General features: G+C 66.7%; 53 protein-coding genes (2 of these 53 running past the window's edge). 32 read left to right on the forward strand and 21 right to left on the reverse strand.

Annotation, left to right across the window (positions count from 1 at the left end):
* The 6 genes from recO to uvrC all read left to right on the forward strand — a co-directional run.
* Positions 1-5, forward strand: partial view of a DNA repair protein RecO gene (gene recO / locus ACNQFN_RS08850; RefSeq protein WP_068634628.1) — the end only. 766 nt of this gene lie to the left of the window's left edge; only the last 5 of its 771 coding nucleotides appear in the window; the start codon falls outside the window, past its left edge; its stop codon occupies positions 3-5.
* On the forward strand, positions 5-757 hold the full coding sequence (locus tag ACNQFN_RS08855) for a pyridoxine 5'-phosphate synthase (protein WP_068634627.1): 753 nt from the start codon (positions 5-7) through the stop codon (positions 755-757). Before recO ends, ACNQFN_RS08855 begins: the two co-directional genes overlap by 1 nt.
* Before the next feature lie 14 nt (positions 758-771).
* Positions 772-1,167, forward strand: a complete 396-nt coding sequence (gene acpS, locus ACNQFN_RS08860; RefSeq protein ID WP_068634626.1) for a holo-ACP synthase — start codon at positions 772-774, stop codon at positions 1,165-1,167.
* A 116-nt stretch (positions 1,168-1,283) separates the two neighbouring features.
* Positions 1,284-2,414, forward strand: a complete 1,131-nt coding sequence (locus tag ACNQFN_RS08865; protein WP_418648906.1) for a Fic family protein — start codon at positions 1,284-1,286, stop codon at positions 2,412-2,414.
* Positions 2,415-2,427: 13 nt separating this feature from the next.
* Complete coding sequence (nagZ, locus tag ACNQFN_RS08870) at positions 2,428-3,573, forward strand: beta-N-acetylhexosaminidase (RefSeq protein WP_068634624.1); 1,146 nt, start codon at positions 2,428-2,430, stop codon at positions 3,571-3,573.
* Between the two features lie 56 nt (positions 3,574-3,629).
* On the forward strand, positions 3,630-5,450 hold the full coding sequence (gene uvrC, locus ACNQFN_RS08875) for an excinuclease ABC subunit UvrC (RefSeq protein WP_418648581.1): 1,821 nt from the start codon (positions 3,630-3,632) through the stop codon (positions 5,448-5,450).
* Positions 5,451-5,463: 13 nt separating this feature from the next.
* Here the strand turns inward: uvrC and ACNQFN_RS08880 are convergent, their stop codons facing one another.
* Entirely contained in the window at positions 5,464-5,901 is a 438-nt protein-coding gene (locus ACNQFN_RS08880; protein WP_068634622.1) for a GatB/YqeY domain-containing protein, read from the reverse strand.
* Between the two features lie 138 nt (positions 5,902-6,039).
* Here ACNQFN_RS08880 and ACNQFN_RS08885 point away from each other — a divergent pair, with 138 nt between their 5' ends.
* Positions 6,040-6,957 (forward strand): YihY/virulence factor BrkB family protein, encoded by a 918-nt coding sequence (locus ACNQFN_RS08885; protein WP_068634621.1) that lies wholly within the window; start codon positions 6,040-6,042, stop codon positions 6,955-6,957.
* A gap of 24 nt (positions 6,958-6,981) precedes the next feature.
* On the opposite strand, the gene ACNQFN_RS08890 is transcribed toward ACNQFN_RS08885, so the two are convergent.
* Entirely contained in the window at positions 6,982-8,424 is a 1,443-nt protein-coding gene (locus ACNQFN_RS08890; protein WP_418648582.1) for a putative nucleotidyltransferase substrate binding domain-containing protein, read from the reverse strand.
* Positions 8,425-8,483: 59 nt separating this feature from the next.
* On the reverse strand, positions 8,484-9,395 hold the full coding sequence (cobA, locus tag ACNQFN_RS08895; RefSeq protein ID WP_418648583.1) for a uroporphyrinogen-III C-methyltransferase: 912 nt from the start codon (positions 9,393-9,395) through the stop codon (positions 8,484-8,486).
* 225 nt (positions 9,396-9,620) lie between these two features.
* Between cobA and ACNQFN_RS08900 the strand changes: the two genes are divergently transcribed.
* The 10 genes from ACNQFN_RS08900 (at position 9,621) to ACNQFN_RS08945 (ending at position 19,093) form a co-directional block, all read left to right on the forward strand.
* Positions 9,621-11,303, forward strand: a complete 1,683-nt coding sequence (locus tag ACNQFN_RS08900) for a cytochrome D1 domain-containing protein (protein WP_418648584.1) — start codon at positions 9,621-9,623, stop codon at positions 11,301-11,303.
* 109 nt (positions 11,304-11,412) lie between these two features.
* Positions 11,413-11,976 (forward strand): NapC/NirT family cytochrome c, encoded by a 564-nt coding sequence (locus ACNQFN_RS08905; RefSeq protein ID WP_068634617.1) that lies wholly within the window; start codon positions 11,413-11,415, stop codon positions 11,974-11,976.
* A gap of 67 nt (positions 11,977-12,043) precedes the next feature.
* Entirely contained in the window at positions 12,044-12,916 is an 873-nt protein-coding gene (locus ACNQFN_RS08910) for an ethylbenzene dehydrogenase-related protein (protein WP_418648585.1), read from the forward strand.
* 466 nt (positions 12,917-13,382) lie between these two features.
* Positions 13,383-14,753, forward strand: a complete 1,371-nt coding sequence (gene ltrA / locus ACNQFN_RS08915; protein ID WP_418646661.1) for a group II intron reverse transcriptase/maturase — start codon at positions 13,383-13,385, stop codon at positions 14,751-14,753.
* 109 nt (positions 14,754-14,862) lie between these two features.
* Entirely contained in the window at positions 14,863-15,195 is a 333-nt protein-coding gene (locus ACNQFN_RS08920; RefSeq protein WP_068634615.1) for a cupredoxin domain-containing protein, read from the forward strand.
* A 106-nt stretch (positions 15,196-15,301) separates the two neighbouring features.
* A complete protein-coding gene (locus ACNQFN_RS08925) occupies positions 15,302-15,703 on the forward strand; it encodes a c-type cytochrome (RefSeq protein WP_418648586.1) in 402 nt (133 codons plus the stop codon).
* A gap of 49 nt (positions 15,704-15,752) precedes the next feature.
* A complete protein-coding gene (locus ACNQFN_RS08930; protein WP_418648587.1) occupies positions 15,753-16,967 on the forward strand; it encodes a cytochrome D1 domain-containing protein in 1,215 nt (404 codons plus the stop codon).
* Positions 16,967-18,013, forward strand: coding sequence for an Lrp/AsnC family transcriptional regulator (locus ACNQFN_RS08935; RefSeq protein ID WP_418648588.1), 1,047 nt, complete (start codon positions 16,967-16,969; stop codon positions 18,011-18,013). The genes ACNQFN_RS08930 and ACNQFN_RS08935 overlap by 1 nt, the downstream gene beginning before the upstream one ends.
* Positions 18,006-18,515: an Lrp/AsnC family transcriptional regulator gene (locus ACNQFN_RS08940; RefSeq protein WP_068634611.1), complete on the forward strand. Its 510-nt coding sequence runs from the start codon at positions 18,006-18,008 to the stop codon at positions 18,513-18,515. The genes ACNQFN_RS08935 and ACNQFN_RS08940 overlap by 8 nt, the downstream gene beginning before the upstream one ends.
* Positions 18,515-19,093: an AsnC family transcriptional regulator gene (locus ACNQFN_RS08945; protein WP_418648589.1), complete on the forward strand. Its 579-nt coding sequence runs from the start codon at positions 18,515-18,517 to the stop codon at positions 19,091-19,093. Before ACNQFN_RS08940 ends, ACNQFN_RS08945 begins: the two co-directional genes overlap by 1 nt.
* An 84-nt stretch (positions 19,094-19,177) precedes the next feature.
* On the opposite strand, the gene ACNQFN_RS08950 is transcribed toward ACNQFN_RS08945, so the two are convergent.
* From ACNQFN_RS08950 to ACNQFN_RS08995, 10 genes are all read right to left on the reverse strand, one after another.
* Positions 19,178-20,065 carry a DUF364 domain-containing protein gene (locus ACNQFN_RS08950; protein WP_068634608.1) on the reverse strand — a complete coding sequence of 296 codons (888 nt, stop codon included), beginning with the start codon at positions 20,063-20,065 and terminating at the stop codon, positions 19,178-19,180.
* Positions 20,066-20,076: 11 nt separating this feature from the next.
* Positions 20,077-21,093 carry a hypothetical protein gene (locus tag ACNQFN_RS08955; RefSeq protein ID WP_068634607.1) on the reverse strand — a complete coding sequence of 339 codons (1,017 nt, stop codon included), beginning with the start codon at positions 21,091-21,093 and terminating at the stop codon, positions 20,077-20,079.
* 1 nt (position 21,094) lies between these two features.
* Positions 21,095-22,171, reverse strand: a complete 1,077-nt coding sequence (locus ACNQFN_RS08960) for a methyltransferase (protein ID WP_068634606.1) — start codon at positions 22,169-22,171, stop codon at positions 21,095-21,097.
* Positions 22,172-22,233: 62 nt separating this feature from the next.
* Positions 22,234-23,256, reverse strand: a complete 1,023-nt coding sequence (locus ACNQFN_RS08965; protein WP_068634605.1) for an ABC transporter substrate-binding protein — start codon at positions 23,254-23,256, stop codon at positions 22,234-22,236.
* 1 nt (position 23,257) lies between these two features.
* Positions 23,258-25,573, reverse strand: coding sequence for a TonB-dependent receptor (locus tag ACNQFN_RS08970; RefSeq protein ID WP_418648590.1), 2,316 nt, complete (start codon positions 25,571-25,573; stop codon positions 23,258-23,260).
* Positions 25,574-25,747: 174 nt separating this feature from the next.
* A complete protein-coding gene (locus ACNQFN_RS08975) occupies positions 25,748-26,821 on the reverse strand; it encodes an ABC transporter substrate-binding protein (protein WP_418648591.1) in 1,074 nt (357 codons plus the stop codon).
* 60 nt (positions 26,822-26,881) lie between these two features.
* Positions 26,882-29,035 carry a TonB-dependent receptor gene (locus ACNQFN_RS08980; RefSeq protein WP_418648592.1) on the reverse strand — a complete coding sequence of 718 codons (2,154 nt, stop codon included), beginning with the start codon at positions 29,033-29,035 and terminating at the stop codon, positions 26,882-26,884.
* A 52-nt stretch (positions 29,036-29,087) separates the two neighbouring features.
* Positions 29,088-29,873 carry an ABC transporter ATP-binding protein gene (locus ACNQFN_RS08985; protein WP_418648593.1) on the reverse strand — a complete coding sequence of 262 codons (786 nt, stop codon included), beginning with the start codon at positions 29,871-29,873 and terminating at the stop codon, positions 29,088-29,090.
* Positions 29,870-30,925 (reverse strand): FecCD family ABC transporter permease, encoded by a 1,056-nt coding sequence (locus tag ACNQFN_RS08990; RefSeq protein WP_418648594.1) that lies wholly within the window; start codon positions 30,923-30,925, stop codon positions 29,870-29,872. Before ACNQFN_RS08990 ends, ACNQFN_RS08985 begins: the two co-directional genes overlap by 4 nt.
* A gap of 52 nt (positions 30,926-30,977) precedes the next feature.
* Positions 30,978-31,544, reverse strand: coding sequence for a DUF2478 domain-containing protein (locus ACNQFN_RS08995; RefSeq protein WP_418648595.1), 567 nt, complete (start codon positions 31,542-31,544; stop codon positions 30,978-30,980).
* 174 nt (positions 31,545-31,718) lie between these two features.
* Between ACNQFN_RS08995 and ACNQFN_RS09000 the strand changes: the two genes are divergently transcribed.
* The 3 genes from ACNQFN_RS09000 to ACNQFN_RS09010 all read left to right on the forward strand — a co-directional run bounded on the left by ACNQFN_RS09000 (position 31,719) and on the right by ACNQFN_RS09010 (position 33,894).
* Positions 31,719-31,892, forward strand: coding sequence for a ribbon-helix-helix domain-containing protein (locus tag ACNQFN_RS09000; RefSeq protein ID WP_418648596.1), 174 nt, complete (start codon positions 31,719-31,721; stop codon positions 31,890-31,892).
* 3 nt (positions 31,893-31,895) lie between these two features.
* Positions 31,896-32,309, forward strand: a complete 414-nt coding sequence (locus ACNQFN_RS09005; RefSeq protein ID WP_418648597.1) for a putative toxin-antitoxin system toxin component, PIN family — start codon at positions 31,896-31,898, stop codon at positions 32,307-32,309.
* A 394-nt stretch (positions 32,310-32,703) separates the two neighbouring features.
* A complete protein-coding gene (locus ACNQFN_RS09010; protein ID WP_418648598.1) occupies positions 32,704-33,894 on the forward strand; it encodes an MFS transporter in 1,191 nt (396 codons plus the stop codon).
* 56 nt (positions 33,895-33,950) lie between these two features.
* Here the strand turns inward: ACNQFN_RS09010 and ACNQFN_RS09015 are convergent, their stop codons facing one another.
* The gene (locus ACNQFN_RS09015; RefSeq protein ID WP_418648599.1) at positions 33,951-34,589 is read right to left on the reverse strand and encodes a pyridoxamine 5'-phosphate oxidase family protein; all 639 of its coding nucleotides are present in this window, start codon (positions 34,587-34,589) and stop codon (positions 33,951-33,953) included.
* Positions 34,590-34,725: 136 nt separating this feature from the next.
* Between ACNQFN_RS09015 and ACNQFN_RS09020 the strand changes: the two genes are divergently transcribed.
* The 3 genes from ACNQFN_RS09020 (at position 34,726) to ACNQFN_RS09030 (ending at position 37,287) form a co-directional block, all read left to right on the forward strand.
* Positions 34,726-36,189: a PLP-dependent aminotransferase family protein gene (locus ACNQFN_RS09020; RefSeq protein WP_068638364.1), complete on the forward strand. Its 1,464-nt coding sequence runs from the start codon at positions 34,726-34,728 to the stop codon at positions 36,187-36,189.
* Between the two features lie 180 nt (positions 36,190-36,369).
* Positions 36,370-36,741, forward strand: a complete 372-nt coding sequence (locus tag ACNQFN_RS09025) for a hypothetical protein (protein WP_157659186.1) — start codon at positions 36,370-36,372, stop codon at positions 36,739-36,741.
* Positions 36,742-36,750: 9 nt separating this feature from the next.
* On the forward strand, positions 36,751-37,287 hold the full coding sequence (locus ACNQFN_RS09030; RefSeq protein ID WP_418648600.1) for an RES family NAD+ phosphorylase: 537 nt from the start codon (positions 36,751-36,753) through the stop codon (positions 37,285-37,287).
* 315 nt (positions 37,288-37,602) lie between these two features.
* Here the strand turns inward: ACNQFN_RS09030 and ACNQFN_RS09035 are convergent, their stop codons facing one another.
* The 6 genes from ACNQFN_RS09035 to ACNQFN_RS09060 form a co-directional block, all read right to left on the reverse strand.
* Positions 37,603-37,734, reverse strand: coding sequence for a HepT-like ribonuclease domain-containing protein (locus ACNQFN_RS09035; RefSeq protein ID WP_083953689.1), 132 nt, complete (start codon positions 37,732-37,734; stop codon positions 37,603-37,605).
* A gap of 18 nt (positions 37,735-37,752) precedes the next feature.
* Positions 37,753-38,043 (reverse strand): nucleotidyltransferase family protein, encoded by a 291-nt coding sequence (locus ACNQFN_RS09040; protein ID WP_083953688.1) that lies wholly within the window; start codon positions 38,041-38,043, stop codon positions 37,753-37,755.
* An 86-nt stretch (positions 38,044-38,129) separates the two neighbouring features.
* Positions 38,130-39,227: an NADH:flavin oxidoreductase/NADH oxidase gene (locus tag ACNQFN_RS09045; RefSeq protein ID WP_418648601.1), complete on the reverse strand. Its 1,098-nt coding sequence runs from the start codon at positions 39,225-39,227 to the stop codon at positions 38,130-38,132.
* Between the two features lie 50 nt (positions 39,228-39,277).
* Positions 39,278-40,417: an ABC transporter permease gene (locus tag ACNQFN_RS09050; RefSeq protein ID WP_418648602.1), complete on the reverse strand. Its 1,140-nt coding sequence runs from the start codon at positions 40,415-40,417 to the stop codon at positions 39,278-39,280.
* 11 nt (positions 40,418-40,428) lie between these two features.
* The gene (rbbA, locus tag ACNQFN_RS09055) at positions 40,429-43,197 is read right to left on the reverse strand and encodes a ribosome-associated ATPase/putative transporter RbbA (RefSeq protein ID WP_418648907.1); all 2,769 of its coding nucleotides are present in this window, start codon (positions 43,195-43,197) and stop codon (positions 40,429-40,431) included.
* A gap of 47 nt (positions 43,198-43,244) precedes the next feature.
* On the reverse strand, positions 43,245-44,309 hold the full coding sequence (locus ACNQFN_RS09060; protein ID WP_068638351.1) for an HlyD family secretion protein: 1,065 nt from the start codon (positions 44,307-44,309) through the stop codon (positions 43,245-43,247).
* A gap of 314 nt (positions 44,310-44,623) precedes the next feature.
* Here ACNQFN_RS09060 and ACNQFN_RS09065 point away from each other — a divergent pair, with 314 nt between their 5' ends.
* From ACNQFN_RS09065 to ACNQFN_RS09080, 4 genes are read left to right on the forward strand one after another with little or no spacing between them, the layout of a single operon-like run.
* Entirely contained in the window at positions 44,624-45,772 is a 1,149-nt protein-coding gene (locus tag ACNQFN_RS09065; protein ID WP_083953692.1) for an MlaE family ABC transporter permease, read from the forward strand.
* Positions 45,772-46,587: an ABC transporter ATP-binding protein gene (locus ACNQFN_RS09070; RefSeq protein ID WP_068638350.1), complete on the forward strand. Its 816-nt coding sequence runs from the start codon at positions 45,772-45,774 to the stop codon at positions 46,585-46,587. The genes ACNQFN_RS09065 and ACNQFN_RS09070 overlap by 1 nt, the downstream gene beginning before the upstream one ends.
* 7 nt (positions 46,588-46,594) lie before the next feature.
* A complete protein-coding gene (locus ACNQFN_RS09075; RefSeq protein WP_068638348.1) occupies positions 46,595-47,533 on the forward strand; it encodes an MlaD family protein in 939 nt (312 codons plus the stop codon).
* A complete protein-coding gene (locus tag ACNQFN_RS09080) occupies positions 47,530-48,204 on the forward strand; it encodes an ABC-type transport auxiliary lipoprotein family protein (RefSeq protein ID WP_418648603.1) in 675 nt (224 codons plus the stop codon). Before ACNQFN_RS09075 ends, ACNQFN_RS09080 begins: the two co-directional genes overlap by 4 nt.
* A 97-nt stretch (positions 48,205-48,301) precedes the next feature.
* Here the strand turns inward: ACNQFN_RS09080 and ACNQFN_RS09085 are convergent, their stop codons facing one another.
* Positions 48,302-51,694 carry an error-prone DNA polymerase gene (locus ACNQFN_RS09085; RefSeq protein WP_418648604.1) on the reverse strand — a complete coding sequence of 1,131 codons (3,393 nt, stop codon included), beginning with the start codon at positions 51,692-51,694 and terminating at the stop codon, positions 48,302-48,304.
* A 224-nt stretch (positions 51,695-51,918) separates the two neighbouring features.
* Between ACNQFN_RS09085 and ACNQFN_RS09090 the strand changes: the two genes are divergently transcribed.
* The 5 genes from ACNQFN_RS09090 to ACNQFN_RS09110 all read left to right on the forward strand — a co-directional run.
* Entirely contained in the window at positions 51,919-52,890 is a 972-nt protein-coding gene (locus ACNQFN_RS09090; RefSeq protein ID WP_418648605.1) for an ABC transporter substrate-binding protein, read from the forward strand.
* Between the two features lie 74 nt (positions 52,891-52,964).
* Entirely contained in the window at positions 52,965-53,855 is an 891-nt protein-coding gene (locus ACNQFN_RS09095) for an ABC transporter permease (RefSeq protein ID WP_418648606.1), read from the forward strand.
* An 83-nt stretch (positions 53,856-53,938) separates the two neighbouring features.
* Entirely contained in the window at positions 53,939-54,733 is a 795-nt protein-coding gene (locus ACNQFN_RS09100; protein WP_418648607.1) for an ABC transporter ATP-binding protein, read from the forward strand.
* Between the two features lie 80 nt (positions 54,734-54,813).
* Positions 54,814-55,194 (forward strand): Rap1a/Tai family immunity protein, encoded by a 381-nt coding sequence (locus tag ACNQFN_RS09105; RefSeq protein WP_068638337.1) that lies wholly within the window; start codon positions 54,814-54,816, stop codon positions 55,192-55,194.
* Positions 55,191-55,597 carry the 5' portion of a T6SS effector amidase Tae4 family protein gene (locus ACNQFN_RS09110; protein ID WP_418648608.1) on the forward strand. 79 nt of this gene lie beyond the right edge of the window, so only the first 407 of its 486 coding nucleotides appear in the window; its start codon is at positions 55,191-55,193; the stop codon falls past the right edge of the window. The genes ACNQFN_RS09105 and ACNQFN_RS09110 overlap by 4 nt, the downstream gene beginning before the upstream one ends.

Consider the following 55,597-nt stretch of genomic DNA (forward strand, 5'->3'; position numbering starts at 1 on the left):
TTTGATGATCGAACTCGGCGTCAACATCGACCATGTCGCCACGCTGCGCCAGGCGCGCCGCACCTGGGAACCCGATCCGGTATGGGCGGGCGTCGAAGCCCATCTCGGCGGCGCGGACGGCATCACCATCCACCTGCGCGAAGACCGCCGCCACATCAACGACGACGACGTGCGACGGCTGCGCGAGCTGACCCAGGTCAAGCTCAACCTGGAAATGGCGGCGACCGACGAGATGGTCGACATCGCCTGTCGCACGAAGCCGGAAATGGCGATGCTGGTGCCCGAAGGCCGTCACGAAGTGACTACCGAAGGCGGGCTGGACATCGTCGCGCAGGAAGCACGCCTGAAGGACGTCATCGCCCGCCTGGCCGACGCCGGCATCGTCACCAGCGTGTTCATCGACGCCGAGATCGAGCAGATCGAAGCCGCCGAGCGCATCGGCGCGCGCGTCTGCGAAATCCATACCGGCCCCTATGCCCACGCCTTCCACGCCGCTGGCCGCGACACCGAGTCGCCGGCAGTGCTGGCCGAATTCGCCAAGGTCCGCGACGCCGGTGAAGCGGTGCGTCGGCTGGGCATGCGCTTCAATGCCGGCCATGCGCTCAACTACTACAACGTCGGCCCCATCGCCCGCCTGCACGGCATCCGCGAACTGCACATCGGCCATGCCATCGTCAGCCGCGCGGTCTTCGTCGGCCTGCGCCAGGCCGTGGCCGAAATGAAGCGACTGATGCGCGAAGCCGCACAAGCGGCCTGAACGGGCAGGGCGGCGTGATCCACGGCATCGGCACCGACATCGTGCATGTGCAGCGCATGCGCGACGCACTGGAACGCCACGGCGAACGCTTCGCGCTGCGCATCCTCGCCGCGTCCGAAGTCGATGCCTGGCGCGCCCACCGCGACCCGGCGCGCTTCCTCGCCAAACGCTTCGCCGCCAAGGAAGCCTTCGGCAAGGCGCTCGGCACCGGCGTCGCCGTGCCCGCCACGCTGCACGGGGTCGCGGTCGCCCACGATGCGCTCGGCAAACCCGGTTACCGCTACGACGAACGCCTCGCCGCCCACATGCGCGACGAGGGCTTGAGCGCGCACCTGAGCATCAGCGACGAGGGCGATACAGTCGTGGCTTTCGCGGTGATCGAGTGCACTACTGATACACGTGCCGGTTGAGTTGTCGCTTTATTCCCGTCCATATGTTCCATGCGGCGATTGTTTGTCCTGTTCGCCGCAAACCATGCGGTGAATAACTTGCTGCTGCAAGCCATCTCCTCCACAATCGCCACATGATGAGCGGAGACGGGCTTTACATCTGGCAGGCGGACGACTGGCCGCAATGGCGCTACGACTTGCCGGCGCTGGCGGAACGGCTGGCTGCGGTCAGCCGCAGCCAGGGCATCCTTCTCGGCCGCCTGGCTGATGTCGGCGTCGGTCTGCGCGATCAGGCCAGCCTCGCCGCACTGACGGAAGACGTGTTGCGGACGAGCGAGATCGAAGGGGAAATCCTGAATGCCGAGTCCGTGCGTTCTTCCATTGCGCGCCGGCTCGGTGTCGATATCGGTGCCTTGGCCCCTGTCGATCGCCACGTAGAAGGCGTGGTGGAGACGGTGCTCGATGCAACGCTGTACTGCGAGGCGCCCATCACCCAGGAACGGCTTTTCGGCTGGCATGCTGCGCTGTTTCCTACCGGCTACAGCGGCTTGAACCGTATTTCGGTCGGCAGGTGGCGGGATGATGCCAAAAGGCCGATGCAGGTCGTTGCCGGGCCACCCTATCGACAGAAGGTGCACTATGAAGCGCCGCCAGCCGCACGTTTATCGATGGAGATGGCTCGTTTCCTGGTGTGGGCCAACGGCGGCAGTGGCGAACCTGCGCTCGTCAAGGCTGGGTTGGCGCACCTCTGGTTCGTCACGCTGCATCCTTTCGATGACGGCAACGGCCGCATCGGCCGTGCAATCGGTGATCTTTTCCTTGCCCGTGCCGATACCAGTCCCCAGCGTTTCTACAGCTTGTCTGCGCAGATCCAGCGTTCACGGCGCGACTACTACGATGTGCTGGAACGCACGCAGAAGGGCGATCTGGACGTCACCGAATGGCTGAGCTGGTTCCTCGATGCCTTGCAGCACGCGGTCGATGACGCGCAGGCTGCGCTCGATGCGGTGTTCTTCAAGGCCCGTTTCTGGCTTCGCTGGAGCCACACGCCGATGAACGCGCGCCAGGTCAAGCTGCTCAATCGTCTGCTCGATGGATTCGACGGCAAGCTCACCAGCCGCAAGTGGGCGGCGATTGCAAAATGTTCGCCGGATACCGCATTGCGCGACATCAACGAACTGATCGCACATGGGGTGTTGCGCAAGACGCCGGACGGTGGGCGCAGCACGGCCTATGAATTGAACCGCAACGACACGTTTGCGCCCTGATGAGGCTTTTTCGATGACCTTCCCCGTTTCGCTTCCCCGCGGCCCCGTCATGATCGACGTCGCCGGCACCGCGCTGACCGACGAAGAACGCGAGTGCCTGCTCGATCCGCTGGTCGGCGGGGTGATCCTGTTCGCGCGCAACTACACCGGCTCGGAGCAGTTGCGCGCATTGACCGCCGACATCCGCGCGCTGCGCGATCCGGCGCTGATCATCGCGGTCGATCATGAAGGCGGCAGGGTGCAGCGCTTCCGTTCGGATGGCTTCACCCGCCTGCCGTCGATGCGCAGCCTCGGCGTGCTGTGGGAGCAGGACCACTTCGCCGCGCTCGATGCCGCGCGTGCCGCCGGCTTCGTGCTGGCTGCCGAACTGCGCGTGCATGGCGTCGACCTCAGCTTTGCGCCGGTGCTCGACCTCGACTATGGCACCTGTCGCGCCATCGGCAACCGCGCTTTCCATCGCGATCCGCAGGCGGTCGCCGCGCTGGCCCAGGCGGTGGTTGCCGGCATGGCACAGGCGGGCATGGGCGCGGTCGGCAAGCACTTTCCCGGCCACGGTTTCGCCGAGGCCGACTCGCACCACGAAGTGCCGGTAGACACGCGCGACTTCGACACGCTCTGGAACGAGGACATCGCTCCCTACCGCCACCGCCTCGGCCGCCAGCTCGCCGGCGTGATGCCCGCCCACGTCATCTACCCCAGGGCCGACCCCAGCCCGGCGCCGCAGCCGGCTGGTTTCTCGCCGTTCTGGTTGAAGGAGGTGTTGCGCACGCGCCTCGGCTTCCAGGGCGTGATTTTCAGCGACGATCTCAACATGGAAGGCGCCCGCGTCGCCGGTGACATCGTCGGCCGTGCCCGTACTGCGCATGAAGCCGGCTGCGACATGCTGCTCGTCTGTAACCGGCCCGACCTCGCCGCCGAACTGCTCGACCGCTGGGCGCCGGTGCCCGACGCGGAAAACCTCGCCCGGCTGGCCGCGATCGTCCCCGCCGCCGAGTCTCCCGCCTGGCTGGCCGACCCTTTCGGGCTCGAACTCCACCCCGCCTACGTCCAGGCACGGCAGGTGGTGATCGCGATCGCCGACGATGCCGGCACTGCGCCGGCGATGACCGCCGCCAGCATCGGCGAGCAGCGCACCGAAATGCTGCGCAAGGACGGATAATCCCGAAGCGCCCTTCTTGTCGCCCGTCGAACACCTCTGGCGCTTGAGCCACCCGCATGACCGATCCGACACCCACCCCTCCCGCCTTCGACGCCAAGTCCTTCCTGCGCACCCTCACCGAGGAGCCGGGCGTCTATCGCATGATCGGCGCGGACGACAAGGTGCTCTACGTCGGCAAGGCCAAGAACCTCAAGCGCCGCGTCTCCAGCTACTTCCAGAAGACCCTTTCCAGCCCGCGCATCGCGATGATGGTCGCGCAGATCCAGCGCGTCGACGTCACTGCCACGCGCTCCGAGGCCGAGGCGCTGCTCCTCGAGAACAACCTCATCAAGAGCCTGGCGCCGCGCTACAACATCCTGTTCCGCGACGACAAGACCTACCCCTACATCGAACTCTCCGCCGATGCCTTCCCGCGCCTGGCCTACCACCGCGGCGCCTTCGCCAAGGGTGCGCGCTACTTCGGGCCTTTTCCTAACGCCTGGGCGGTGCGCGAAAGCATCCATCTGCTGCAGAAGACCTTTCAGTTGCGCACCTGCGAGAATTCCGTCTTCGCCAACCGCTCGCGCCCCTGCCTGCTGCACCAGATCAAGCGCTGCACCGCGCCCTGTGTCGGCCTGATCGAGCCCGAAGCCTATGCCGCCGACGTCAGGCTTGCCGCCGGTTTTCTCGACGGCCAGACCAGCGAAGTCATCGACGACCTCACCGCGCGCATGCACGCCGCCTCCGAGCGCCTGGCCTTCGAGGAGGCCGCCGCCTGCCGCGACCAGGTGCGCATGCTGCAGGCGGTGCTGCACAAGCAGTTCGTCGACAGCCGCAAGGACGAGGACGTCGACATCCTCGCTGCCGTCGAGGAAGACGGCCTCACCTGTGTGAACATCGCCATGGTGCGCGGCGGCCGCCACCTCGGCGACCGGCCGCAATTCCCCAGCGGAGGCGCGTCGTCGGGCGCGGCAGACTGCCTGCTGGCCTTCGTCGAACAGCACTATGGCCTGCATCCGATCCCGGCCCGCATCCTGGTCAACCTGCCGCCGGAGCCGGTGCGTGAAGCGCTGGCCGAGATCACCGAGCGCCCGCCCGGTATCGTCTCGCCGCGTTTCGCCGCGGAAAAGGCCTGGATGGAGATGGCCGAGAAGAACGCCCGGCTGGCGATCCAGGCGCGGGCGCGCGACGCCGGCCGCATCGAACAACGCCTCGAAGCCCTGCGGGTGGCGCTCGGCATGGACGAAGCGCCGCAGCGCATCGAATGCTTCGACATCAGCCACACCATGGGCGAGGCCACGGTGGCTTCATGCGTGGTGTGCGAGGCCGGCGCCATGAAGCGGGCCGAATACCGCCGCTACAACATCAGTGGCATCACGCCCGGCGACGACTTCGCCGCGATGCGCCAGGCGCTGGAGAAGCGCTACGGCAAGGTCGCGGCCGGGGAGGGCGTGTGCCCCGACCTGATCCTGATCGACGGCGGCAAGGGCCAGGTCGGCGCCGCGTGCGAAACTCTTGCCGACATCGGCCTGGAGGCGGTGGCGATGGTCGGCGTGGCGAAAGGCGAGGGCCGCAAGGCCGGCCTGGAGACGCTGATCTTCCCCGACGGCCGCGAAGGCCTCGCGCTGGGCGGCGAATCGGCGGCACTGCACTTGATCGTCGAAATCCGCGACGAGGCCCACCGCTTCGCCATCACCGGCCATCGCGCCAAGCGCGGCAAGGCGCGTGTCGGCTCGAAGCTGGAAGACATTCCCGGCGTCGGCCCCTCACGCCGCCGCAACCTGCTCGCCGCCTTCGGCGGCCTGGACGGCGTGCGCGAAGCCACGGTGGAAGACTTGTGCCGCGTGGACGGCGTCAGCCGCAAGCTCGCCGAGCAGATCCACGCTGCGCTGCATTGATCAGGGGAGGCGTTCAGCCCAGCGCTTCCTTCACCCAGGCATTTGCTTGTTTGGCATCGAAGCTGGTGCCGAACTTCGCCTTCAGCGCGCCCATCACCACGCCCATCTGCTTGGGTGAGCGGTCGGCCAGGCCGGCCACGGTGCCGGCGATGAAGGCCTTCACTTCTTCCTCGCTCGCCATCGGCGGCAGGTAGGCGGTCAGGATGGTCGACTCCTGTTCGAGCGCCGCGCGGCGCTCGGCGTCCTTGATCACGCCGAGGGCTTCCTGGTTGTTCTTCAGGAATTTGCGGATGGTCTGCTGCACTTCGTCGTCGGTGCTTTCACGGTTGCCTGCGTTCTTGCCGACCATCTCGGCTTCGCCGATCAGGGTGCTCAGCAGGGTGACGCGCGCGCTGTCGGCGGCTTTGCGCGCGAGCAGGGAATCTTTCTTCAGTTGGGCCAGCAGGCTCATCGGGGGCTCCGGTTGTAAGGTGTTCCAGTGCGCGGGAGTTTACCGCAGTCGACGGCTGGCGGAAGAGCAGCGAAAGCTTGCCTCCTGCCGCCGTCATGCGCTAAATGACTCCATGCTCAACTCGATGGAAATCCCCCGATGAAGGCTTGGGTGCAGTATTGGGTCGCTGTGGCGAAAACCACGGTGCGCGTGTGGCTGGAGGCGCAGGTGTTCGTGCATGCGGCGGCGCTGGCGTTCTTCACCGTGTTCTCGGTGGCGCCGGTGATGATCGTGGCGGTGAGCATCGTCGGCCTGGTGCTGGGGGAACGTGCGGCGCAGGGCGAGATCGTGCAGCAGCTCGAAGCGGCGATCGGGGTCGAGGCGGCGACCGCGGTGCAGACCGCGGTGGAGAACAGCCGCATCCAGCACAGCGGCCTGCTGCCGACCATCGCCGGCTTCGGTGCGATGATCTTCGGCGCGACGACGGTGTTCGCGCAGATGCAGGGCGCGCTGAACGCGATCTGGAGCGTGGCGCCGCAGCCCACGCGCAGCGGCGTGCTCAATTACCTGAAGACACGGCTGCTGTCGCTGACCGTGGTGCTGGCGATCGGCTTCGTGCTGCTGGTGTCGCTGGCGCTGAGCGTGGCGATGCGGACGGTGGTGGCCTTTGCGCAGGACTGGCTGCCGGTGCCGGGCTTCGTGCTGCTGGGGGCGGACTGGATCGTGTCGCTCGTTGTCATAACCTTGCTGTTCGGCGCCATTTTCCGCGTGCTGCCGGACGTGGTGCTGGGCTGGCGCGACGTCTGGCTGGGGGCGCTGGTGACTGCGCTGCTGTTCGTGCTGGGGCGATCGCTGATCGCGCTGTACCTGTCGACCACCGCCACCGCGTCGTCCTACGGCGCGGCGGGCTCGCTGGTGCTGCTGCTGATGTGGGTGAATTACTCGTCGCTGATCCTGCTGCTCGGCGCCGCGTTCACCCGGGCGACGGTCGAGGCGAGCGGGCGCTGCATCGTGCCGCGGGCGACGGCGGTGTGCGTGGTGCGCGCTCCGGTGCAGGACGCCGACCCGGTGGCCTGAGCGCTGCCCCGCGGCCGGGCGCGCTCAGTTGCGCAACAGGTGCAGGCGGAAGTGGTGCTTGATGAAGTCCTGGAAGCGGGCCACCTGCTCGAGCGCCAGCCGCAGTTCGCCCTGTTGCATGGTGTTGAGGCTTTCCAGGGCGACGTAGTTGCTGGGCTCGGCGCCGGCGCGCAGGGCGTCGACCTGGCCGCGAAGGCGCGTCGCGACCAGGAAATCGAAGCTCGCGATCAGGTTGCGGGCGTCCTGTGGATTCATAACCTGGGTCTCGACCAGCATCTCGATGCGGTCGTGGGTGCTGCCCTCGAGCCTGCGCGCTTCCATCGCCAGAGCCTTGACGCCGTCGGTGATGGCGAAGATGCCGGCCTTCTTGATGTCGAGCTTGCCGCGATGGGGGCCGTTCTTTTCCAGCTTGATCTTGCCGAACCAGCCCAGCGGTGGCCGGAAGTTGGTCATGTTCTGTGCCATGCGCATCAGGAAGCCCTGATCGGTGCTCAGCATGGTGAAGGCGTGCTCCCTGAGCGAGCGCACCAGATCGTCGCGGCCGTACAGTGCGCGAAGATCCATGAACATGCTGCCGGTCATGACGTTCTCGGGCTTCGGCGTCGTCAGCCAGCGGTTGAGTTCCGTTTTCCAGCCCGACAGGCTGCGCCGCCATTCCGGATTGCGCGCCATGATGCCGCCCTTGCAGGCGGGCACGCCGATCGAGATCAGGGCGCCGATGAGGTCGTGCGAGAAGGCTTCCAGGCGGGCGACATCGGCAGCCGGCAGATCGTCGGCGTAGATGATGGCGTTGTCCTGGTCGGTGGTCAGTGTCTGCTCGCCGCGGCCTTCGCTGCCCATGACGACGAAGGCGAAGTCGTCGGTGAGGCCGGCGTGGCGCTCGGCGCGCAGCAGCGCGATGAGCCGGATCAGCACCTGGTCGTTGAGGTGGGCGATCAGCTTGACCATGTCGCGGATCGGCACGCCGGTGCCGGACAGGTGCAGCACCAGGTTCTGGATGCGGATGTGCAGCGCGCGCAGGTCCTCGACCGAAGCGGCTTTCTCGATGTCGAGCACCAGTTGGTGCGGCGAGTGCGCCTGCAGGCGCAGGATGTCGGTGTCGGTGATGATGCCGGCCAGCGCGCCCTGCTCATCGACCACCACCAGGCGGTGGATCTTCAGGCGCGACATGCGGTACAGCGCTTCGTACAGCATGTCGTCCTCGCCGATCGTGGCCAGCGGCGAGTGCATGACGTCGCCCACCGTCAGCTCGACCGGTGAACGCCCCGGGGCGACGACCTTGTTGCGCAGATCGCGGTCGGTGAAGATGCCTTCGGGCATGTCGCCGCCGAGCACCACCATGCTGGAAATGTTGCGCTCGCGCATCACGGCGACGGCCGACACCAAGCTGTCGCCCGCGCTGCAGGTCATGACCTGACGCTGGCAGAAGTCTCTTACGGGACGGAAAAACTGGTTCTCTTCGGCCATGGGCGATATCCGTGGGACAGGGTCATGAAACGCGGATTATACCCATGGCCGCAGTGCAGTCATTGCATCGCAGCAATGCCCTGGCCGGCCAGGGTACAGGCGGACTGGAGCGCGTTCCGGCCGATGGCGACGACATCGCCGATGACGATCAGCGCCGGCGGACGCAGGCCGGCTTCGAGCACGGCTGCCGGCAGCTTGCCGAGCGTGCTGTAGACGCTGCGCTGCTCGGCGGTGGTGGCGCCGTGGATGACTGCCGCGGGCGTGCAGGCCGGCAGGCCGTGGGCGGCCAGTTCGCGGCAGATGATGTCCAGCGCGCCCAGGCCCATGTAGATGACCACGGTCTGGTTCGGGCGCGCGAGCGCTTCCCAGTCGAGATCGACGGTGTCGTCCTTCAGGTGCCCGGTGGCGAAAACCAGCGTCTGTGCATGTTCGCGGTGGGTCAGGGGGATGCCGGTGGTGGCGCCTGCGCCGGCCGCGGCGGTGATGCCGGGGACGATCTCGCAATGCAGGCCGGCGGCCTGTACCGCCTGCATTTCCTCGCCGCCGCGGCCGAAGATGAAGGGGTCGCCGCCCTTGAGCCGCACCACGCGCAAGCCCTCGCCGGCCAGTTCGACCAGCAGGCGGTTGATCTCGTGCTGGGGCAGGGCGTGGTTGCCGGCTTCCTTGCCGGCATAGACGCGCCGCGCCGTCGCCGGAATCAGCCTGAGCACGGCCTGGCTGACGAGATGGTCGTAGACCACCGCCTCGGCCGACTCGATCAGGCGCGCGGCCTTCAGCGTCAGCAGCTCCGGATCGCCCGGACCCGCGCCCACCAGATACACACAGCCGCACGTGGCGGCATCGTGCTCGTCTTCCATTTGCGGCGCCAGCGCACCGGGCCGGCCTGGTGCCTCGTATCCGCCCGGCTGGCGAGCGGATGCGGCCTGAACGGATTGGGAGGTGGCCGCGGGGGCGAGAGTGGCTGCGTGCATGGGACGGCTCCGTCTTGTGCAGGGGATCGACGGCCGCGTGTACACGCGGCCTCAATATTCCATTTTGCTTATTCGCTCAACGGTTTGGCGCTGCTGAACGTGTGACGGCACTTTATCCGTACAAGGCGTAGGGAAAATTAACTCAAATCAAGGATCGGGGGGCGTGTGCGATTCGATACTGGCGCCGCAGTGTTACTTCGACGTCCCGTGCTTAAGGAGAGGGCAATGCAAAACAAGAGCTGGATTGGTAAAACCCTGGCGCTGGCGATTCTGCCGATGGCGCTGGGAAGCGCATGGGCGCAGACGGCGCCGAAAATGACGCCGGAAGAAATGGAGCAGGCAAAACAGATCTATTTCGAACGCTGTGCGGGTTGCCATGGCGTACTGCGCAAGGGCGCCACTGGCAAGAATCTGGAGCCGCACTGGAGCAAGACGCTGGACGACGGCACCAAGATGGAAGGCGGCACGCTGAAGCTGGGCACCGACCGTCTGGAGAAGATCATCGCCTACGGTACCGAAGGCGGCATGGTCAACTACGACGACATCCTGACGCCGGAAGAAATCAATCTGATGGCGCGCTACATCCAGAACGAGCCGCCGATTCCGCCCGAGTTCTCGCTCAAGGACATGAAGGATAGCTGGAAGCTCATCGTTCCGGTTGATCAGCGTCCGAAGAAGCAGATGAACAAGGTCAACCTGAACAACGTGTTCGCGATCACGCTGCGCGACGCCGGCAAGCTGGCCCTGGTCGATGGCGACACGCACAAGATCTGGAAGATCCTCGACACCGGCTACGCGGTTCACATCTCGCGCCTGTCGGCTTCGGGTCGCTACGTGTATACCGTCGGCCGCGACGGCCTGACCACCATCATCGACATGTGGTACGAAGAACCGACCACCGTCGCCACGGTGCGCCTGGGTTCGGATGCGCGTTCGGTCGATACCTCGAAGTTCAAGGGCTACGAGGACAAGTACCTGATCGGCGGCACCTACTGGCCGCCCCAGTACTCGATCATGGACGGCGAGACGCTCGAACCGATCAAGGTCGTCTCGACCCGCGGCCAGACGGTGGATGGCGACTACCACCCCGAGCCGCGCGTGGCCTCCATCGTCGCTTCGCTGCAGAAGCCCGAGTGGGTGGTCAACGTCAAGGAAACCGGCATGATCCTGCTGGTCGACTACAGCGACATCAAGAACCTGAAGACCACCACGATCGAATCGGCCAAGTTCCTGCATGACGGCGGCTGGGATGCGTCGGGCCGCTACTTCATGGTTGCGGCGAACGCCTCGAACAAGGTCGCTGCGGTCGACACCAAGACCGGCAAGCTGGCGGCCCTGGTCGATACCGCCAAGATCCCGCACCCGGGCCGCGGCGCCAACTTCGTCCATCCGCAGTATGGTCCCGTGTGGTCGACCGGCCACCTCGGCGATGAAGTGGTATCGCTGATCTCGACGCCGTCCGACGATCCCAAGTTCGCCAAGTTCAAGGAGCACAACTGGAAGGTCGTGCAGGAACTGAAGATGCCGGGCGCGGGCAACCTGTTCGTCAAGACGCATCCGAAGTCCAAGCACTTCTGGGCCGATGCGCCGATGAACCCCGAGCGCGAGATCGCCGAGTCGGTGTATGTGTTCGACATGAACGACCTCACCAAGGCACCGGTGCAGCTCAACGTCGCCAAGGATTCCGGCCTGCCGGAAAGCAAGGCGATCCGCCGCGCGGTGCAGCCCGAGTACAACCAGGCGGGCGACGAAGTGTGGATCTCGCTGTGGGGCGGCAAGGTCGATCAGTCGGCGATCGTGATCTACGACGACAAGACGCTGAAGGTGAAGAAGGTCATCACCGACCCCGAGGTCGTGACGCCCACCGGCAAGTTCAACGTCTATAACACGATGCACGACGTCTATTGATCGCCTAGCCGATCATTGACCCGAACCCCCGCGCCATGCGGCGCGGGGGCGCGAGGGGACTCCCATGACAGATCGAGACAGCTCCAAACAACAAGATTCCGGCGGCCTGATGGCCCGCCTGCGCCGGCCTTCCACGAAGTACTCGCTGGGTGGCCTTTTGTCTGTCGGCATTCTACTCGGCGTGCTTTTCTGGGGCGGTTTCAACACCGTGCTGGAAGCCACCAACACCGAGACCTTCTGCATCTCCTGCCACGAGATGGAAGAGAACGTCTACCAGGAATACAAGGAAACCATCCACTACAACAACCGCACCGGCGTGCGTGCGACCTGTCCGGACTGCCACGTGCCCAAGGAGTGGACGCACAAGATGATCCGCAAGGTCCAGGCCTCGCGGGAGGTGTGGGGCAAGATCACCGGCAGCATTTCCACGCCCGAGAAGTTCGAAGCCAAGCGCCTGACGCTGGCGCGCAGCGAATGGGCACGGATGAAGGCCGCCGATTCGCGCGAATGCCGCAATTGCCACGGCTTCGAGAGCATGGATCCCGAAAAGCAAAAGCAGCGCGCACGCAAGCAGCACGAGATGGCCATCGAAGACAACATGACCTGCATCGACTGCCACAAGGGCATCGCCCACCACAAGCCCGAGGGCATGACCGACGAAGACGAGGAATGATCCGGCGAGCGCCTGCGCTGCAGGCGCCCGGCTTTCTTCCCGACCCATCCACAGTGAGGAAACGAACATGAAGAAGACGATGATCGCAGCTGCCGTCGGCACCGTTCTCGCCCTTGGCACCGGATCGGTGCTGGCCGCGGCGCCCGACTGGGGCAAGGTCGAGGCCAAGGACATCACGCTGTTCTACCCGGGCGTGTCGCCGCTGGAATGGATCCAGAAAGGCAGTGCGCACGGCGGTGCGCGTGCGCTGCGAAAAGGCGAGACCTGTGCCGACTGCCACCATGAAGAAACCGCCGACATGGGCAAGAAGATCGCCAGCGGCCAGAAGATCGAACCCAGCCCGATCGCCGGCAAGGCGGCCTTCATTCCGGTGCAGGTGCAGGCCGCGCATGACGCCGACAATCTCTATCTGCGCTTCTCCTGGAAGCAGCCCGCGGCCTCGGGCGCGGCCAAGATGGACGACAAGAACCCGGTCAAGATCGCGTTCATGCTCGAAGCCGGCCAAGTTGAACTCGCCGATCAGAGCGGCTGCTGGGCGACCTGCCACACCGATTCGCGCACCATGCCGGGTGCGGCCGACACCACGACCAAGTACGTCAAGGACGCATCGCTGGCCGGTGGCAAGTTCTACGACCTGTATCAGTGGCGCAGCGGCGAGAACAAGGGTTTCGACGGCCACGTCGCCGACACCCGCGTGATGGAAGGCGGCAGCGCGCTGGTCAGCGCCGAAGGCAAGCAGGACGGCGACAACTGGACCGTGGTATTCACCCGCAAGCTGGCGGGTGGCGGGCAGGGCGACGTCGCCCTCGAAGCGGGCAAGACCTACAACTTCGGCTTCGCAATCCATGACGACAGCGCGGCTGGCCGCTTCCACCACGTTTCGCTGGGCTACAAGCTCGGCATCGACGCCAAGGCCGACATCACCGCCGCCAAGCAGTAAGACAGGGCGGCAGCGTGCGGCGTCGGTGCCGCACGCACGGCAGGAGGACGGGAACCCGTGCATGTGCGCGGGTTCCCGTTGTGCGTGTGCGCCCAGCATGGGCGCCCTCCTGCGGGTGCAAGTCCCGCCGTAAGTTGATCACAGCGAACGAAGTGAAGCGCAACTGCGTGAGGGTGACCGAGCGTGGGGAGGAAGCGTGGAGCATAAGCTGCGAGCCGATGGACAAGAATCGGATAGAAGGCGCTGCGGAGCAGGGCGAGCGAGCACGTAATCGCGAAGCTCTCGTGATCAAGGCGAAGTGGCGTAGATCCGGCGGTTGTGCAGCGAAGGAGTGCGTTCTTACCTGGGGAGGTCTCGCCTTGTGCCTGAAAGGGCGACGGCGCTTAACCGGAGCGAGAAGTCAGCAGAGGCCGTAGTAGCCGCTGGTTTGGGGCGAAGGGCCGAACGAGTAGGAGGGCCGAAGGCCGTGTTGCTCGGACGTGAAGTGCATCAGAAGCTCGGGGAGCCGGGGCGCAATGCGGGAGGGCTCGGTGAAGCCGCGTCCGAAGCAGTGCGTGATGAAGCACGGACGGCGCGGCATGGAACTGGAAGCCCGGGGCGAGATGACCTGCTTGCGCAGGTGCTCGCGAGCGCGAACATGGAGGCGGCGTGGAAACGCGTCAAATCCAATCGCGGCAGTGCTGGGGTGGATGGGTTGTCGATCACCGAGACGGCGGAGCAACTGAGAGCGCACTGGCCCCGGATTCGGGAATCCTTGCTGGATGGCAGCTACCGGCCCCTGCCGGTGCGCCGTGTCCAGATCCCGAAGCCCGATGGTGGGGTGCGCGAATTGGGGATTCCGACGGTGACGGATCGGCTGATCCAGCAAGCCCTGCTGCAAGTCTTGCAGCCCAGGATTGATCCAACGTTCTCTGAACACAGCTACGGCTTCCGGCCGGGACGCCGTGCCCACGACGCGGTGCTCGATGCACAGCGCTACGTGCAGGACGGTTACCGGGTGGTGGTCGATGTGGATCTGGAGAAATTCTTCGATCGAGTCAATCACGACATCCTGATGGAACGGTTGTCGAGGCGAATCGAGGACAAGGCCGTGCTGCGGCTGATCCGTCGTTACCTCGTGGCCGGGATCATGGATGGCGGCGTGGCCATGGCGCGCTACGAGGGGACGCCGCAAGGCGGCCCACTGTCGCCGCTGCTGGCCAATGTGCTGCTTGACGAGGTGGATCGGGAACTGGAGCGACGGGGCCACCGTTTCGTTCGCTATGCCGACGACTGCAATGTATATGTACGCAGTGGTCGCGCAGGCGAACGGGTGCTGGCGGGCCTGACCAAGCTCTACGAACGACTTCACCTGAAGGTCAATGACGCCAAGACGGCCGTTGCGCCGGCCTCGGGCCGCAAGTTTCTGGGCTACGCCTTCTGGTACGGCCCGGGCGGACAGGTCAAGTGCAGGGTGGCCGACAAGGCGCTCAAGACCTTCAAGCAACGCATCCGGCAATTCACGCGTCGCTCGGGTGGGCGCAACCTGACCGAGATTGCCGAACGGCTGCGGGCCTACATGCCGGGCTGGAAGACGTACTTCCAGCTTGCGCAGACACCCAAGGTGTTCCGCAAACTCGACAAGTGGATAAGACACCGGCTGCGTGCGGTGCAGCTCAAGCACTGGCGTCGGGGTACGACGATGTACCGGGAGTTGAAAGCGATGGGCGCCTCGGAAGAGGATGCCCGCAAGGTGGCGGCGAACAGTCGGTGCTGGTGGCGTAACAGCCGCATGCGATTGAACCGCGCGATGCCTGTCGCTTACTTCGACCGACTCGGCGTCCCTCGGCTCTCATAACCTCAACGACTCGAACCGCCCGGTGCGGACCCGCATGCCGGGTGGTGTGGGAGGGGTCGGCCGGGTAAGCTGGCCGCCCCTATCCCGATTTCCCGGACCGGAGAAAAGCATGAAGACGAAATGGATTGCACGCAGCCTGCGCGCGGGCATGCTGGCTGGAGCACTGGCTGCGGGCGGAGCATGGGCGGCCGAGCATGAGGTGCGTATCGTCCAATACGCCTACACGCCCGCTGAACTCACGATCAAGGCCGGCGACACCGTGACCTGGATCAACGACGAGAAGCGCGTCAGCCATTCGGTGCTGTTCAGGGGGAGCGGGGAGGAGTCCGAGCGCTTCTTTCCCGGCGAGCGCTGGTCGCGCAAGTTCGAGCAGCCCGGCAGCTACGAATACACCTGCGGTCCGCATCCGGAAATGAAGGGCCTCATCGTCGTCGAGCCCTGATTCCGCCATGCCAAGACCGCGGCAGCGTCGGGGTTGATACGAGTCAAGGCATCGCCGCGCCTCCGGCGCCATCCTTTCACGCACTGCCTCGCCAACGGAATGCGTGATGAAAATCCCTCCACTGTTTGCCCATGTCGCCGTCTTCATCGGTGCCGCGCTGGTCGCCGCGTTCGCGTCGGCATCGGCGCAGGAAGCGCAGCCTGCCGCGGTCGTGCCTGAGCTGGCCGCGCCCGAGGCCCAGCGTGCGCGCGAACTGGTCCACATCGTGCGCCAGGACTGTGGCTCCTGTCATGGCCTGACCCTGGCCGGCGGACTCGGCCCCGCGCTGACGCCCGACGTGCTGGCCGACAAGCCCTTCGAAGGCCTCGTCGCCACCGTTTTCAGCGGCCGGCCGGGCACGCCGATGCCGCCGTTCCGCAGCATCGTCAGCGAGGCCGAGGCCGAATGGATCGTCGACCAACTGATGCGCGGCTTCCCGCCCGACGCGGGCCTGCCGCCGGCGCGCTGAGCCACTGGCCTTGCACCCCCAGCATTCATCTCGCAAACGGAGTCTTCCGATGTCCTCGCAAAGCACGGTACGTCTCGCGCCACCCCTCCTGTGGGCGGCGATCCTGCCGGCGATCGTCTGGCTGCTGTCCGCCTGCTCCACGGTCGCGCCCACTGCCGAACTGCGCGGCACCGGCGACCTGGGCGTGGTCATCGAGCGTGCCGACGGGCGGGTCAAGATCGTCGAGACCAGCGGCCGCTCGGTGCTTGCCACAGTCGAGGGCCTGGGCGACCTGTCGCACGCTTCGGTGGTGTTCTCGCGCGACGCGCGCTACGCTTTCGTGTTCGGCCGCGACGGCGGGCTGACCAAGGTCGACCTGCTGCAGGCGAAGATCGTCGGCCGCGTACTGCAGGCGGGCAATTCGATCGGCGGCTCGATCTCGCACGACGGGCGGCTCGTGGTCGCGCAGAACTACGCGCCGGGCGGGGTCAAGGCCTTCGACGCCGACACCCTCGAACTGCTCGCCGAAGTGCCGGCCATCACCGAAGGCGGCCTGCGCTCCAAGGTCGTCGGCCTGGCCGACCTGCCGGGCAGGCGCTTCATCTATTCGCTGTTCGAGGCGGGCGAGATCTGGATCACCGACTTCTCCGACCCGAAGAAGCCGCAGACCCAGCGCTTCGCCGGCGGCAATCAGCCCTATGACGCGCTGGTCACGCCCAGCGGCCGCCACTACATCGCCGGCCTGTTCGGCGAGGACGGGCTGGCGATGCTCGACCTGTGGAATCCGGAGCAGGGCAGCCGAAAAATCCTCGCCGGCTACGGCAAGGGCGAAGAGCCGCTGCCGGTGTTCAAGATGCCCCACCTGCGCGGCTGGTCGGTGGCGGGCGGCAAGGCTTATCTGCCGGCCATCGGCCGCCACGAAGTGCTGGTGGTCGATACCGGCACCTGGCAGGAAGTGGCCCGCGTGCCGGTCCGCAGCCAGCCGGTGTTCGTCATGGCGCGGCCCGACGGACGCGAGATCTGGGTGAACTTCGCCTTTCCCGACAACGGCTGGGTGCAGGTCATCGATACCGTCAGCGGCAAGGTGACGCATACACTGCAGCCGGGGCGCAGCATCCTGCACATGGAGTTCCTGTCCAAGGGCCATGAGGTCTGGCTGTCGGCGCGCGACGACAACAAGGTCGTCATCTACGACACCGCCACCAAGCAGCAAGTGGGCGGCTTCGAATCCGCCAGCCCGAGCGGCATCTTCTTCACCACGCGCGCCGCGCGGACGGGCTTCTGATGCCGCGCGCCATCACCCTGCCCGGCGCGGTCGACGCGACCGCCTTTCGCCTGCTCAACGAATGGCAGCGCGGCTTTCCATGCGAACCGCGCCCCTTCGCCCGCATCGGCGAAACGGTGGGCCTGGACGAAGCCGAGGTGATCGCCGCCTACCGCCGCCTGATCGGCGAAGGCGTGGTGAGCCGCGTCGGTGCGGTGTTCGCGCCGCGCCGGCTGGGTGCCAGCGCGCTGGCCGCGCTGGCTGCGCCGCCCGAACGGCTCGAAGCGGTCGCCGCCCGCGTCAGCCGCGAAGCGGCGATCAATCACAACTACCAGCGCGAACACCGCTACAACCTGTGGTTCGTCGTCACCGCCGCGTCGGAGCAGCATCTGCATGAGGTGGTCGAAGGCATCGAGCGCGATACCGGCTGCGCCGTCATCGTGCTGCCGCTGGAAGAGGAATACCACATCGACCTCGGCTTCGACCTCGGCTCCGAGCAGAAGCGGGCGTCGCCCCACCTTTCCGGCCCGGTTCCGCACGCTGCGACTGTGGCAGCGGGTGGCGCCTGTGCCTTGCCCGACATCGAACGCAAGCTGGTCACGGTACTGCAGGGCGGTCTGCCGCTGGTGGCACGGCCCTATGCGGCACTCGGCGAGCAAGCGGGCGTGGGCGAAGGCATGGCGATCGAGCTGATCGAACGCTGGCTGGACGAAGGACTCATCCGCCGCCTCGGCGTCGTGGTGCGCCACCACGAGCTCGGCCTCGGTGCCAACGCCATGTGCGTGTGGGACATCCCGGACGAGCAGGTCGGCGAACTGGGCCGCCGCCTGGCGTGCGAGCCGGCGGTGACGCTGTGCTACCGCCGCCGCCGCATCCTGCCCGGCTGGCCCTACAACCTGTTCTGCATGATCCACGGCAGCGCGCGGGAAGAAGTGCTCGCCGCCCGCGACGACATCGCCGCCCGCCTGGGTCTCGACATGGCGCCGCACGACGTGCTGTTCAGCTGCCGCCGCTTCAAGCAGACCGGCGCGCGCTACCTGCCGGAAAAGGAAAACGCCCATGTCTGAACGGCCCGCTTCCGCTGGCGGCGCCAGAGGCGGCCGTGGCGTCGCCGCCGCGCGCGAGCCCGACGCGGTCGACCGGCGCCTGATCAACGCCCTGCAGGGTGAATTCCCGCTCACCGCCACGCCTTTCGCCGACGTTGCCGCCGCTCTCGGACTGGACGAGGCTGAAGTCATCGACCGCATCCGCGCCATGCTGGACGACCGCGTGCTGACCCGCTTCGGACCGATGTTCCAGATCGAACGCATGGGCGGCGCCTTCTGCCTGGCGGCGATGGCGGTGCCGGAAGCACAGTGGGAGGCCACGACCGAGGCGGTCAATGCCTTCTCCGAAGTCGCGCACAACTACCGGCGCGAACACCGCCTGAACATGTGGTTCGTGCTCGCCACCGAGCGGCCGGAGGGCATCGCCGACGCGGCACGCCGCATCGAGGCGGCCACCGGCCTGCCGGTGCGCCTGTTCCCGAAGGAGCGCGAATACTTCGTCGAGATGAAGCTGGAGGCCTGATGACGATGCCCAAATCCAAGGCCAGGTCTCCCGCCCGCGCTGCCATTCCATCGGTTGCTGTTGCGTCCGATGCTGCAGCCCATGTCGCGCCGCTGGACGAACTCGACCGCCGCATCGTCCTCGCCACCCAGGACGGCCTGCCGCTGGTGGCGCGTCCCTATGCGGCGCTGGCCGAGCAGCTCGGCTGCGACGAGGAAACGCTGCGCGCGCGCTTGGCGCGCATGCTGGAAAGCGGCCGCATCCGCCGCATCGGCGCGGTGCCCAACCATTACGCCATCGGCTATACCGCCAACGGCATGAGTGTGTGGGACATCGACGACGCGCTGATCGACGCCGTCGGCGAGCGCATCGGCGCGCTGGAATTCGTCACCCACTGCTACCGCCGCCCGCGCCACCTGCCGGACTGGCCCTACAACCTGTTCGCGATGGTGCACGCCGCTTCGCGCGACGCCGCGCTGGCGCGCGTGGCCGAAATCGCCGCCTTGCTCGAACGCGAGTTCCGCGGTGCCTGCCGGGGGCGCGACGTGCTGTTCTCGGCAGGGATTCTCAAGAAGACCGGGCTCAGGATCGGCGGTTGAGCGAAGGCGGGAGGCAGCTCGATGCGCCGTGGCGCATGGCTGCCCGCCGCTGCGTTCCGCTCCGGCGCTATCCGGCCGTTCCTTTCATGATGTGGCCGACAAGCGCAGCGTGACGCGCTCAACCGTCTTGCCGAACAGGTGGTAGCCCGATCCGCCTTCGGCAAGGCGTTCGAGCAGTTCGTCCGTTTCGAGCACCCGCGTGCCGCCGAGCACGGTGACGCCGCGGCGGGCGAAGGGTCCGGCGATCAGCGTGGCGGTGGGCCCGATCACCGCCGCTTCCGCTCCCGGCCGCAGCAGCCGCAGCAGGCTGTCGAGGGTGTCGTTGGTCAGTGTCGTGCCGGTGGTGATGAAGACGTCGGCCTGTGGCACGATTTCCGGCGCGCGGTCGGCCGGGGCGTAGAACGGCAGTTCTTCGGGTTTGAGCGTTTCCGGCGCCAGTTCCAGCACGTGGAAGGGCTGGCCGCGGCGGCGCAGTTCGCGCATGTAGGGCGGGAAGGCGCCGACCAGGGCCACGCGCTGGCCTGGCAGGATGCTCAGCGCGTCGAAGGCGTCGCCCTCGCGCAGTTCGGCGCAGGCCGGCCCGCCGTCGCGCAGCCACAGCGTCTCGGCCAGGGCGTTGAGCGTGGCGATGGCCAGTGTACGGCGCAGGTCCTGCGGCCGGTACAGGTCTTCGAGCACCTGGACCGCCAGGCGGCCGGCGAGCTTGCCCGGCGTCGGCATGGCCTTGGCGGAGCTGGGGCAGCATACCGCTTCGGGCACGCCCTTGATCGGCGTCGCGCACAGGCCGCCGGCGCCGTTGGAGAGCTTCACGCCGGTGAAGAAGATGCCGAGCACAGCGCGCTCGATGGCCAGCCGGCCGGCCTCGTCGCCGAGCCGTTCGAGCACGGTGGCGTGCAGTTCGGCGAGCAGGGTGTCGGGCCGCCTGGCGCCGGGTACCGGCTTCAGCGTGCCGACGGTGGATGTGCCGTTCATGTGCTTTCTCCTCAGCGTTCCGGGCATTGGGCGAAATGTAGCTTGGTGACGCCGTAGTCGCTCTCCAGGTCGGCGCGCTCGGCGCCGCTCAGGCCGGCGCTTTCGAGGCGCGCGCAAAAGCCTTCGACGTGGCACAGCGGGTGGCTGTCGGTCAGTACCGCCTTGTCAAGTTCGCGCAGGCCGCCGGGCGCGGTCTCGCAGGCTTCGAGGCAGAACCAGTGGGCGAGCACCAGTTCGCCGCCGGGGGCCAGGCTGGCGGCCAGTGCCGCCAGCGCGTCGGACATCGCGCGCCGTACCGGATAGAGGGCGTGGAACACGACGACCTGATCGAACACGTCCGTCGGCAGTTCGAACGGCGAGCCGGTGACGATGCGGCAGCGGCCGCCGGACGGGCAGGCGCCGAGGGTCTGGCGCGTGCGCGCAAGTGTGGAGGGGGTGACGGCAACGGTGATGTCGGCGTCCGGGAAGTGTCCGGCCAGGGCCGCGGCGAGAAGGCCGTCGCTGCCATCGATGCACAGCAGGCGGCCCGGTGGCGTCGTGCCGCGGCGTGCCGCCAGGTGGCGGGCGAGGCGGCAGGCGTCGCCGAGGAGGGGGTGCTGTGCCGGCGGCAGCAGCGATGCCGCCTCCGGCAGCCAGGCGTCGGACAGGAAGCGGGTGAGGTCGGACCAGCCATTGGCGGGGGCGAGCAGGTCGTCGATCGCCTGCGCCTGGCACCACGGGCTGCTGGCGCACAGCACGGCCTCCATGCCTGGCGCCAGCGTGTAGCGGTGCTCGCGGCGGGCCAGCAGGCCGAGGTCTTCCAGCGCCTGCAGAAAGCCGCCCAGGTGGGCGCCGCGCAGCCCGGTGGCGGCGGCGATCGCGGATTTTTCCGCTGGCCCGTTGTCGCCGAGCCAGTCGAACAGGCCGCTGGCGAAGCCCGCGCGCAGGATCTGGAAAGTCTTGAAGCCGTCGGCGATGCCGCGCAGCGCGGCGGCCGCGGGCGGGGGCGCCGGATTGGCGGGGTCGATCTTGTCGATGATGGTATCCATCTCATTCTCCTGCGTTTGAAAACGGGGTAATTGATTGAGCATTTCCACGCCTTTCCGCCAGTTGCAGGCGCGTCGGTCCAAATGCCGTCATGGCCGATGTCGTCGTCACGAGACTGAATCCTTTTTCGTCGAACAGCCTGTCGAATTCCTCTTCCCGACACAGTGGATGGCTGAAACTCTGGAGTGCTTTCGACAATCCCTGCACGGCGCTTTCTCCGGTTGCACATCCTGGAGCACAGAACCAGTGATTGCTCACGAAAAGACCGCGAGGGTTCAGACTGGCTCGCACTGTTTCGAAGATGGGGGCGAGATTCTTGCGGAATTTGTACAGCAGGTGGGAAATGAGCACGATGTCGTAGCCGGAACCGATTGAGTCACTGCAAATGTCTCCTGTGACGGCGGTGATCCGATCCGTGAGCCCATGCTCGGCGATGTAGTGCGTCGCGCTATCGACAACACTTGCCTGATCGAGCACGATGCCTTTCAGGAGCGGATTGGCCTGGCATAAGGCGATGGTGTAGAGGCCGTGCCCGCCGCCCACGTCGAGGATGCGTCGGGCATCCCTGAACCCCCGCCAGCCCGAGATGGCTCGGGTCACGGCTTGCAGTTCCCCACGCAAGGCCCGCTGGCCGAGCGCGGAAATGAAGGTGGTGTTTGGGCCGGTGGAGCTGCTTCCCTTGCCCTGCGCAGGCTCATTGCGGGTCAGCGCTGCGCTCAAGTTGCTCCAGGATGAATGCCTGATGACGTTGCGGACTACGTCACCTTGATAGAACGGATTTCCGCGCAAGAGAAAATCCGTCGCAGCCCTGGCGTTGCAATACAGCTCGCCGTCCAGGGTGATCAGACCGGCCTCGACCAGGACATTGAGAAAATCATGGGAGAACACTCCGTTGATGCCGATTCCTTCGGCAATCTCGTTCCGGTTGCCTGGACCCTTCCTGTTCAGGAACTCGAACAGACCCAGGTCCAGCGCGGCGAGCAAGACCTGATAGCGTTGATGGCTTTCCAGAATGTCGTCGATTGTGCCGATTCCTTCCGGGCAGCGCAGGTTCATGAGCGATTGCGGAATGTTCGTCATTTTCGTATTTCAGTCATGTGTAGATGAATCCCCCGGCGACGGAATGGCTGTCCCGCGCGCATTCACCGCACTGCACGCTGGAAAAAAAGCTGGTATTCGTCGTCTGGGAGCGCATAGCCGTAAAATCTTTCGAAAAACAGCTTGGTCTCCTGTTCCAGGTTCACATCCTTCAACTGCTCAGGATAAAGAAGCTTGCTCAACCAGAGAATGCCGAGAATGGCTTCTGGCGACGGCCTGTCCCACCAGAAGCCGCCGATGGGCACGGCATGGATCTGTCCGCTGACGACGGCCCTGAGCTGGCGGTAGGCAGCTTTTGTCCTGATCGATGCTGCCGATGTGCGGCTGCCTTCATTGCCGGATGAAACGATGACGTCCGGATTCCAGATGTGGATCTGCTCCGCCGATATGGGGCCCTTGGCATCGAGATCGTGGGCGACATTGATGCCACCGGCGGCCGAGATGAAAGCATCTCCCCATCCCAGGCGATTGTCCGTTCCGCCCGAACTGCCGAGGTAGAGAACCTGCTTTGGTGTTGCGGTGCCGGCGATTTTTTCCTGGATCATGGCCAGGCGTTCGCGCCAGTGCGAGACAAGGTCGTGGGCCTTGCTTTCCTCGCCCAACAGCGTGCCGACGTGCTCGAACTCCTCCAGAATCGTTCGGATATCCTGCCTTCCCGTTCCGAGGGCGAACACAGGGATGCCGAGTGCCCTGATCTTGTCGTTGGTCGCAGAGGAGAAGAAGCTGGCGAATACCATGTCCGGCTGTGCCGCCAGCAGGGATTCGAGATTGACATTGTCGAAGCTGCCCACGTCCGGCAAGGCACCGAGCCCCGGAAACATCCGTACGAATTGCGGGAACCTTTCCACGCCGGGCTGGGCGACGATCTTGCCGCCGCCCTTGAACAGGGCGATTTCCTGCACCGCACCGCCGTAACAGGTGATGACGATGCGCTCGATTCTCGCCGGAATGCAGACAGACCGGCCTGTTGCGTCCGGCACGCTGCGCTGACACTGGCTGGCATCGAGCGGCCCGAAGGCCAGTGCCAGTGTCAGCGCAAACCCGATGGCAAATGCAGTGCGGCCCATCTCAGTACTGGTACTGAGCCGATGCGAATACGCTTCGCGTCGCGCCGACCAGATAGGTCGGTGCGCCCTGATTCGTATTGACATCGGAAGTGGAGATCGTCGAGATGTATTTCTTGTCAAAGAGATTCATCGCGCTCAGCGAAAACTGCAGCTTGTGCGGGCCCATGACGACACCCTTCGTGACGGACAGATCCGCAAGCCAGGTGGCATCGACGCTGTACTGATTCAACACATCCGCGTAGCGCTTGCCGAGATAGCGCACGACGGGCGCGATGCGATAGCCGTTCAGATCGTAGACGGCAGAAACGCTGCCGTAGAACTTGGGCCGGTCAGGGAGTTGTTTGCCCTTGGCGGCAACCACCGTGTTGACGCCGGTCTGGACGTCGGACGTGAAGGACGTGTCGCTGTAGCTGAGCGCCAGGTTGAGATTCAGCTTGTTGGAGGCCCGGTAACTCGAACCGAACTCCAGGCCATAAGAACGCGCCTCACCCGAGTTCTGGGTGTAGGACAGTTGTACCGTCGGATCGTAGATGCTGGTGCCGACGTATTTCAGCCGCTTGTAGTAGAGCGAGGAGGTGAGCGCAAGCCGGTCAGACGAATAGTGGTAGTCGAGATCGAAATCGTCGGACTCCATGGGGCGGATGCGCTTTGCCCACAGGTTCTGGAGCCTTTGCTCGGCTACGGCGGGTGCCAAGCCGCTGGCTACCGTGAAAGTCCTGAAATAGTTCATGGCGCTGCTGGCCCAGCCGAACTCCGGCCAGTCGAAATTTCTTCCGTAGCTGGCCTTGATCGAGGAAGTCTCGTTTACGTGGTGCGTGGCGCCGATGCTCGGCAGCCATATCTCGTGGGTGTTGGACGGCAAGGTGAACAACACGCCGCTGGCCTGTTTCCTGGCCTGCTCGTAACTGACGTCGCTGATGCCCGTGGTATCGTAGCTGACGAACTTGGCCGAGGCGATGCTCATATGTTTCAGGCCGGTGTCTATGACCGTCCTGTCGAGGGTTTTCGAGAACGCTACGTAGGGCGCACGGTAGTTGTACCGCTTCCCGACCCCGTAGAGATTTGCCCAGCCGACGAAGTTCAGATTGGTGTCGCGGGCTTTTCGGGCGGTGGGTGGCCCAGGCGGTTCATGCTCTCCATGCCAGTAACCGACGTTGAGGCGGGCGTCCTGCCATTTTTTCTCGTATTCCAGCACGGCGCCGAAGGTATCGCGGTCGAGCAGCGATTCGACGATCACGTTCTGCCTTGGTACGAGGTCGACCAGCGTCTGGCTGCTTCCTGCCCAGGCATTGCCCTTGTCGTTCGTGAAGTAGGGCCTGAAAGTCAGGGTGGCGTCCTGACCGAAGGGAATCTTCAGTTTTCCGAGGATCGTAGTGGTTCGATAATCCTCCCGGTTGTAGGCGTAATAATTGATGTCCTGTGTCGCGACACCAGTCCGGCTGCGGTTGAAATCCTGCTTCCAGTTGCTGCCGAGATGGGTGCTCTGTGCGTAGCTGAGTCCTTTGTAGGCGTCTCGCTCCTCGTCGTTGTAGACGCCGAAAATTTCCCACTCCACGCCTTGCGGCGAGCCGCCGGTGATGCCGAAAGAGAAATTCTCCCGGTCGAGGCCCTTGCCGAAACCCTTGAACTTGTCAGTATCGACCAGGGATGCCGAAAAGAAGGCCCGGATGCTGCCGCCGAGTGCTCCGGTATCGAGCCGGACGAAAGTCTTGCTGAAGTCGTGCGAGCCGGCCACCTGTTTGGCGGTAGCCGAGGATTTTTCGGTCGGGCGCATGAATTTCATGTCGATCAGGTTGCCGAAGCCGAAGCTCCCGTTTGCCGGAACGGCGCCCTTCTCGACCGTGATCGTCTCAATGTTCTCCATATCGACCAGATCCTGGATCGGCTGACCGATGCCGATGCCCTTGAACGGCAGTCCTTCCAGAATCAAGGCGTGGCCCCGGCTCGATCTGCCGCGAATCTTGTAGTTGGCGGTCGTCCCCGTCGGATCGTTGTGACGGACGTCCACCCCTGGCTCCAGGGAAATCGCCTGGTAGGCGTTGGTCATGCCGAAGTTGTTGAAGGTCTGGATTTTTTCGCGTGTCACCACCTCACGTGAGCCGACGCTGGATCTCTCCTGGAGCGCTTCCGCCCTGACCGTGACCGCCTCCAGGGTTTGATCTGCTTCTTCTGCTTGGGCGAAGACAGGTAGCAGGCAGGCCACCAGCACCGAGAGTCTCGGGAAGGTCTTGGCGGGTGGTCGGTGACCTTGGTGTCGTTGTCGAGCCGCTCGGGTTGGCGACGATGCCGTGTGTCCGATTGCTGCTTGGGCGTTCATCAAAAGCTCCTTCACTGGGATGTACGGGGATGGAGACGGAGGACAGACCCTGTTCCGCGTAATGGCGGGGAGCAGGGGTATCGAACCGCTCGCTGCTTTCGTACGGCCGCAACGCGCGCATGGAACGTTGCCTGCACATTGCGACTGCCCGTGGCGGCTTTTTTGCGTGCCGAATCATCGGGCGCTGCCGGCCAGAATCGACCGGGCTTCCTCTCCAGTCAGGCCGTATTTGAAGAAACGCCGGTAGAAACTCCCCATTTCGCCTTCCATGTCGACTCCGGCGAACCTGTCGGGATGGAGCAGCTTGGCGGCCCACAGCACGGTGAGCGGTTGCTCGATGGTCCGCTGTCCCCACGCGTGGGCGCCGATCGGGGTGGCATGGACCCTGCCGTGCCTGACCGCGGCAAGCCGGGCGAAGCGCTCGTCGCGGTGGATGGCGGCCACCTGCTCGGGGGAATTGACGATGAGCACGTCGGGGTTCCACAGCAGGAGCTGTTCATGGGTGTAGTGCGCGCTGCCCTCGCCGGCGAGCGCGGCGGTGACGCTGCGCCCGCCAGCCGCCTCGATCCACCAGTTGGCGATCACCAGCGGCGTGGCCATGGTGCCCGGGTTGAAGTACAGCACCTTGGGTCGGTCGGCCGGCGCGAGGTCCGCCAGCGTTTCGCGGACGCGCTGCAGCGTGGCCTCGAAATAGCGCAGGTAGTCTTCGCTCCGCTGCACGCGGTCGAGCGCGCAGCCCAGCAGCGCCATGCTCGCCTCGATGTCCTGGGCGTGCCGCCATTCGATGACGATCACCGGAATCCGCGCTGCCTCCAGCGCCCGCGCGCTGGGCGTGTCCATCGTGATGACGAGGTCCGGGGCGAGGCCGAGCAGGGTTTCGAGATTGACTCCGTTGCCCGCCTGGCCCTGCAGCACGGGGCGCTCGGCGAGCCCGGGCGCGATCTCGCCCTGCAGCCGCCAGCGCGCGGTCTGTGTGAAGCGCGGCGGCAGGCCGTTCACGATCCGGTCTCCGGCGCCGAGAGCGAACAGATAGCCGTTGATCACGGGCACCGAGCCGATGGTGGCGATGCGTTCTATCGTCGGCGGCAGGACCACGGTCCGCCCCGCCATGTCGACGATCTGCCGTGTCTGTCCGGCGCCGGCACTGCAGCCCGCGGGCTCGCTCGCCGACGCCGCGCCGGGGCCGGCGCCCCACAGGCAGGCCGCCAGTGCCAGGCTGTATAGCGCTGCCTTCCGTCCGATCCTCATGCTTGGCTCCCGTCCGTGGCGGCGGCCCCGCGAGTGCGGTGTGCCGCCGCCATGCCTCGCTCAGAAGTTGTAGATCAGCGTGGCGTGGATGTTGCGCCCCGGGTAGGCATAGGCATCCTCCGGGACACGGCCGAGATAGGAGTAGGTCTTGTCGAACAGGTTGTTGATGTCCATCTTCAGATCGACGCTGTTGGACGGCCCGCTTTCCCACAGGCGCTTGCGCACGCTCAGGTTGGCCACGGTGAACTTGCCGAAGCCGACCAGCGGGCCGTCGCCGACGTTGGCGCGGCCGCCGTACTGCTTGCCGTAGTAGTTGAAGTTGAGGTTGCCGGAGAGCTTCGCCGCCGCATGGCCGAAGCCGAAGCCGTAGCCGACGGCGGTGTCCGGCATCCGTGTGATCGGCCACCACTTGCCCTGCAGCCCGGGGCCGCCCTCGTCGATGACTTCCTTCTTACGCGTCATGTGGATGGCGTTGATGTACGGGCGCAGCTCCAGCCCGCCCAGCCCCGGAATGTCGCGCAGGTTCGTGCTGGCCTGCAGCTCGATGCCTTCCTGGATGCGCCGGTCCACGTTCATCATCACGCGGCCCTGCGCGCCTGAACCGTCTTCGCGGACGCCGGGATAGATGTAGATGTTGTCCTTGACCTCGTAATAGAAGTAGGTGGCAGACAGCCGCCAGCGCTCGCGCGCGATGTCGAAGCCGACTTCGAAGGCGTCGGTGAATTCGGGCTTCAGCCGCGGGTCGCCGGGTGCGCCGTAGTCTTCATAGAAGCTGCTGGCGAAGAGCTGACGCCCGGACGGCGCGCGCCAGCCCTGGGTGTAGTTGGCCCGCAGCTTGAGCCAGTCGGCCGGCAGGTAGCTGATACCGAAAGTCGGCGACACATGGTCGAAGCTGCGGCTGGTGGGCAACTGGCTGCGGTCGGTGATGCCCCGGCTGGTGAAATAGGGAACGCGGTCGTAGTGCTCGTCGCCCACCGACAGGTCCTTGGCCCGCGCGTGCTCGTAGCGCAGGCCGCCGGACAGGTTCAGGCGTCCGTCGTCGAGCTTGAGCGTGCCCACCAGGAAGGCGCCCCACAGCGTGGTGGAACTGGTCGAGTGCATCGGAAAGCCCAGGCCCGCCCATTGGGGATCGCGCCCGCCCGGCTGCAGGAAGGCGCCGCGGGCGGTGGAAGAGTTGTCGAGCTCGTACTTGATGTAGTCGAGGCCGCCGGTGAGGTCGAAGCGCTCGGAGGTGTAGGTCATGCTGCCCTGGGCACGCTTCGAGCGTGCTTCCTGCCCCTTGGGGTAGCGCGAACTGGCCTCGTAGGTTTCGTACAGATCCTTGCCCCAGCCGATGTTGCCGCGCCACGACAGCCGGCCGTTTTCGCTGGCGCCTTCGTAGTTCAGGTGCAGGAGCTGGGTTTCGCGGTCGGTGTAGCTGTTGTCGCGGATTTCGCCTTCCTCGTCGACATAGGACGGCCGGTGGGCCTTGTCGACGGCGTAGTGGTAGCCGTCGATGCCGATGCGGTGGCGTTCGTTGAAGCTGTAGCCGAGGTTGAAGCTCGCGCGCTCGGTGCCGTCGGTGCGGGTGTTGTGCACCCGCTTGCCGTCGCCGTCGCGGTAGTCCCTGCGCACGGTGCCGTGTTCGTAGCCGAAAGCGTAGTCGAAGCCGCCGGACTGGCCATCGATGTCGACGCCGGCGCGCGAGGTGTCGTGGCTGCCGTAGCCCAGCCGCGCGGAGCCGCTGATGCGGTCGGGGCCGCCGCGCCGGGTGACGACGTTGATGATGCCGCCGGGCGAGCCCATGGAATACTTGAACATCTTGGGGCCGCGCAGGATTTCCACCCGCTCCACGTTGTGCAGGGCGATCTGGCGGGTATTGGCGACGCCGGAGCGTCGGCCGTCGATGAGGATCAGGAGCTTGCCGTTGGCCTCGGTCATCAGGTGCTCGGTCTGGAAGCCGCGCAGCAAGGTGGTGTTCTCGCCATGGTCGGTCGGTGTGGCCTCGACGGTGATGCCCTGTTCGATCAGCAGTTCGCTCAGGTTCTCGGCGGAGGAATGCTCGATCGTCTCCTTGCCGATCAGGAAGGCGCTGGTGGCCCGCTCGCGCTCGTGTTCGGTGAATACGCCCGAATCCACCACCACCGGTGGCAGGACCGGAGTGCTGCCGGACTGGGCCAGCGTCATCGTGGGCAGCAACAGCAGGACTGAAACCGCCGGTATGCGACAGGACATCATCTTCTCCCTTGGTCATTTCGTGCAGGAAAACCGGATGCGGGGCGCCGCTTCATGGCCGGCACTCCCTGGCAACGGGCCGGAAGGCGATGCCGCGGCCGTCGGCGCCGCGCATCAGCGCCACGCGGACGCCGTACAGGCGATGGATGGCGTCGGGCGTCAGCACCTCGCCGGCAGGGCCGTCGGCGGCGATGCGGCCTTCGCTCAGCAGCGCCACGCGCTGGCAGCCGCTGAGCGGCTGGTTCGGGTCGTGGGTGGTCATCAGCACGCCGTAGCCCTCCGCGGCGAGCCCTTCCAGGCGGTCGAGGAGCCGCAGCTGGTTGCCGTAGTCGAGCCCGGCGAGCGGCTCGTCCATCACCAGCAGGCGGGCTTCCTGCGCCAGCGCGCGCACGATCAGGGTCAGTTGCCGTTCGCCGCCGGACACCTCGGTGTAGGCGCGTCCGGCCAGGTGGGCTATGCCCATGTGTTCGAGCAGGCGGCGCACGCAGGCGAGGTCGTCCGCACCGGGCGCCTTGAGGATGCCGGTGGCCGGCAGCCGGCCCATCAGCGCGACCTGCTGCACGGTGTAGGGGAAGGGGGCGACATGCACCTGGGGCACGTAGGCGATGAACTGCGCCAACTGGCGGCGGTTCAGTGCCGCAAGCGGCTGGCCGTCGAGCGTCACCGCCCCCTGTGCGGGGCGCTGCAGCCCCAGCATGATCCTGAGCAGCGTGCTCTTGCCCGCGCCGTTGCAGCCCAGCAGGCAGACCAGTTCGCCGGGGGAGAGGGCGAGGCTGGCGCCGGCCAGCACGGGCCGGCCACGGTAGGCGAAGCGGATGTCCCGCGCGGCGAGGATCATGTCCACCCCCGCCGCACGCGGCGCAGCACGATCAGGAACACCGGGATGCCGAGCAGTTCGGTGACGATGCCGATCGGCAACTCGGTGGTGAACAGGTTGCGGGCCAGGCCGTCCGAGAAGAGCAGGAAGGCGGCCCCCAGGCTTGCCGAGGCCGGCAGCAGCAGCGCATTGCCCGGCCCCACCAGCAGGCGGGCGATGTGCGGCACGATGAGGCCGATCCAGCCGATCATGCCGGCGATGGACACCGTCAGCGCCGAAATCAGCGTGGCGGCCGCGATCGTCACCAGCCGCACTGCCGTCACCGGCACGCCGAGCGCGCGCGCCTCGTCGTCGCCCATCGACAGCGCATCCAGGGCGCGGCCCATCAGGCACAGCAGCACGATGCCGGCCAGCATCGGCACGGCGGCCCAGGCGATGTCGCTGGTGGTGGCCTGCCCCAGGCTCCCCATCAGCCAATAGACGATGGCCGGCAACTGGCTGTAGGGGTCGGCGACGTACTTCACCATCGTCAGCAGCGATGCGAACAGCGCGCCGCTGAGGATGCCGCCGAGGATCAGCATGATGATCGAGCCGCCGCCGAACAGGTGGGCGATGCCCACACCGATGCCGACCGCGGCCAGTCCCATGGCGAAGGCGCTGGTCTGCACCAGCAGCCAGTTGCCGTCCAGCAGGATGCCGAGAGCGGCCCCCGCCGAGGCGCCGGCCAGCACGCCCAGCAGCCCCGGCGACACCAGCGGGTTGCGGAACAGGGCCTGGTAGGCCGCGCCCGAGACCGACAGCGCGGCGCCGACCAGGATGGCCGCCAGCACGCGCGGCAGGCGGATTTCGACGATCAGGTTGTGCAGCAGCGCGTAGCGTTCCAGCTCCATCGGCGCGAGGCCCGCGGCAGCCAGCAGGAAATGGATCGTCTCCGAGGCTGGCACCGGATAGCGGCCGACCGACAGCGCGACCAGCGTCGCGGCCAGTGCCAGCAGGGGCGCCACCACCCAGCGCAGATGAATGTGCGGCAGCGCGGTGGTGAGGGCGGAGGACGGCGGGCTGGCTTCGTTCATGTGCCGTTCGCGCAGTACGGGGCCGGGGCGGCGGACGGGCGCCCGGTCGGGGTCATTGCCGCCGCAGCCCGCCGGCGATGCTGACAAACCAGGCTTCGAGCGCGGGCAGGCTGGGTGGCAGTTCGGCCGCAGCGCCGCCGGTGAACCAGCGCCAGTCGCGCAGGTAATCATCGCTGACGACGGTCAGCAGCGGCCGGTTCTCGCTCATCAGCGCGAGCATTTCGGCGGCAAAGCCGCTGCCGCCGGCTTCGAGTGCGCCGAAGCGATTGGCGATGGTGAGATCGGCGCCGTCCTGCAGGGCGCGGCGCAGTGCGGCGCTGGCGGCGACGACGCCGCTCGCATCCAGGCTGCACGAAGTCGAGCCGCTGCCCAGGCGCTGGAACAGCGGAAAGGTGGCGCCGCTGTCGAGATCGACGAGATGGGTGTGTTCCTTGTCCGTGCCGCCCGACTGCCGCTGAACGACGCCGCCCACCTTCCAGCCGCGCTCACGCAGGGAGCTTGCGAAATCCGCCAGCAGACCATCGACCTCGTCATGATGGGTATGGACGATGGCTGCGGCGGCAAGGGTGCTTGCTGTGCGCTGCGAGGCGGAAGCGCTGGATTCGATCTCTTCGTTCATGGCAGCCCGGCCGGAAAAGCGGGGCGGACTTGTTCACGCAGGTGCCCGAACGAGTCCGTGGATGATTGGGTGAGTCGAAATATACAACCGTATACGACGATTCGGATTTGATTCAGATTAAGGTGCGGGCCGTTTTCCCGGAAGGTACCGGAGAGGCTCGGTTTGCAGCGCGGCATGAAGAAGGGCGATCTCTCGAAATTCATCGAGGACGCCGTCAAATGGCGAGTGCTCGACCAGACGATCGCCGACGCCCGCGCACAGTTTGCTGGCATCTCCGCCGATGAACTGGAAACCTTGCTGGCCGATGCCGTAACCGCCGCCCGCACGTCCACGCGCTCCGCTTCCTGAGCCGTGCGACTCGTTGTCGATACCAATATCCTGATCAGCGCCCTGCTGATCGAAACCAGTCTGCCTGCGCGCCTCATCCTGCTGTGGCGGCAGGGGCAGTTCGACCTGGTGAGCAGCGCCGAACGACTCGACGAACTGATGCGCGTCACACGCTATCCCAAGGTGCGTGAGCGGCTGAATCCGGCACTGGCGGGGCGGCTCGTCAATCAACTGCGCGAACTCACCATCATGACGGGGCGGCTTCCCGTCGTCACCGCCTGTGCCGATCCTTATGACAGTTACCTGCTGGCCATGGCCGAAGCGGTAAGCGCAGACTTCCTGCTTACCGGCGACAAGCGCGACCTGCTGAGCATGCAACGCCGAATCATCACCGTGCGCAATTTTCTGGAGCAGCAGGGACATTTGCCGCACGGTTAGCCATGACGAGGGTGTGAGCCACGTTTGGCACAAATTGCTAAGGCCTGCTGGGCGCGCTTGATTACTGCTTCACTGAGCCTTTCAGCTTCTTCATGAAGTCCAGGAAATGTGGCCAGAACTCCATAGCGTCTTGACGTCGGGTTCGCCGTCGCACTTGCGCCCCAAAAAAGCACATATCGCTCTCATCGGAAGATACATTCTTCCCCACGGTAGTCGCTACCCATACAACATGGTCTGTGTGACATGGATCATGCAGGCATGCTGATGCCAGCAGTCTGCCCCCCTTGCGCCGAGCAAATCCGGGCCCAGCACGACACCCCGAGCAACACCAACCGCACGTCCACCGCACAACGCGGTACATTCACGCCTTAGATCAAAAAACAACGATTTGCTTATGAAGAAGAATCTTTGGCTGCTGGCCATCGCCCAGGGCTTGTTTCTGACCAACAACGTGGTGTTCATCGCCATCAACGGTCTGGTGGGGCTGGCGCTGGCGCCGGTGGCGTGGATGGCGACGCTGCCGGTGATGGGTTATGTGGTGGGTGGGGCGATGTCGACCGGGCTGGTGGCGCGCAGCCAGCAGCGCTGGGGGCGCAAGACCTCGTTCCAGCTCGGTCTGCTGGTCGCGCTGCTGACGGCCTTGCTGTGCGCGCTGGCGCTGTATCTACGCAGTTTCTGGCTGCTGGTGGCGGGGACGGTGATTGCCGGCTACTACAGCGCCAATGGCCAGCTCTACCGCTTTGCCGCCGCCGAGCTGGCGCCGCCGTCGTTCCGCGAGAAGGCGGTGTCGCTGGTGCTGGCGGGCGGGCTGATCGGCGCGGTGATCGGGCCGAACCTGGCGAACCACACGCGCGAGGCGATGGCCGCGCCTTTTCTCGGTTCCTATTTGGCGCTGTCGGTGGTGGCGCTGGTGTCGATGGCGGTGATGGCGGGCATCCGTTTCCCGCCCGAGCCGAAGCAGGCCGCGGGCGCGGCCGGCGGGCGGCCGCTGGGCGAGATCATGCGCCAGCCGGTGTTCATCGTATCCACCCTGGGCGCGGCGCTCGGCTATGGGGTCATGAACCTGCTGATGGCGGCGACGCCGCTGGCGATGGACGTGTGCGGCATGCCGTTCTCGGATGCCGCGCTGGTGCTGGAGTGGCACGTCATCGGCATGTTCGCGCCGGGCTTCTTCACCGGCCACCTGATCAAGCGCTTCGGTGTGCTGCCGGTGATGGGCGCCGGCGTGGTGCTGAACCTGGCCTGCATCCTGATCGCGCTGTCGGGGCAGGATCTGCACCAGTTCCTGGTTTCGCTGTTCCTGCTTGGGGTGGGCTGGAATTTCCTCTTTACCGGCAGCACCACGCTGGCGATGCAGGCTTACCGCCCGGAAGAAAAGGACAAGGCCCAGGCGGCGATCAACTTTGCCGTATTCGCGACGATGGCGCTGACGTCCTTCGCCTCGGGCGCACTGGTGACGACGCAGGGCTGGGCGCTGCTGAACCTCGGTTCGCTGGTGCCGGTGCTGCTGACCGGCGCGGCCCTGCTGTGGCTGGGCCTGCGCCGCCGGCGCGAGACGGCCGCAGGCGGTGCCGGGCGGGTTTGAACCAGGGCCGGGGCGAGCGGCCCGTGTAGTGTGCGCGCATGATGTGGCATGGGCGTTCAGCCGAGGCGCGTCTGCGGCACCTCCTGCAGCACGCTGTCCCGCTCGGCCACCGGCTCGCCAGCGACGGTGCGCAATGGGACCACGCCTGCCCACACCGGCCAGCTCAGGTCTTCCTCGTCGTCCTTGACGCCATGCGCACGGATTTTGGCCGAAGCCTCGGACAGCGCGATGCGCAGCAGGCCGGTGGCGTTCAGTTCCTTGTCGGTGATGGGGCGCAGCGTGTCCCAGCGGCCGGGATAGAGGCCTTCGATGAAGGCGCGCAGGCTGTTCAGCTTGTAGCTGGGGTCGGTCACCGGCTCGAAGCGGCCATAGATGACGACTGAGCGATAGTTCATCGAGTGGTGCATCGCCGAACGTGCCAGCACCAGGCCATCGGCCAACGCGATCGTTACACAGGCTTCGCCCGCCGTCAGCGCCTTGAGCATGCGCGACGCCTTGGCGCCGTGGATGTACAGATGCCCGCCTTCGCGCCAATGGATGGTGGGGATGGCATGCACCATGCCGTCGATCTGGAAGGCGACGGTGCATAGCATCGCGGCATCGACGATGGCGGCGACGGTGTCGGCGTCGTAGTGCGCGCGGTCCGGCAGGCGGCGGACGCGGGTGCGGGAGGAGGGGGCGGAAACCGGGGGCATGGCGGCAGACCTTTGAACGGGTGAGGTGGAAGAGGGCGCCTGGAGGCGGGAAGCTCGCAAGCATCGACGGGCTTCAGGCTACGGCGGCCGTGGTACCTTTTGTAGGGCCACGAATCCCCTTGTTCATGGAGCCACGATGGAACTCGACTGGCTGCTCGCCCCGCCGCTGCCCGATGCCGTGCCCCGCCAGCGCCTGCTGTACCGGCGCCTGCGCGAAGCCATCCTGTCCGGCCGCCTGCCGCCGGGCACGCGCCTGCCGGCCAGCCGCAGCCTGGCCGCATCGCTGGGCATCGCGCGCAATACCGTGCTCTTTGCCTACGAACAACTGGCGGCCGAAGGTTGCCTCGATGCCGGCCGCCAGGGCACCTGCGTCGCACGGCTGCCTGTTCGCACCGCCGTGCTGTTCGGCGATGCGGCGGCATTTGGGCCACGGCAGTTGTCCGCCCGTGCGGCGGACATGCTGGGGTCGCTGCCGGCGAGGGAGGCTGAGGCCCTGCCGTTTTCCCTTGGCGTGCATGATTACGGCGCCTTTCCCTTCCGTGCCTGGCGGGCCTGCCTGGAACGCGCCTGGCGCGAGGTGAACTGGCGGCAGCTCGGTTATGCCCGCGACGGCGGCGATCCGGCGCTGCGCGAGGCCCTGGCCGGCCACCTCACCAGCGTGCGCGGCCTGCCTGTCGATGCCGGGCAGGTCGTCGTCACCAGCGGCGCGCAGGCCGCGCTCGATCTTTGCGCCCGCCTTCTTGCCGACCAGGGCGAAACGGTGTGGGTGGAGAACCCCGGTTACATCGCCGCCCGCGCCGCCTTCGGCCTGGCCGGGCTGCGGGTGTACGACGTTGCCGTCGATGCCGAAGGGCTGGCGCCGACCGAGCGCGACTGGCACGAGCACCGCCCGCGCCTGGTCATGGCCACGCCTTCGCACCAGTACCCCACCGGCCGCGTCATGTCGCTGGCCCGGCGTCTGGACTTGATCGCGCGCGCGCAGCAGGCCGGCGCCTGGATCGTCGAGGACGACTACGACAGCGAATTCCGCCGCGGCGGGCCGGCGCCGCCCGCGCTGTTCGGCCTGCGGCCCGATGCGCCCGTGGTCTATCTCGGCACCTTCAGCAAGACGCTCTATCCGGGGCTGCGCCTGGGCTATGCCGTGCTGCCACGGCACGTCGCCGCCGACTTCGCCCGTGCCGCCGCGATGGCGACGCGCGCCGGCCAGGGGGTCGAGCAGCGCGCGCTGGCAGACTTCATCCTGCGCGGCCACTACGCCGCCCACCTGCGGCGCATGCGCGCCCGCTATGCCACGCGGCAGGAGGCGCTGCGCACCGCGCTGGTCGCCGCCTTCGGCGAGCGGGTGGAACTGTCAGGCGGCGAGGCCGGCCTGCATCTGGTGCTGTGGCTGCCGGATGCGGTGCCGGATGTCGAAGCGGCCCGCCGCGCCGCCGCGCTGGGGTTGGGCGTGCGGGCGTTGTCCGGATTCGCCCGGCCGCCGCTGGCGTGCAATGGGTTGGTGCTCGGTTACGGCAACCTGGAGGAGAGTACGGTTGCCGAAGCGGTCGGGCGGCTGGTGGCGGCGGTGGATGGTTGGCGGACGGGCTTGGCGGTTGGATGACAGGCAATTGCAACCCCGTTTTCTGGCGATAATCCGCCACAGCATCGCGCAGCATGCACCGGGGAGCGTTGATCTACATCTCGAGACATCGAAGCGCATTGAAAACGTCAATTCAAACCGCCTGTTGTTACGCAACATAAAGCGCTATATTTGGACCGGGCGCAAGCCGGGAGACTCGCCGTGCTCACCTTCCTTTCCATTGAGGTCCATGTCATGGGCAATGCGATTGCACGCCGCCTGGAGGCGATCCAGACCAAGGGGGCGATGCGCTCGTCCGACATCGCCAACGTCCTGAACATACGGCCCGAGACGGTTTCCCGATGGAACACGGGCAAGGCGCTGCCGCATGCCAGTACCGAGAAGCAACTTCTCGAACTGGAGTTCGTCATCGACAAACTCGCCGACATCTACGAACCTCACGACGCCCGCCTGTGGCTCTTCGCACGCCAACGTCTGCTGGACGACCGAGTGCCCGCCGAGCTCATTCAGCAGGGCCGTGTCGACGAAGTACTGGCCTGCGTCAATCAGTTGCTCGATGGTGTTCATCTGTAAAGCCCCGGGATGATCCACGATCCTGAACTGCTCGACCGACTGGATGCCTTTCCGAAGGAAACCTTCGTCGGTGAGGTCTTCCGGGGCACACGACAGGGGCTGAGCCCGTTGGCCAGTTCGTACAGCGGTGGGCGTTGGATGCGGCGTGACGGCGCCGGTGTGCTCTACACCAGCCTTGCACGCGAGGGAGCGCTGGCCGAGATTGCGTTCCATTGGGGACAACTCAGCCCGCGTCCGACAAAGCCCGTCATGCTGCATACGTTGCGTGTGGTGGCTCATCGGACCCTGAAGCTCGTGAGAGCGGACCTGACAGTGCTGGGTGTGCCCGAAAATACCTATGCCGGTATGAATTTGCCCCGTACTCAGGAGATCGGTGCGGCCATCGAATTCCTGGGCTGTGATGGCCTGATCGCACCGGGGGCCAGGTGGGCTTGCGACAACCTCATTCTGTTCCCCGATCGGATGGGTGCGGACGCCACGCTGGAAATCGTGACGAGTGAATCCATCGATTGGCTGATGTGGGCGAATGCTCATGGGCTGGCATGAGCCAGTTCGCGCGGTGTGCCTATTGACGCCGCTTGCTCAGCGGGACAAGTTGGTCGGCCAAGCGGTGCATTGCCTCGGGAGCTGAATTTAGAGCGCTTGGTAGTAATCACGGATAGTTGCAGCCATCAGCTTGCGTCGCTCGACCAGGAAATCCTTGTACATGAGTGAGGGCGCTGTCCGGATTCACCCGGCCGCCAGGTGTGCAATCGGCTGGTGCTGGGCTACGGCAACCTTGAGGATCAGGCGGCGGTGGAAGCGGCCGGGCGCTTGGCGGCGGCAATCAACGCGGTGAAGTCGCACTCGACAACTTGAACGTCATTTGTCTGTCAGCATTGTCTGCATACAGGCCTGAAGCGCAGGAAAATGCTGATCGATTACCGTGGCAATGGTGGATGGATCGATGTTGCCCAGATAGTTGTGCACCAGAATGTTGTGGAAGCCGGCGATGTCACGCCCAGGATTTGCTCATGGCTCGATGGCTTCCGCGAGGATGCTGTCGCGCAGGTGACGGTTCAGTTCATGTTCTGGAACCAGATCGACCGGGCGTCCCAGCAATTCGGACAGTTGTCGAGCCAAGGGCAGGCGCTGCGCAAACAAATCGTAGCCGGGATCGAATTCCACGAGAAAATCCACGTCGCTTTCGGGACGTTCTTCACCTCGGGCCACTGAGCCGAAAACACGGATGCGCCGGGCGCCATATGTCCTGCCCAGAGCGGCAATGGCATCTTTCTGGGCGTGCAATTGGTCGAGCAGCATTCTTCAACCCCCGGATGCAGGTGTTCCCGAATTGTACAGCGCACACCGACTGGCCGTGGAGCCGGGCTTCCGGCCCCGCGCGAGCTTCACTCGGTCCGATACCGTTCCAGCCAATGCGCGTACGGCGCCGGCAGCACCCAGGTCGGACGCTCGACCTTCAGCACCTTTGCGGCGTGCATCGGCCAGTGCGGGTTGGCGAGGTGGGAGCGGCCGACCATGACGAGGTCGAGCTGGCCGTTGGCGACGGTGGCTTCGGCGAGTTCAGGCGTGCCGATGCCCCAGGACGAGGCGACCGGGATGGCGGCTTCTTCGCGCACGCGGGCGGCGATGGGAGCGAGGAAGGCGGGGCCCCAGGGTATGTCGGCCTTCGGCGTGGAAAAGCCGACGCTGACGCTCAGCAGGTCGAGCCCGCCACGCTTGAGATTGCGGGTGAGGCCGATGGCTTCGGCCAGGGTTTCCTCGTCGCGGCCGTCGTATTCGATGACGCCGAAGCGGGCGGTGAGGGGGCGGTTTTCCGGCCAGACTTCGCGCACCGCGGCCAGGGTCTCGAGCAGGAAGCGGCCGCGGTTTTCGGCGCTGCCGCCGTAGGCGTCGTCGCGCTGGTTGGCATGCACCGAGAAGAAGCTCTGGCCCAGGTAGCCGTGGGCGAAGTGAAGCTCCAGCCATTCGAAACCGGCGTTGCGCGCACGCCGGGCAGCGGCGGCGAAGTCCGCGCGGACGCGGGCGATGTCGTCCAGCGTCATGGCCTTGGGGACTTTCGGCAGCTTGGCGCCGAAGGCGACGGCTGAGGGCGAAATCGTCGGCCAGCCGCGCGGATCGCCGTCGGCGATGTGGTCGTCGCCCTGCCACGGCAGGTTGGCGCTGGCCTTGCGGCCGGCGTGGCCGATCTGGATGCCGGGCACCGCGCCGGCAGCCTTGATCGCAGCGGCGATGGGGGCGAGGGCCTCGGCCTGGGCATCGTTCCACAGGCCGAGGCAGGCGGGCGTGATGCGGCCTTCCGGCGAGACTGCGGTGGCTTCGACGATGACCAGGCCGCCGCCGCCGCGCGCCAGGGCGGGGTAATGCACCCGGTGCCAGTCGTTGGCGACGCCGTCGACGGCCATGTACTGGCACATCGGCGGGATGGCGATGCGGTTGCGGAGGGTGGCGTCCTTGAGCGAGAAAGGCTGGAACAGTGCCGACATGGAGCGGGTCCTTGGGGTCGTGCGAGGGTGCGATGAGGGAGGGGGCCGGTTCAGCTCTGCATCTTGCCGATGGTGTTGCGCAGGCGGTGGAGGGCGAGGGCGAAGAAGATGCTGCCGATCAGCGCGACCATGGCGAAGGCGGGCCATACCACGTCGATGCCGGCGCCGCGGAACAGGATTGCCTGGGCGAGGCTGACGAAGTGGGTGGTGGGCGTCAGCGACATCAGCCAGCGGACGACGTCCGGCATGCTTTCGAGCGGCGTCAGCGCGCCCGACAGGATCTGCAGCGGCAGCAGCACGAGAATCGCCATCAGGCCGAACTGCGGCATGTTGCGCGCCACCGTGCCCATGAAGATGCCGATCGACGCGGCGGCGAACAGGTAGAGCAGGGTGGCCATGCCGAACAGCAGCGCCGAGCCCGGCACGACGACGCCGAGCAGGCCCTTGGCGACGAACTGCAGCGACAGGGACGAGGCCACCAGCACCACCACGCCCATCGACCAAACCTTGGACAGCATGATCTCGAACGGCGTCACCGGCATCACCAGCAGGTGCTCGATGGTGCCGTGCTCGCGTTCGCGGATCAGCGCGGCGCCGGTGAGCAGGATGCCCAGCATGGTGATGTTGTTGATGATCGCGGTGATCGCGCCGAACCAGCCGGCATCGAGATTGGGGTTGAACATCGCGCGCTCGACCAGTTGCACCGGCTGTGCCGCAGTGCTGCGCTGGCGCTGCACGAAGGCGCGGATTTCGTCGTTGACGATGTTCTGGATGTAGCCGGTGCCGGTCTGCGCCTGGCTTTGGCGGGTGGCATCGACGTTGAGCTGCAGCGCGGGCGCGCGGCCGGCCAGCACGTCGCGCTGGAAGTTGGGCGGGATGTCGAGCACGAAGGTGTGCAGACCGGCGTCCATGCTGCGGTCGATGTCGGACAGGCCGATGCGTTCGGGCACGATGAACTGCGGCGGCTGCAGCGCGGCGATGATGCGGGTGGACAACTGCGACTGGTCTTCGTCGACGACGGCGATCGAGGCGCGGTGCAGGCTTTCGGGTTTGGCACGGGCGTCGGCATAGACGGACAGCGTGAACATGAACACGATCAGGAACAGCATCGTCCAGTCGCCGAGCAGGCTGTGGAATTCCTTGATGCCCAGATGCCAGGTGTTGTGCAGGGTGCTGTTGCGCGTGGTCATGGTGTTTCCGTTCAGCGGGCCTGCTTCTTCAGCAGCAGCGTGGAGGCCAGCGTCAGCACCGGGATGGCGAGCAGCAGCGGGATGAAGGCGCCGCCCAGGTCGCCGAAGCCGAGCGCCTTGGCGAAGGTGCCGCGGCTGATGTCGAGGAAATGGGTGGTGGGGTAGATCGCGCCCAGCACCGCGCCGGCGCCTTCGAGCGAGGACACCGGGTCGAGCATGCCGGAAAACTGGATCGCCGGCAGCAGGGTGCCGATGGAGGTGCCGGCGATGGCCGCGACCTGGCTGTCGGTCAGCGTCGACATCAGCAGGCCCAGGCCGGTGGTGGCGGTGACGTAGAGCAGCGCGCCGATGAAGAAGGTCGACAGGCTGCCCTTGAACGGCACGCCGAACAGGACGAGCGCGAGCACGAACATCAGCACGCAGTTCAGCATCGACAGCGCGATGTAGGGCAGTTGCTTGCCGAGCAGGAATTCGAGCTTGGTCACCGGCGTGGTGTAGACGTTGAGGATGGAGCCCAGCTCCTTCTCGCGCACCACGCCCAGCGCGGTCAGCATCGATGGGATGAAGACCAGCAGCATCGGGATCACGGCCGGCACCATGGCGATCAGGCTGCGCATTTCCGGGTTGTAGCGGTAGCGCACGGCGATGTCGGCGAGCGCGGCGGGCGCGCTGCCGGTGGCGGCGGCGACCGCTTCGGTGAGCGTCTGCGCGTGCACGCCCATGACGTAGCCGCGCGCGACTTCGGCCCGCATCGGCATCGCGCCGTCCAGCCAGACGCCGATTTCCGGCCGTGCGCCGCGGGCGAGGTCGCGGCCGAAGTTGGGCGGAATCTCCAGCGCCATGGCGAGTTCGCCGGAACGCATGCGGCGGTCGATGTCGGCGTGGCTTTCGAGCGGCGGACGCTCCTCGAAATAGCGCGAGCCGGCGATGTTGAGGGTGTAGCTTTCGCTCGCGGTGCTGCGGTCGAGGTCGAGCACCGCGTAGCTCAGGTCTTCCACGTCGGTGCTGATGCCGTAGCCCATCACCAGCATCAGGATCACGGTGCCGAGCAGCGCTAGCGTCAGGCGGAAAGGGTCACGGCGCAGTTCCATCGCTTCGCGCATGCTGAAGCTGAGCAGGCGGGCGAGGCTGAAGCGGGGCGGCCGCGAATGCGAGGCGCCGGCGGCTGCTTCGCCTTCTCCCCCGGTGGGATGGGTCCGGGGATCGGAGGCACTCGGCTCAGCACTTCGGCCATCGCTCCCCAGCTTGACCCCGCTCGCCTCCGCCAGATACCCCACGAACGCATCTTCCAGCGAACTCGCGCCGCGCTGCGCGGCGAGTTCGTCAGGCGCGCCGCTGGCCAGGATGCGGCCGGCGTGCATCAGCGAGATGCGGTCGCAGCGCTGTGCTTCGTTCATGAAGTGGGTGGTGATGAAGATCGTCACGCCGTCCTTGCGCGACAGGTCGATGATCAGTTCCCAGAAGTGGTCGCGGGCCACCGGGTCGACGCCCGAGGTGGGCTCGTCGAGGATCAGCACGTCGGGCCGGTGCAGTACCGCCACCGCCAGTTGCAGGCGCTGGCGGATGCCCAGCGGCAGCGCCTCCGGAATGTCGTCCATGACCGGCGCCAGGTCGAAGCGCCCGGCCAGCTCGGCGATGCGGGCTTCGGCTTCCGCCGGCGGCAGGTTGAACAGGTCGGCGTGCAGTTGCAGGTTGCGGCGCACCGACAGTTCGCCGTACAGCGAGAACGCCTGCGACATGTAGCCGACCCGGCGCCGGGTGTCGATGTTGCGGGCATCGAGAACTTCGCCCAGCAGCCGCGCTTCGCCGCGGGTGGGTGGCAGCAGGCCGGTGAGCATCTTCATCGTCGTCGACTTGCCGCAGCCGTTGGAGCCGAGAAAGCCGAAGATCTCGCCGCGCCGCACCTGCAGGTTGATGTCGTCGACGGCGACGAAGTCGCCGAAGCGCATCTGCAGGTCGCGCGCCTCGATGACGATTTCGCCGGCGTCGAGCGGCGGAATCGTCAGCGGTGTGTGGTCGCCGAGGCGTTCGGGCGGCAGCAGGGCGAGAAAGGCGTTTTCCAGCGTGTCGGTGCCGGTTCTTTCGCGCAGTTCGGCCGGACTGCCGGTCGCCAGCACGCGGCCGGCGTCGACCGCGACCAGCCAGTCGTACTGTTCGGCTTCTTCCATGTAGGCGGTGGCGACCAGCACGCTCATGCCCGGCCGCCGGCCGCGGATGCGATCGATCAGTTCCCAGAACTGGCGGCGCGACAGCGGATCGACGCCGGTGGTGGGCTCGTCGAGGATCAGCAGGTCGGGGTCGTGGATCAGCGCGCAGCACAGGCCGAGCTTCTGCTTCATGCCGCCGGACAGCTTGTTGGCCGGGCGGTCGGCGAATTCGGCGAGGCCGGTCGAAGCCAGCAGGTCGGCGATGCGTTCTTCGCGTTCGGCACGCGACTGGCCGAACAGGCGGCCGAAGAAATCGACGTTCTCGAACACCGACAGCGTCGGGTAGAGGTTCTTGCCCAGGCCCTGCGGCATGTAGGCGATGCGCGGGCAGACGTTGCGGCGGTGGCCGGCGCTGGCCATGTCGCCGCCGAGCACTTCGACCTTGCCTCGCTGAATCTGGCGCGCGCCGGCGATCAGCCCGAGCCAGGTGGATTTGCCGACGCCGTCCGGGCCGATGAAGCCGACCATGCAACCGGCCGGAATGTCGAGCGTGACATGGTCGGCGGCGAGCGTGTCGCCGTAGCGGTGCTCGACGTCGAGGAGGCGAACGGCGGGTGGGCGAACGGCTGTCAGGTGGTCGACCGGCGCCGTGGTGCCCGGTGCCGGTCCGGTCGCTGGATTCACGGCAGCCTCGTCTGCAATTCGTCGGGCCAGGGCTTGCCGTCGTCGAGGCGGACGTGCGCGACGCCGGGCAGGCCGGTCTTGACGTGTTCGGGGTACTTGGCCAGCAGTTCGGGATCGATGCGCGCCTTGACGCGGAACACCATCTTCTGCCGTTCGCTCTGGGTTTCGACCGTCTTGGGGGTAAACTGTGCGATGCTGGCGACGTAGGAAATGTGCGCCGGAATCACGTAGTGCTGGGCGGCGTCGAGCACGATGCGCGCCTCGGTGCCGATGGCGACGCGGCCGGCGGCCATTTCGGGCAGGAAGAAGGTCATGTACACGTCGCCGATGTCGACCAGGCTGACGATCTTGCCGCCGCTGCCGACGACTTCGCCCGGCTGCACGATGCGGTACTGCACGCGGCCGCTACGCGGCGCTTTCAGCACGCCGTCCTCGATTTCGGTCTCCAGCCGGGTGACGACGGCGAGGGCGGCTTGGATCGCCGCTTCGGCCTGCTCGACCTGGGCTTCGGCCGCCTTGACGCCGGCCTGGGTGGCGGCGATCTGGGCGTGGGCGACGTTGATGTTGGCTTCGGCGTTGTGTACGCGGGCGAGATTGTCGTCGGCGACCTGCTCGGAGATGGCGCGGTCGGCGCGCAAGGCCTGCGAGCGGGCGTTGGTCTTGCGCGCAAGGTCGAGTTCGGAACGGCGCTGCACCAGCACTGCTTCGGCCATGGCGACGTCGGCCTTGCGCTGGGCGACCTGGGCGAGCGCGGTTTCGCGTGCGCTGCGGGCATTGGCGGCTTCGGCCCGGGCCTGCGCGAGCTGGGCTTCGACCGCCTTCATGTCCATGCGGGCGATGACCTGGTCGGCGGCGACGAAGTCGCCTTCGTTGACCAGGATGTCCTGCACGCGGCCGGCGGCCTTGGCGGCGACGTCGACTTCGGTGGCTTCGATGCGGCCGTTGCCGGAAACGAAGTTGCCGTCATCGCCCTGCGGCTTCAGGAACTGCCAGGCGGCAGCGGCAGAGATGGCGACGATGGCGGCAATGATCCAGGTGGCCTTGCTGTTGGTGGTTTTCATGGTGTTTCCGGGGCGGTGGAGCGGATGTTCGGTTCATGCGCGCGCAAATCGGTCCGCCATGCCGGCCCTGCGCGGAAGGAGCCCTTGCCGGCGTGGCCAGACGGGAAGATGGCATCGCATTTCGATGGCGCGCTTGCATTCGGTCATTGGTCGAATAGTATCATCGCCGCGCATCCCGGTCCGCACGGCGGCCCGGTGCTGACCCTGATGTCATGAGCTCCGCGTGCGGCTTGCATGCAGGGGGCGGAAGAAAAGCGGAGCATGAAGGCGGTATGCCGGGGCGGTTGCCGCTGCCGGTGCGGCAACATTGGAGCATGGACGTTTTGAGTGATTCGACGGGTGGTTTCGCGGGTTTGTCCCGCGCCGGCGGTGAAAGCCGTCTGGTGCTGAGCGGCGACTGGACGCTGACGCACTATCGTGCCATCACGGGACGCGTGGCGGCATTGCAGGGTCGGCTCGAAGCGGGTACGCAGATCGATGCCGCCGGGCTCGGCGCGCTCGATACCGCCGGCGCGGCGCTGTTGCACGGCTTGCTCGGGCCGGCGCGCTTCCAACTGCTGGCGGGAGAGGGCAGTCCGCTGGGCGCGGAGCGCCGGGCGCTGCTCGAAACGGTGTCGGCCGCGCTTGCCGCCGAAGCGCCGCCGCCCGCCAGACCGGCCCATGCGCTGGGCGACGTGCTCGCGCACATCGGCGAGACGATGACGGCGTTCTTGCACCACGTGCTCGGCATCGCCGGTTTCATCGGCCTCACGCTGCAGACGGCGCTTGCCGTCATGCTGCATCCGCGGCGCTGGCGCATCACCTCGCTGGTCGCCAACCTGGAGCGGACGGCGCTCGACGCCGTGCCCATCGTTGCCTTGCTGACCTTCCTGGTCGGCGCGGTGGTGGCCTTCCTGGGCGCGACCGTGCTGGCGGCCTTCGGCGCCAGCATCTTCACCGTGGACCTGATCGCCTTTTCCTTCCTGCGCGAATTTGGCGTGCTGTTGACGGCGATCATCGTCGCCGGCCGCACCGCCAGTTCCTTCACCGCGCAGATCGGCTCGATGCGCGCCAACGAGGAGATCGACGCGATCCGCGTGCTGGGGCTCGACCCGATCGAACTGCTGGTGCTGCCGCGGGTGGCGGCGCTGCTGCTGGCGTTGCCGATGCTGACTTTCGTGGCGATGGTCTCGGGCATCGCCGGCGGCATGCTGGTGTGCGCGGCCAAGCTCGACATCTCGCCGGTGATGTTCCTGTCGGTCGTCGAGAACAACGTCGGCCTCAAGCACTTCGTCGTCGGCATGGCCAAGGCGCCGATCTTCGCCTTCCTGATCGGTGTGATCGGCTGCCTGGAAGGCTTCCGTGTCAGCGGCAGCGCGCAGTCGGTGGGCGAGCACACCACGTCGGCGGTGGTGCAGTCGATCTTCATCGTCATCGTGGTCGATGCGGTGGCGGCGCTGTTCTGCATGGAGATGGGCTGGTGATGCCCCCCGGCCCGGAGAACATCATCGAGGTGCGCGGCGTGCGCAACCAGTTCGGCACCCAGGTGGTGCACGACGGGCTGGACCTCGACGTGCGCCGCGGCGAGATATTGGGCGTGGTCGGTGGCTCGGGCACCGGCAAGTCGGTGCTGCTGCGCACCATCGTCGGCCTCAACCGCCCGGTGGCGGGCACGGTGAGGGTGTTCGGCGAGGACTTGCTGACCCTGCCGGAGGCGCGGCGCGCGCGGATCGAGCGGCGCTTCGGCGTGCTGTTCCAGCAAGGGGCGCTGTTTTCCTCGCTGACGGTGGCCGAGAACGTGGCCCTGCCGCTGATCGAGCATGCCGGGCTGAAGGCGGCGGAGGCGGCGGACCTGGCGCGGCTGAAGATCGCGCTGGCGGGCCTGCCGGCCAACGCCGGCGGCAAGTATCCGTCCGACCTGTCGGGCGGCATGGTCAAGCGCGCCGCGCTGGCGCGCGCGCTGGCGCTCGACCCCGACATCCTGTTCCTCGACGAGCCGACCGCCGGCCTCGACCCCATTGGCGCGGCCGCCTTCGACCAGCTCATCCTGACGCTGCGCGACGCGCTCGGCCTGAGCGTGTTCATCGTCACCCACGACCTCGACACTTTGTACACCATCACCGACCGCATCGCGGTGCTGGCGCAGAAGCGGGTGCTGGTCAATGACAGGCTCGAAGTCGTGGCGGCGACCGACGATGCCTGGATCCGCGAGTATTTCCACGGCCCGCGCGGCCGCGCCGCTGCCGATGCGGCACAGGCGTTGCAGCGCGATCCGCAAACAGCGTTCAAACCGGAGTAAACCCCAAATGGAAACACGTGCCCATCACGTGCTGATCGGCTTCTTCACCCTGCTGGTGGTCGGCGCGGCCCTGGTGTTCGCGCTGTGGCTGGGCAAGAGCCACAGCGACACCCAGTTCCAGGCCTACGACATCGTCTTCCAGGAGGCCGTCAGCGGCCTGTCGAAAGGCAGCACGGTGGAGTTCAACGGCATCAAGATCGGCGACGTCTCCAGCCTGCGGCTCGATCCGCAGGACCCGCACCGGGTGATCGCCCGCGTCCGCGTCGACAGCGCCTCGCCGGTGCGCAGCGATACCCAGGCGCGGCTGGTGCCGGCGGGCATCACCGGCATCTCGATCATCCGCCTGAGCAGCGGCAACGATCCGGCCAGCACGCCGCTGCCGGCCGGCAACGAAATACCGGTGATCATCGCCACGCCATCGCCGCTGGCCAAGCTGATGGCCGGCGGCGAGGACGTGATGCTCAACTTCAATGGCGTGCTGTTCCAGATGCGCGAGCTGTTCTCGACCGAAAACGTCGCCAACATCGCGCAGACGCTGAAGAACCTGGAGCAGGCCACCGGCGCGGTCGCCGCCGAACGCGACGGCATCGCGGCGGCGGTGCACCAGCTTGCCCAGGTCAGCGCGCAGGCCACGCTGGCGCTGAACGAGGCTTCGAAGCTGGTCGGCACCGCCAATCGCCTGGTCGACGTGGAAGGCGTGCAGACGCTGCAGAGCGCGCAGCGCTCGATGGCCGCTTTCGAGCGCGCCATGGCCACCGTCGATGCGCTCGTCAGCGACAACCGCGGCCCGCTCGACAACAGCGTGCGCGGCCTGGCCGAGCTCGGCCCGGCGCTGGCCGAGCTGCGCGACACCCTGGCGTCGGTGCGCGCCATCACGCGCCAGCTGGAAAAACGGCCGACCGATTATCTGCTCGGCCTCGAGCCGGTCAAGGAGTTCACACCATGAAATCGCCCAAGTTCGAGATGCCCGCCCTGCGCGGCGCGGTGGGTCGTGCCGGCGGCGTCGCGGCGCTGCTGGCCCTGTCCGCATGCTCCGTGCTGCCGCGCCCGGAGCCGGTCGACACCTACCGGCTGCCGGCGGCCGAATGGCGCACGGCAGAGCGGGCGGCGCTGCCGGTGTCCTTGCCGGTATCTTTACGTATTGCACGGCCGGTGGCCGGCGCCAGCCTGTCGGGGCAGCGCATCGTGGTCGTGCCCGAGGGCGACCGGCTCAGCGTCTACAAGGGTGCGGCCTGGAGTGATCCCGCGCCGGTGCTGGTGCGCGAGCGCATCATCGATGCCTTCCGCGCCGACGGCCGCATCGCGGCGCTGAGCAGCGACGAAGTCCGGCTGCAGGCCGACTACGAGATCGCCAGCGACCTGCTGGCCTTCCAGACCGAATACCGCGACGGCGCGCCCGAAGTGGTGGTCAGGCTGGATGTCCGCCTGGTGCAGCGCGACGGCCGCCGCATCCTCGCATCGCGCCAGTTCGAGGCGCGCCACCGTCCCGGGGATGCCGAAGTACCGCAGGTGGTGGACAGCTTCGGCCAGGCGTCGGCGACGGTGGCGGGCGAACTGGTCGAGTGGGCGATCGGCGCGATCGGTGCGATCGGTGCGATCGGTGCGTCCGGGCGCTGACCCGGTGCCGGCCGTTTGCGGGTGAGCCTGGATTGCCCTGGCTGGACGGCGGTGGGCATACCACGGCGGGCAGAACGGCAATGGCCGCTGCCAGGCTTCAGTGAAAATCCCGGCTCCTTGCCACCAGGCCCCGCAGCATGCCGGAGTGGTCCACCACCCGGTTCGCCACCAGATGCACGACCTGGCCCTGGCGGCTGACCTGGCCATAGACGCCGAGCAGGTGGGCGCCGAGCAGGATGCGGCGCTGGCGTTCGAGGAGTTCGGGGCGGACGATGACGTTGACCAGGCCGGTTTCGTCTTCCAGCGTGATGAACAGCGTGCCCTTGGCCGTGCCGGGGCGCTGGCGGCAGGTGACGAGGCCGGCGCCGCGGGCGAGCATGCGGTCGGGGGCGGCGGCGATGCCGGCGGCGGTGATGAAGTGCAGCCGGGCGAGTTCGCCGCGCGCGAAACACAGGGGGTGGCGGCCCAGCGTGAAGCCGAGGCGGGCATAGTCGGCGAGCAGGTCTTCGCCGGCGGCCGGTGCGGCGAGCGTGGCACCGGCATCGCCGCCGGACGCCGTGGCCAGCAGGCCGGGCAGGGGCGCGGCGCCGCTGGCCTGCCACAGCGCCTGGCGGCGGTGGCCGGCCAGCATGGCGAGCGCGCCGCCCGCGGTCAGCACGCGCAGTTCGCCGGCATCCAGCCCGGCGCGGACGGCGAGATCCTGGGTGTCGGCAAAGGCGCGCTGGCGCCGGGCGGCGGCGATGCGCAGCGCGGTGTCCTGCCCCAGGCCGTGGATCATGCGCAGGCCGAGGCGCACGGCGGGTTGGGGAGGCACGGACAAGGGCTGCGCCTCCTGGGACGGTTTGCCGTCGCGGGGGGCGGTGTTCCCGGCCGGAGCCGTGCCGGCGGTGGCGGCCGCCGCTGCTTCGAGCGTGCATTCCCAGGTGCTGGCGGTGACGTCGGCCGGGCGTACTTCGACGCCGTGGCGGCGGGCATCCTGGATCAGTTGCGAAGGGGCGTAGAAGCCCATCGGCTGGCTGTCCAGCAGCGCGGCAAGGAAAGCGGCCGGTTCGAAGCGCTTCAGCCAGGCCGAGGCATAGACCAGCAGCGCGAAGCTGGCGGCGTGGGATTCGGGGAAGCCGTATTCGCCGAAGCCTTCGATCTGCTGGCTCAGGCGCTGGGCGAAGCCGGCGTCGTAGCCGTTGCGGGCGAGGCCCTGCAGCAGCTTTTCCCGGTAGCGTTCGAGTTCGCCCTTGCGCCGCCAGGTCGCCATCGAACGCCGTAGCTGGTCGGCTTCGCCGCCGCTGAAGCCGGCCGCGACCACGGCAAGCTGCATCACCTGCTCCTGGAAGATCGGCACGCCCAGCGTGCGCGCCAGCGCGCCATGGATTTCGGCACGCACCTCTTCCAGCGGGTTTTCGCCGCGTGCGGCGCGTTCGCGCGCGTGCAGATAGGGGCGGACCATGCCGCCCTGGATCGGGCCGGGGCGCACGATGGCGACCTGCACCACCAGGTCGTAGAAACGCTGCGGCTTGAGGCGCGGCAGCATGCTCATCTGCGCGCGCGACTCGACCTGGAACACGCCGACCGCATCTGCGCGCGACAGCATTTCATAGACTTCCGGCCGCTCGCGCTCGATGCTGGCCAGGCTCAGCGGCTGGCCGCGCCAGGCCGACACCAGCGCCAGTCCGCGGCGCAGCGCCGACAGCATGCCGAGCGCGAGCACGTCGATCTTCATCAGCCCGACGGCGTCGAGATCGTCCTTGTCCCACTGGATGACGGTGCGTTCGGGCATCGCGGCGTTTTCCACCGGCACCAGTTCGTCGAGCCGGCCGCGGGCGATGACGAAGCCGCCGACGTGCTGCGACAGGTGGCGCGGGAAGCCGATCAGTTCCTCGGTGAGCGTGGCCAGCCGGCGGCTGATCGGGCTGTCGGGATCGAGGCCGGCGGCGGCGAGGCGTTCGCGCCGCACGCGGCGGCCGTCGAACCAGTGGTGCTCGCGCGTCAGGCGATCGACCTGCGCCTCGCCCAGGCCGAGGGCGCGGCCGACGTCGCGCAGCGCGCTGCGGGCGCGGTAGGTGATGACGGTGGCGGCAAGCGCGGCGCGTTCGCGGCCGTACTTGCGGTAGACGTACTGGATGACCTCCTCGCGCCGGTCGTGCTCGAAGTCGACGTCGATGTCGGGCGGTTCCTTGCGTTCGCGCGAGATGAAGCGCTCGACCAGCATGATGCCGAGCCCCGGATCGACTTCGGTGATGCCCAGCGCCCAGCACACCGCGGAGTTGGCCGCGGAACCCCGCCCCTGGCACAGGATGCCGGCGCTGCGGGCGAAGCGGACGATGTCGTGCACGGTGAGGAAGTAGGGCTCGTAGCCGAGCTCGGCGATCAGCGCCAGTTCGTATTCGATCTGCTTGCGCACGGCGGGCGGCGCGGGGTCGGCAGCGGGCAGGGGCGGGGCGGCCGTGGGTGCGGGCGCGGCGACACGGATGGGCGCCGCTTCGCGTCCGGCCGCGTCCTGCATCGGCGCGGGCCGGGTTTTCGGGGTGCTGTGCCGGGAGCGGGTCGCATGCTGTCCGTCATAGCGCCAGCTCAGGCCGCCTTCCACCAGGCGGCGCAGCCAGGTGGCGGGGGTTTCGCCGTCGGGCACGAGTTCGGCCGGGTATTCGTAGCGCAACTCGTCGAGGCTGAAACTGCAGCGCGCGGCCACAGCCAGGGTTTCGGCGAGCAAGGCGGGCGGGTAGCGGCTGGCGAGCGTGGCACGGTCGTGCAGCCGGCGTTCGGCATTGGGGGCGAGTGCCAGGCCGGCTTCGGCCACGCTGCAGTGCAGCCGCAGCGCGGTCATCACGTCGGCCAGCGGACGGCGGGCGGCATCGTGCATCAGCGCGCCGCTGGTGGCCACGGCCGGGATGCCGGCGTCCCGGGCGATGCGGCGCAGGCGGGTGATGCGCTGCCGGTCGCGGCCATCGAGCCGTACCGTCACCGCCACCCAGGCGCGACCGGGAAAAAGCCGTGCGAGCCAGGCGGCATCGGCCTCCAGTCCGGCGGTGGCGGACGAGGAGCTGAAGGAGGGCGGATCGGCAAAAGCCGGAGCGGGCAAATCCGGCGGCGGGAAGCCGGGCTCCGGGATCAGCAGGGCCAGGCAGTCAGGGCAGGCGCCGTCGAGCATCGCCCGCGTAAGGTGGTATTCGCCCTTGCCGGCGCCGCGCCGGGCACGGGTGATGAGCCGCGACAACTGGCCGTAGCCGGCGCGCTTGCTTGCCAGCAGCACGATGCAGGGGCCGTCGGCCAGTTGCAGTTCGCTGCCGATGATCAGCCCGGGCCGACCTTGTTCGGGCAGCGCCTGCAGCGCGCGGTGGGCCCGCACCACGCCAGCCAGCGAACATTCGTCGGTGATCGCGATCGCGGCATAGCCGAAGGCGGCCGCCTGGGCGACGAGTTCCTCGGGATGCGAGGCGCCGCGCTGGAAGCTGAAGTTGCTGAGGCAGTGGAGTTCGGCATGGTCGGGAAGCATGCAATGACTGTAAAAAAATACAGCATACAGCGCAATCCCGTTGCCTGTCTTCCGCGATGGAGCGGGAGAAAATGGCACACCGTCCGCATGAGATTGCACGGCTCAGGGCTTGCGGCAGTCGCCTAAAGCAGCGATGCCCGGTAGACTCCGGGGGTTTCGTTCCGCTGCGGCGGGACGAGTCTTGCTCAACTTTCCTGGCCGAGACGGCCGCTGAGGAGTCCTGAATGCCTTTCATCAAGTCCCGCAACGTCCTGTTCGGTGCGCTGGCGCTGGCTTTCGCAATCGCGGCCCCGGCCCATGCCCAGCAGAAATCCGTCGCCGTCACCGCGATCGTCGAACACCCGGCGCTGGATGCGGTGCGTGACGGGGTCAAGCAAGGCCTGGCCGAGGAAGGCTTCGAGGAAGGCAAGAACCTGAAGTGGCAGTATCAGAGCGCCCAGGGCAACACCGGCACCGCGGCGCAGATCGCACGCAAGTTCGTCGGCGACCGCGTCGATGTCATCGTCGCCATCGCCACGCCTTCGGCGCAGGCCGTCGTCGCTGCGACCAAGAACATCCCGCTGGTGTATTCGGCCGTGACCGATCCGGTCGCCGCCAAGCTGGTGCCGTCGATGGGGCCGTCGGGCACCAACGTCACCGGTGCTTCCGACGCGCTCGAACTGGACAAGCAGATCGACCTGATCAAGCGTGTTGCGCCCGATGCCAAGCGTGTCGGCATGGTCTTCAATCCGGGCGAGGCGAATTCGATCGTGGTGCTCGAGCAGATGCGCGAAGCGCTGCCCAAGCATGGCATGAGTCTGGTCGAAGCCGCCGCGCCGCGCTCGGTCGACGTCGGTTCGGCCGCGCGCAGCCTGATCGGCAAGGCCGACGTGTTCTACACCAGCACCGACAACAACGTGGTGTCGGCCTACGAGGCCCTGGTCAAGGTCGGCATGGACGCCAAGATTCCGCTGGTGGCGGCCGACGTCGACAGCGTCGCGCGCGGCGCGGTGGCCGCCTACGGCATGGACTACCGCGGGCTGGGCGTGCAGACCGGCAAGATCGTCGCGCGCATCCTCAAGGGCGAGAAGCCGGGCGACATCGCTTCCGAGACGAGTACCAAGCTGGAACTCCACGTCAATCCGGAAGCGGCGCGCAAGCAGGGCATCACGCTGTCCGACGAGCTGGTGAAATCCGCCGCCAAGGTCATCCAGTAAGCCTCGCGGCGGGCATGCCGCCGGCGCGCAGCCGGCGGCGCCTGCTGTCGCCTTCCAGACAACGGTCGTTCCCCATGTCTCTCTACACCTTGCTCGGGGCGCTGGAGATCGGGCTGATCTTCAGCCTCGTCGCCCTCGGCGTCTATATCTCCTTCCGCCTGCTGCGCTTTCCCGACCTGACCGTCGATGGCAGCTTTCCGCTCGGCGGCGCGGTTGCGGCCACGCTGATCGCGAGCGGCACCGATCCCTTCGCCGCCACCGTCGCGGCGATGCTTGCCGGCGCGGTGGCCGGCCTGATCACCGGCTGGCTCAACGTGCGGCTGAAGATCATGGACCTGCTCGCCAGCATCCTGATGATGATCGCGCTGTACTCGATCAACCTGCGCATCATGGGCAAGCCCAACGTGCCGCTGATCATGGAGCCGACGGTGTTCAACATCCTGCAGCCCGAGGCCCTGGTGGACTACGTGTTCCGGCCGCTGCTGCTGGTTTTCGTGGTGCTGGCGGTGAAGCTGCTGCTGGACGGTTTTTTCGCCACCCAGAGCGGCCTGGCGATCCGCGCCACCGGCTCCAACGCGCGCATGGCGCGGGCGCAGGGCGTCAATACCGGGCTGGCGGTGCTGGCCGGCATGGCGCTGTCGAACGCGCTGGTCGGGCTGGCGGGTGCGCTGTTCGCGCAGACGCAGGGTGGGGCGGACATCTCGATGGGCGTGGGCACCATCGTCATCGGCCTGGCGGCGGTGATCGTCGGCGAAAGCCTGCTGCCGTCGCGCAAGCTCTATCTGGCGACCATCGCGGTGATCGTCGGTGCCATCGTCTATCGCTTCTTCATCGCGCTGGCGCTCAATTCCGATTTCATCGGCCTGCAGGCGCAGGATCTCAACCTCGTCACCGCCTTGCTGGTGACGGTGGCGCTGGTGGTGCCCAGGCTGCGCCAGCACTGGTCCGGAAAGAAGGCAAACTGAGATGACGACCCCCACGCTCACTTTGTTCGCTGCCCCCCAGGGGGGCGTAAGCCTCCCTTGGGGCGGCCCGGCGGGAGCCTAATATGTTGAAAGCCCAGGATCTGCATCTGACCTTCAACCCCGGCACGCCGATCGAGACCCAGGCCTTGCGCGGCATGTCGCTCGAGATTCCGTCCGGGCAGTTCGTCACCGTGATCGGCTCGAACGGCGCCGGCAAGTCGACCTTCCTGAATGCCGTGTCCGGCGAGCAGAAGGTCGACAGCGGCAGCATCGAGATCGACGGCATCGACATGACGCGCCAGCCGGTGTGGGCGCGGGCGCGCCACGTGGCGCGCGTGTTCCAGGACCCGCTGGCCGGCACCTGTGAAGACCTGACCATCGAAGAGAACATGGCGCTGGCGAAGATGCGCGGCCGCCGCCGCGGCCTGTCCTTCGCCGTCAAGCCGGCGCTGCGCGAGGAGTTCCGCGCCCAGCTCGCGACGCTCGGCCTCGGCCTGGAAAACCGCCTGTCCGACCGCATCGGCCTGCTCTCCGGCGGCCAGCGCCAGGCCGTCAGCCTGCTGATGGCGGCGCTGCAGCCCTCGCGCCTGTTGCTGCTGGACGAGCACACCGCCGCGCTCGACCCGCGCACTGCCGCCTTCGTGCTCGAACTGACGGTGCGCATCGTCGCCGAGCACAAGCTGACGACGATGATGGTGACCCACAGCATGCGCCAGGCGCTCGACGTCGGCCAGCGCACCGTGATGCTGCACCAGGGGCGGGTCGTGCTCGACGTGTCGGGCAAGGAGCGCGAAGGGATGGACGTGCATCACCTGCTCGAAATGTTCGAGAAGGTGCGAGGCGAAGTGCTGGATGACGACAAGCTGCTGCTGAGCTGACAAGCGGATGAGCACGTATTTGCCGCAGCTGATTTGCGCTGCCGTCGAATTGATTTCTTCCTCATGTCAAGGATGAAAAAATGAAAAAAACAATAGGTGTGGCGGCGTTGGCAATGCTGGCATTCAATTCGGTTGCGAGCGGAAATTCGATAGTCTTGCCGGAAAGTGAAAGCCAGCGATTGATTGCCGGCAATCTGTCCATGACTGCCGAGTCCTTCTTCAAAGCGTACATGAGTACGGATCTGGAGCAGAGAAGGCTGGCTGAAATGTATGTGCTTGGCGTGATTGACAGCTCGGAAGGGGATTCCTGGTGCGGCTTTGAAATAGCCTCGCCGGATGCCATACAGGAGCAGGTTTATACCGGGCTGAAAAAAGCGCTTGATGAGTCACCAAAAGAGCGTGCTTCGGCAGTCATCAAGTCCAGGCTGAAGGAACTTCTGCCCTGCAAGGTGGAGCAATGAAAACGACGTTTGCGACATTGAAGTCAAACTACTATTCATCAAATGAGCTTCAGGGCAACTACGTAAGCGGTGCCGATCTTTATGCCGAGATGGGTATTGATCATGACGATCTGATCAGGCAGAACCCGGCTTATGTCAATACTTGTGCTGCCAGAGTCAGCCTGGCGCTATTGAAATCGAACGTGCCTTTTGCAGGTCGCCTGAGGATCAGGAAAGGCCCGTATGAAGGCAGGCTGATTGAAACCGGCGCCAAGCTGCTTGCCGACCAACTGGCGAAGCCAGGGGTTTTTGGCCGGCCTGAGCTTCTTCCTCCTGCAAGCGCGCCATCCAGGCTGAATGGCAAGAAGGGGGTGATCCTGTTCTGGAAGATCGCAGGGTACGGTGGTGGTCATATTGATTTGAT

The sequence above is a fragment of the Thauera butanivorans genome (assembly GCF_048398245.1).
GTDB lineage: Bacteria > Pseudomonadota > Gammaproteobacteria > Burkholderiales > Rhodocyclaceae > Thauera > Thauera butanivorans.

What these genes read in the sequence shown, in the direction of transcription:
- ACNQFN_RS08855 (WP_068634627.1), top strand. Translation starts at nt 5, where the DNA reads ATGATCGAACTCGGCGTCAACATCGACCATGTCGCCACGCTGCGCCAG.
- ACNQFN_RS08865 (WP_418648906.1), top strand. Translation starts at nt 1,284, where the DNA reads ATGAGCGGAGACGGGCTTTACATCTGGCAGGCGGACGACTGGCCGCAA.
- nagZ (WP_068634624.1), top strand. Translation starts at nt 2,428, where the DNA reads ATGACCTTCCCCGTTTCGCTTCCCCGCGGCCCCGTCATGATCGACGTC.
- uvrC (WP_418648581.1), top strand. Translation starts at nt 3,630, where the DNA reads ATGACCGATCCGACACCCACCCCTCCCGCCTTCGACGCCAAGTCCTTC.
- ACNQFN_RS08880 (WP_068634622.1), bottom strand. Translation starts at nt 5,901, where the DNA reads ATGAGCCTGCTGGCCCAACTGAAGAAAGATTCCCTGCTCGCGCGCAAA.
- ACNQFN_RS08885 (WP_068634621.1), top strand. Translation starts at nt 6,040, where the DNA reads ATGAAGGCTTGGGTGCAGTATTGGGTCGCTGTGGCGAAAACCACGGTG.
- ACNQFN_RS08890 (WP_418648582.1), bottom strand. Translation starts at nt 8,424, where the DNA reads ATGGCCGAAGAGAACCAGTTTTTCCGTCCCGTAAGAGACTTCTGCCAG.
- cobA (WP_418648583.1), bottom strand. Translation starts at nt 9,395, where the DNA reads ATGCACGCAGCCACTCTCGCCCCCGCGGCCACCTCCCAATCCGTTCAG.
- ACNQFN_RS08900 (WP_418648584.1), top strand. Translation starts at nt 9,621, where the DNA reads ATGCAAAACAAGAGCTGGATTGGTAAAACCCTGGCGCTGGCGATTCTG.
- ACNQFN_RS08905 (WP_068634617.1), top strand. Translation starts at nt 11,413, where the DNA reads ATGGCCCGCCTGCGCCGGCCTTCCACGAAGTACTCGCTGGGTGGCCTT.
- ACNQFN_RS08910 (WP_418648585.1), top strand. Translation starts at nt 12,044, where the DNA reads ATGAAGAAGACGATGATCGCAGCTGCCGTCGGCACCGTTCTCGCCCTT.
- ACNQFN_RS08920 (WP_068634615.1), top strand. Translation starts at nt 14,863, where the DNA reads ATGAAGACGAAATGGATTGCACGCAGCCTGCGCGCGGGCATGCTGGCT.
- ACNQFN_RS08925 (WP_418648586.1), top strand. Translation starts at nt 15,302, where the DNA reads ATGAAAATCCCTCCACTGTTTGCCCATGTCGCCGTCTTCATCGGTGCC.
- ACNQFN_RS08930 (WP_418648587.1), top strand. Translation starts at nt 15,753, where the DNA reads ATGTCCTCGCAAAGCACGGTACGTCTCGCGCCACCCCTCCTGTGGGCG.
- ACNQFN_RS08935 (WP_418648588.1), top strand. Translation starts at nt 16,967, where the DNA reads ATGCCGCGCGCCATCACCCTGCCCGGCGCGGTCGACGCGACCGCCTTT.
- ACNQFN_RS08940 (WP_068634611.1), top strand. Translation starts at nt 18,006, where the DNA reads ATGTCTGAACGGCCCGCTTCCGCTGGCGGCGCCAGAGGCGGCCGTGGC.
- ACNQFN_RS08945 (WP_418648589.1), top strand. Translation starts at nt 18,515, where the DNA reads ATGACGATGCCCAAATCCAAGGCCAGGTCTCCCGCCCGCGCTGCCATT.
- ACNQFN_RS08950 (WP_068634608.1), bottom strand. Translation starts at nt 20,065, where the DNA reads ATGAACGGCACATCCACCGTCGGCACGCTGAAGCCGGTACCCGGCGCC.
- ACNQFN_RS08955 (WP_068634607.1), bottom strand. Translation starts at nt 21,093, where the DNA reads ATGGATACCATCATCGACAAGATCGACCCCGCCAATCCGGCGCCCCCG.
- ACNQFN_RS08960 (WP_068634606.1), bottom strand. Translation starts at nt 22,171, where the DNA reads ATGACGAACATTCCGCAATCGCTCATGAACCTGCGCTGCCCGGAAGGA.
- ACNQFN_RS08965 (WP_068634605.1), bottom strand. Translation starts at nt 23,256, where the DNA reads ATGGGCCGCACTGCATTTGCCATCGGGTTTGCGCTGACACTGGCACTG.
- ACNQFN_RS08970 (WP_418648590.1), bottom strand. Translation starts at nt 25,573, where the DNA reads ATGAACGCCCAAGCAGCAATCGGACACACGGCATCGTCGCCAACCCGA.
- ACNQFN_RS08975 (WP_418648591.1), bottom strand. Translation starts at nt 26,821, where the DNA reads ATGAGGATCGGACGGAAGGCAGCGCTATACAGCCTGGCACTGGCGGCC.
- ACNQFN_RS08980 (WP_418648592.1), bottom strand. Translation starts at nt 29,035, where the DNA reads ATGTCCTGTCGCATACCGGCGGTTTCAGTCCTGCTGTTGCTGCCCACG.
- ACNQFN_RS08985 (WP_418648593.1), bottom strand. Translation starts at nt 29,873, where the DNA reads ATGATCCTCGCCGCGCGGGACATCCGCTTCGCCTACCGTGGCCGGCCC.
- ACNQFN_RS08990 (WP_418648594.1), bottom strand. Translation starts at nt 30,925, where the DNA reads ATGAACGAAGCCAGCCCGCCGTCCTCCGCCCTCACCACCGCGCTGCCG.
- ACNQFN_RS08995 (WP_418648595.1), bottom strand. Translation starts at nt 31,544, where the DNA reads ATGAACGAAGAGATCGAATCCAGCGCTTCCGCCTCGCAGCGCACAGCA.
- ACNQFN_RS09000 (WP_418648596.1), top strand. Translation starts at nt 31,719, where the DNA reads ATGAAGAAGGGCGATCTCTCGAAATTCATCGAGGACGCCGTCAAATGG.
- ACNQFN_RS09010 (WP_418648598.1), top strand. Translation starts at nt 32,704, where the DNA reads ATGAAGAAGAATCTTTGGCTGCTGGCCATCGCCCAGGGCTTGTTTCTG.
- ACNQFN_RS09015 (WP_418648599.1), bottom strand. Translation starts at nt 34,589, where the DNA reads ATGCCCCCGGTTTCCGCCCCCTCCTCCCGCACCCGCGTCCGCCGCCTG.
- ACNQFN_RS09020 (WP_068638364.1), top strand. Translation starts at nt 34,726, where the DNA reads ATGGAACTCGACTGGCTGCTCGCCCCGCCGCTGCCCGATGCCGTGCCC.
- ACNQFN_RS09030 (WP_418648600.1), top strand. Translation starts at nt 36,751, where the DNA reads ATGATCCACGATCCTGAACTGCTCGACCGACTGGATGCCTTTCCGAAG.
- ACNQFN_RS09040 (WP_083953688.1), bottom strand. Translation starts at nt 38,043, where the DNA reads ATGCTGCTCGACCAATTGCACGCCCAGAAAGATGCCATTGCCGCTCTG.
- ACNQFN_RS09045 (WP_418648601.1), bottom strand. Translation starts at nt 39,227, where the DNA reads ATGTCGGCACTGTTCCAGCCTTTCTCGCTCAAGGACGCCACCCTCCGC.
- ACNQFN_RS09050 (WP_418648602.1), bottom strand. Translation starts at nt 40,417, where the DNA reads ATGACCACGCGCAACAGCACCCTGCACAACACCTGGCATCTGGGCATC.
- ACNQFN_RS09060 (WP_068638351.1), bottom strand. Translation starts at nt 44,309, where the DNA reads ATGAAAACCACCAACAGCAAGGCCACCTGGATCATTGCCGCCATCGTC.
- ACNQFN_RS09065 (WP_083953692.1), top strand. Translation starts at nt 44,624, where the DNA reads ATGGACGTTTTGAGTGATTCGACGGGTGGTTTCGCGGGTTTGTCCCGC.
- ACNQFN_RS09070 (WP_068638350.1), top strand. Translation starts at nt 45,772, where the DNA reads ATGCCCCCCGGCCCGGAGAACATCATCGAGGTGCGCGGCGTGCGCAAC.
- ACNQFN_RS09075 (WP_068638348.1), top strand. Translation starts at nt 46,595, where the DNA reads ATGGAAACACGTGCCCATCACGTGCTGATCGGCTTCTTCACCCTGCTG.
- ACNQFN_RS09080 (WP_418648603.1), top strand. Translation starts at nt 47,530, where the DNA reads ATGAAATCGCCCAAGTTCGAGATGCCCGCCCTGCGCGGCGCGGTGGGT.
- ACNQFN_RS09085 (WP_418648604.1), bottom strand. Translation starts at nt 51,694, where the DNA reads ATGCTTCCCGACCATGCCGAACTCCACTGCCTCAGCAACTTCAGCTTC.
- ACNQFN_RS09090 (WP_418648605.1), top strand. Translation starts at nt 51,919, where the DNA reads ATGCCTTTCATCAAGTCCCGCAACGTCCTGTTCGGTGCGCTGGCGCTG.
- ACNQFN_RS09095 (WP_418648606.1), top strand. Translation starts at nt 52,965, where the DNA reads ATGTCTCTCTACACCTTGCTCGGGGCGCTGGAGATCGGGCTGATCTTC.
- ACNQFN_RS09100 (WP_418648607.1), top strand. Translation starts at nt 53,939, where the DNA reads ATGTTGAAAGCCCAGGATCTGCATCTGACCTTCAACCCCGGCACGCCG.
- ACNQFN_RS09105 (WP_068638337.1), top strand. Translation starts at nt 54,814, where the DNA reads ATGAAAAAAACAATAGGTGTGGCGGCGTTGGCAATGCTGGCATTCAAT.